Genomic DNA, 57,671 nt, shown 5'->3' with positions numbered 1-57,671 from the left:
AATTTTTTGTTCGCTACTCAAATTAAACGTTAGGAGGGAGTTCATGCTTAAATCGAACTATTTCATCCGTTGGTTTCCTGCCATGCTCGTCATATCTTTTGCTCTAATGATCCTTGCTACATGGACTCCTTCCATCTCTAATCGGATCGTTGAACAAGTACTACAGTATGCCTCTCTTGGATTGATTGCTTACTTTATTCTTACTGCTTATCGTAAGGAACAAACATTGGTCGTACCCAGACGAAAGTTTTGGCTGATCGCTTTAGGATCACTGGCTTTATCCTGCATCGGTTCCGTTCTTGAGACATTACATTTCTTCGATCAAGACTTTCCAGTTCCATCTATTTATAGCCTGATTTTATTTTCAATATCTCATTACGTATTCTTATACGCGATTTTTTACCGAATCATCACAAAACGGACACTCGGACAACACGTGCTCGCTTTCGTCGATGCCGCGATCATCGTCGTTTTCATAGCACTTGTTGCGTTTCATGTCCTCAATGAATTGACGAATCCGGGACTGCAAACTGTTCCTTATGCCATTATCGTCATTACGAATACATCACTCGGTTTATTTGTCTTCTTCTATTTCACGTTCATTCAAGAAACTCATTGGGTATCAAGGATGGCATTATTCTTATTGTTCTTATCCATTTTCATTCGCGGTATCTACGAAGTCTCAAGTGTTTATTTCCCGGACTTCTCAGCAAATTATCTATTGTTTTTCCCGATCTTGATCCGTTTGGCGCAAAGTGCAGCTATTTTATGGCATATTGATCATATTGAAGAAGGAACCACTCGAACGAAGGTCATTCCCCGTTCCTGGCTCCCTCTACTGGCCGTTCCTTTATTCATTCACTATATGGTGGAACAAGAAGGCGGGAAGCTCGATATCTTCATCATTTTAGTTTTACTAATCATTCGACAAATCTTGATTGCTCGTCAGCATAGGTTGATCGTTGCACAATTACACGAACGGAATGAACAACTCGCTTCACGCATCGAACATCGCAAACAACAAATCAAAGATAGTGAACAGCAAGTCATTCCACTCTTTCTCGGTCATCCTGACCCGATGATTCGACTCGATCAATCTGGAACGGCACTATACGCAAATTTAGCTGCCCAACGTCTGTTTCATTTACCCGACATGACGATTGAACATATACCTCGTACGATGCGTCACTTATTAGAAACACTTGAGACAGATATCGATGAGTATGAAGATGAACAACACAGAAAGTATGAGATCATTGATATTCCGATTCAGATTGCTGCCACCTCGATGGGACGTTTCACGATTTTACATGACGTCACTGAACGAAAGCTCCGGCAAAAAAGGATCGAATACCACGCCTACCATGACGCCTTGACAAGTATCGGAAACCGTCGTTCGTTGGAGCGAGATTTTTCAAACCATCTCCTCGAGATGAATTATCTTGCGGTAGTCGATTTAGACGGTTTTAAGCAAGTCAATGATACGTATGGTCATGAAGCAGGTGATTACGTATTGATCGAAGTCGCGAAACGATTGAGCGAGCATACGAATTCTTTAGAACAGGTGTATCGACTTGGTGGAGATGAGTTCGCGATCCTCTTACACGCCGATGATGAACTGTCCTTACGTCGAAAATGTAAATCCTTCTTACACTTTTTAAGACGTCCTTACGTTTATAAAGGACAATCCTTATTCGTTTCTGCAAGCATCGGTGTGACCGCGTGTCATAAGGCTGATCTTGAAACATGCTTAAAGCAAGCCGACCTTGCCATGTATCGCGTGAAACATCGGGATAAAAACGATGTCGCCCTATATCGAGCAGATTCATGAAAAAAACCTAGAATACGTTGACCATAATCAGGTCATGTATTCTAGGTTTTTTCAATTATTCTTCTGGTCTCGGTGAAATATTGCCTTCTTCGATATCGAGGAGTAAGTCAATCAATTCCGCACAAAATTCTGGATACTGACGAAGCAACGCGTCTTCTCCTACTTCATCCACGAAGTCCGTCAACAAAGCGAGGACTTCTGGTACCAGTGCGCGCGCTACTTTCATATAGGCAATCGCAAAGCGCCATTTCCCAGAAATGTAGAGCAGTTTTCCAATCAACAAATCACCTGGTTCGACTTCAATCTCAGACAAATCCGTTTGATACGTCTGTTTTGACATTAAATCAACGACACCATCCGCCTCGACTTGAAACAACGAAGGCATCGGGTCCGCTAATCCACGCAAGGCGCGGTAGAGGCTAGGCGATAACTCTTCTTTGACCTGCTCAAGAAAACGACCGTGCGGCGTTTTTCCTTGATCATCCGTCTCATAGAAGATTGCCCAATCTACGAATAAGTCCCGGAACAATTCAGCATCTTTTAAATACCAACGTCCCTCCGTCGCAATCTCTTCAATGAAAGCGACCCAATCCGTACTACGCGCTGTCGCTGCTTCTTGATACATCTTCTTCAAGGCTGCATTCATTTCCGCTTCAGAAACCGTCGTCGGAAACGGAATTACTTTTCGATCGTTCTTCATTTCGATCGCCCTTTCCGGTGAGGAGTAGCCGGTCGTTTAATCGTCTGAGGTGCTGTGAATTCACGTTTTGGAATGACTTCCCCACGGTAAATTTCCATCGCTTCCATCTCGACGCCCATTTGCTTCGCAAGTGTTTTTAAGTGTTTTAAGTCTTGATCCGTAACAAGAGCAAGTACCATTCCGTTCGCGTTTCCACGTCCCGTCCGACCTGAACGGTGTACGAAATCGTCAAGCGACTCCGGCAAATCATAATGGACGACATGCGTGACTGCTTCGATATCTAACCCACGTGCCGCAAGACCTGTCGTGACGAGTAAAGGAAACTCTCCCTTTTTATAAGAACGCAATGTCTCCATCCGCTCTCGTTTGCCTTTTTCAGCGTCTAAAATCCGGTATTTCAATGAGAATTTACTCAACTCGCCATTCAATGGTCCGAGGAAGGAACGGTTATTAATGAATGTCAGTACTTTTGATCCTTGCATGTTCGCCAGACGACGTAACAATTCCGGCTTCTGACGACGTGAAGTCTCCAAATAACCGAATGTCACTTGTGTACTGACGGCACGCTCAACTCGAATCGTCTCAGGGTTGTTTGCAAGCGTCCGTCCCCATTCTGCTGTCCGTTCCGGTAATGTCGCGGAGACGAATGCTAACTGACGATCGCGTAGTGCACTGTTTGCGATTCGCGTCGCCGAGTCACTCATACCACTCTCATAGATTTGATCCGCTTCGTCCAAGACGATCAATTTCACCTTATGCATCTTCAGCTTCTTCGAATCGATCAACTCAACGAGACGCCCTGGCGTTCCAACAATGATTTGTGGTTTTTTCTTCAATCGTTCATATTGTCGTTTTAATTCAACACCACCAATGAATGCACCGGATTTGATACCACTTCCTTGAGCAAACAATTGAATGACTTGATGAATTTGCATGACGAGTTCCCGTGTTGGTGCCGTGATCACGACTTGCACGTGTGGTTCTTCTACTTCAATCTTTTCTAAAGCTGGAATGACATAGGCAAGCGTCTTCCCTGTTCCTGTCGGCGCTTCCGCCAGGACATCTTTTCCTTCGCGCAACAACGGAATCGCTTGTTCTTGAACAGGCATCAACTCCGTAAAGCGTGCGCGTTCCCATGCTTCCTGTAAAAATGGTTTTGTAAAGTTCATAACGATTTCTCCTACTCTCTTAATTCCATCATGCCGTTACGTATTCGACATGATCTCCTGATGCATCACGGTATCCCCGTAATGTCTGTGTATATTCATTTCCTGCGTCGAGCAATCGAATATGGAATCGAATCTCGCTTTCACCGGCTTCTTCTTCTAAAATTTCGAATCCTTGGATGACACGATCCTGTAATTCTGCAGCGAGTGCCGGGTACTCCGCAAGACTCGCATACGTCGCTTTTACGTCAACCGGACGACGAACAAGCGCAATCCAATACGATTCATCATAGCCGATAAAGTCTTCATAATCAAAATCATCTTCAAACCGAATCCAGAATCCATCATTTTCGAATTCCGTGATCATTCCCGTTCGCGTTGAACCGTCCGATCCGATTTTCAGCGAGACCCAGTCTCCTGACTGATACTCTCCTTGTTGTGTTAATGATACATACTCCATTTGGCACACCTCCACGTTCTATATTCCCTTTTTCATTGTCAACGATACGTCTTAAAAATACAAGGCACCGTAGCGTGACATTCCTCACAGTTTCAACTGTTCTAGTGAATCTTTTTCAAATCAACTCATACAGTTTCCAAAAAACCTTGAATTAGCAATCTAAAACTGTTTTTTTTAAACTATTTTCATATGAATACAGAAATAAAGAAAGCCCGTCATATCAACGTTTGTCCACTTGTTAAAACATTCACATGAACGTAAAGGGAATCACCCCTTCCTTTTGTTACACTATTCACATAAGGAACTGATGATTAGCTCAATATTAAAGGAGTGGTATCCATGTTATTAGAAAAAACGAGTGCTTGGACGAACTTTACGTCTGGTGAATGGGTAAAGACGATTGATGTCGCAGACTTCATCCGACTCAATCGCACGGAATATACAGGAGATGATCACTTTTTAGTCGGTCCGACGCAAGCAACGGAACGTCTCTGGCAACAAATTCTACAGCTGACGAATGAAGAGCGACAACGTGGTGGTGTGTATGCCGTCGATGCTAAAACACCATCAACGATCCTCTCGCATGATGCAGGGTATCTGAATCGTTCACTCGAAAAAATCGTCGGTTTACAGACAGACGAACCGTTTAAACGTTCGATTCATCCGAACGGTGGGATTCGGATGGTGAATGATGCCCTAGCTGCGTATGGCTTTGAAGCAGACGAGACCGTCACGAAAACTTTCAGCGAGTACCGGAAGACACATAACCAAGGGGTTTTCGATGCCTATACCCCTGAGATGCGCGCTGCACGTAAAGCCGGTATTATCACCGGATTACCTGATGCTTATGGTCGCGGACGGATCATCGGTGACTATCGTCGTGTTGCTTTGTACGGAACGGCACGCTTGATCGAAGAACGTAAGAAGGATTTAAAGGCACGTGGCGGGTTCTTATCTGAATCGATGATTCGCGACCGTGAAGAGATGAATGAACAGTTGCGCGCATTAACGGAATTGACCGAGCTTGGAGCTCGCTATGGTTTCGATCTCTCCCGCCCTGCAGAAACAGCACAAGAAGCATTCCAGTGGGTCTATCTTGCCTATCTTGCTGCCATCAAAGAGCAAAACGGGGCAGCCATGTCACTCGGTCGAGTCTCGACGTTCCTTGATATTTATGTCGAACGTGATCTTGCGGCTGGTCGCTTGACGGAAGAGACTGCACAAGAACTCGTCGATCATTTCGTCATGAAGCTTCGGATCGTTAAGTTCTTACGGACACCAGACTACAACGATCTGTTCTCAGGTGATCCGACGTGGGTAACGGAATCAATCGGTGGAATGAGTGAAGATGGACGATCAAACGTCACGAAAAGTTCATTCCGCTTCTTACACACTCTCTCGACACTTGGTCCGGCACCGGAACCGAATCTAACCGTTCTCTGGTCTACTCAGCTTCCACGCGGATTCAAGGAATTCTGTGCGAAGATGTCGATCGTTTCAAGCTCGATTCAATATGAAAACGATGATTTGATGTTACCGGTTTATGGAGATGATTACGGCATCGCTTGTTGTGTCTCCGCGATGAAGATCGGGAAACAGATGCAGTTCTTCGGTGCGCGAGCAAACCTGGCAAAAGCATTACTCTATACGATCAATGGCGGAATGGACGAGAAGCTCAAAATCCAAGTTGCCCCAGCTACACCACTGATGCTCGATGAAGTACTCGATTACGAAACCGTCATGGCGGCTTATGATCGTCAACTCGATTGGCTCGCAGAACTGTACGTCAACACACTGAATGTCATCCACTACATGCATGATAAGTATAGCTACGAACGGATTGAAATGGCTTTACATGATCCAGAAATCTTACGGACGATGGCATGCGGTATCGCTGGTTTATCGGTCGTCGCTGACAGTCTATCCGCCATCCGTTACGCAACAGTTCGTCCAATCCGAGATGCGGATGGGATTGCAGTTGATTTCAAGATCGAAGGCGAGTTTCCGAAGTTCGGGAATAACGATGAACGGGTGGATCAGATGGCGGTCGATCTCGTCACACTGTTCATGGAGAAAATCCGTAAACATCCAACGTATCGCAATGCCCTTCCGACGCAGTCTGTCCTGACGATTACTTCAAACGTCGTCTACGGTAAAAAAACAGGAAATACGCCAGATGGACGCCGTGCGGGTGAACCATTCGCACCGGGTGCTAACCCGATGCATGGACGTGACACTAGAGGAGCTGTCGCCGCACTGACATCTGTCGGAAAATTACCATATGAACATGCGCTCGACGGGATTTCCTACACGTTCTCGATCGTGCCAAAAGCACTTGGTAAGGATGAAGACACACGCATTCGCAATACAGTCGGATTACTTGACGGATATATGGGTGGTACGACTTCAAAAGGACACCATTTGAATGTCAACGTCTTTGACCGTGAGACGTTACTCGATGCCATGGAGCATCCAGAAAAATATCCACAGTTAACGATTCGGGTATCCGGTTATGCCGTCAACTTCATTAAACTGACGCGTGAACAACAGATCGATGTCATCAATCGAACGTTCCACGGTTCTCTCTAAAATGATGTGTAGTATGTGAAAGGAAGTGAGCAGGATGACCTATGGTATGATCCATTCCGTTGAATCATGTGGAACAGTCGATGGTCCTGGCATTCGATTCATCGTCTTTACGCAAGGATGTCCACTACGATGTCAATACTGTCATAACGTGGATACATGGGAGTTCGGTTGCGGACGGCGTGTCTCAGCAGACGAAGTCGTAAAAGAAGCGATCAGCTATCGCTCCTTTTTCGAGGCCACGGGTGGCGGAATCACCTTCTCTGGAGGTGAACCGCTCGCTCAGCCTGAATTCTTGGAGGCTGCTTTAACAGAAGCAAAACGCCATGGACTGCATACGGTCATCGATACCGCGGGATCCGTCGTCCCGAAAAACATCGATGCGATTCTCGATGCGACAGATCTAGTACTACTCGATATCAAACATATCGACGATGCCGCTTGTCGCGTCTTGACTGGACGGAGTAACGCCAATACACTCGCCTTCGCAAAACGCCTAGCCGAGCGAAACATTCCCGTCTGGATTCGCCATGTCCTCGTTCCAGGTATTACGATGTCAGAACATTTCCTCCGTCAGACCGGCGAGTTCATCCGGACGCTCGGAAACGTCGAGCGCGTCGAAGTACTCCCGTATCATCAACTCGGTGTCTATAAGTGGGAAAACCTCGGTCATGCATATCCGTTAACTGATGTGCTTCCCCCTTCATCAGAAGAAACGGATACTGCGCAAACCTTACTTGAATCGTACTTGTGTTAACGTTTCCATTTTGTTACAATGACGGCATAGACTATGAACAGGAGGTACAACACCGAAATGAAGCAATCACTCGTACACGTCGCTTGATGAATGAAATCATCTCTTTCGCAATGCAGTTGCGGATGTCTGACGCTACGAGTCTGCTCTTTTTCGGTGTGACCAACCTCTGGCCAGCACCTTCTTTGAGTTACACTCCGGCACACCATCCGCTCGCTTCGGATGGTGTGTTTTTCATTTCATCTTATCGGAAATGAACACTAAAGGAGCTGCTTTTATGCCTACTGAAACACTTACGATCCAACACCTATCGATGGACTACGACGAACGACGCCTTTTCTCGGACGTTTCTTTTCATATTCATACCGGTGAACATGTCGCCTTAATCGGTCCGAACGGCATCGGAAAAACGACACTGTTACACTTGATCGCTGATCAACTTCAACCGACTGACGGTTCGATCAAGCGTCATTACAAAAAACTCGGTCTACTATCACAACACTTTGTGGCGGGCGATCACACCGTTCTTGATGTCGTCGAACGAGCGGATGCGGTTCGTTATCAACTTCGCGCTAATGCCATGAATGGTGACTTGACGATTTATCAACAAGCAATCGATCAGGACGCCTTCTCGCTGGAAGCAGATGCAGCACGCGTCTTAAAAGAAGTCAAATTAGAGGAAGCACTCTGGACACACAAAGCATCCAGTTTAAGCGGTGGTGAACAGACGCGCCTCCAACTTGCCTGTCTGCTTCTATCACGACCTGATTTCATCATTCTCGATGAACCGACGAATCATCTGGATCAAGAGACACTCGAGTGGCTCACGGAATGGGTCAACATGTCACGGACCTCGATTCTCTATGTCTCACACGAACGATTCTTCATCGACGCAACGGCTGATGCCGTCATTGAATTATCCGAATCAGGGGCAACGCGATACAGCGGAAACTATCATTCCTATAAAGAACAAAAGGAACATCAAGCTCTGTCGCAACAACGAGCGTACGAAAAACAAGAACGCACCCGTAAAGAGCTGACACGCATGATTCAAGGATACCGGCAATGGCATCAAAAAGCCTCGAATCAAGCGAGTGAACGGGATCCGTATGCGAAAAAGAAGGCTGCTAAACATGCGACGAAGGTCAAGGCAAAAGAGCAGCAACTCGAGCGTCTACTCGAGGATCGTGTACAAAAACCACAGGTTGCACCGACTGTTCACGTCGCATTCGAACATGAAGCGATTCGTGCGAAACGACTGATTTCGTTCGAACGTGTCTCATTCGTGCATGAGACGAAACCGATCCTAAACGACGTTTCGTTTACGGTAGAACGTGGTGACCGAATTGCTGTCATCGGACCGAATGGAAGCGGGAAAACGACCTTACTGCGTCTCATCGAGGGCGAATATGCTCCTCATCAAGGGAACGTAATCCGTCATCCTCGATTGAGGACCGGCTATTTTTCACAAGCCCTTTCCCACTTACCGACATCCGATACGTTGTTAGAGGCGTTACTTGAGTACGGCACGATGAGTGAAACGGACGCCCGGACGTTGCTCGCCTGCTTTTTATTCCGTCGCGATGATGTTTACCGGTCGATTTCCGACGCCAGTATGGGTGAGAAATGTCGGATCGCTTTCTTACGTCTGTATTTTTCTGGTGCTCACTTGCTTATTCTCGATGAACCAACGAACTATTTGGACCTTGCGACTCGTGAACAAATCGAAGCCGCCCTCGATGTTTTCCCTGGTGAGCTCATCTTCGTCTCTCACGATCGTTATTTTACCGATCGGCTGTCGAATCGGACGTTTGATTTAACGACTGGATTCAACGATCATCCGGTCGGAACGGCCACGGTACGAAACGCGCGCCGAAGTGACCCTGAAGCGATTCAATCCGACTTACATCGTCTTGATGCGTTGACGGGTAACGTGCCGTTCCATACAGAAACAAATGAATCACTTTCAAAAGAATAACGAGAAAAAAGCATCTGCATAGAAAAAGAGACTCCTTTTTCCGTTGCAGATGCTTTTCATATATCAATCGTATTATCGCTTTTGATACTTCACTTTCGTATGCGCTTGGGCCTGCTTGTGGATTTTTTTCCACTTTTCTTTCTCCGCCGCCTGCAACGCCACGTTTTGCTTGCGTTCCGCATAGGCGATTTCTCGTTTTAGCTTGACGAAGCTGTTCCAGCGCTCAGCAGTTAGTGTGCCATCTTCTAAAGCTATCCGAACGGCACATCCCGGTTCCTTATCATGTTCACAGTCTCGGAAACGACAGTTTTCAGCAAGCTCCTCAATATCGGAAAACGTCGACGATAAACCGTCACTGCCATCCCATAAGGCCAATTCTCGCATCCCCGGTGTATCAACAAGCAATAGACCGTTCGATAGTCGTTTCAGTTCGCGATGTGTCGTCGTGTGACGTCCGCGTTCATCGTCTTCTCGTACGCCACCCGTCTCCATTAACTGTTCTCCAGCTAAAGCATTGACGAGCGTCGACTTCCCGACGCCGGACGACCCAACTAACACGATTGTCTGCTTGATTTGTAACTGTTCACGCAACTCCTCTAATCCGTCACCAGTTAAAGAATCAACGGCAAGGATTGGTGTTCCGAACGCGATCGCTTCGACAGCCTGCAGTTCCGTTTCAATCGACGGCATCAGACTTTTTTTCGTCAGGACGATGATTGGTGTCACCCCTGCATCCCAAGCAACCGTTAAATAACGTTCCAGTCGACGGACGTTGAAGTCATGTCCAAAAGCCATGACGAGCAAGGCAACGTCGACATTCGCGCAGATGATTTGTTCCTCAGTCTCCGTTCCTGCCGCTTTTCGGGAAAATTGAGAAGATCGTGGTAAGACACGTTCGATTCGTCCTTTGCCTGGCTCTCGCTCTGTTTGGATGATCCAGTCACCAACCGCTGGCAATTCAGCTTTCGTTCCCGATTGAAAACGCAATTTACCAGACAGTTCGCTCAGCGATTCTCCTGTTTCCGTCATGACGCGATAATGTGTTTGATAGACGGCTGTAATCCGTCCTAATCGTTCTGTTCCTGTCATTTCGTAGACAGGTGGTGTACCCCATTCGTTCAAATGGTTTCCTCCTCTGATTTAAGGGAGGGAAACCCCTCCCTGGTTTCCGACACATGTTACTTGGTTTACGTTGATTGTTGCACTCATCAACATCACTCCTCTCGATTCGATTCCCTTATAGAGTATCACATGAATCATTGGTGCTGATAGCGCTTCCCTTAAAGTCAGACCTTCTCTCCGCCTTAAGCCCGAGAGCAAATACGGTCCAAAGAGTGTCGTAGGAATAGAAGGACTCCCGTATCATAAAGGTATCAACACAAGGGAGGCTTCCTCATGAAGCAATCGAAAGGAAAACAACTGGTGATGATTCTCGCCGGACTGGCGTTACTTGCCGTCGTCATCGGAACATTACCGCATATGATCGGACTTGGTTTAGGGGCGTTACTCGCGTTCTATTCGATCAGTAAGTTCATGCAGTCGAACAAATGGCCAGCGAAACTCGGCTTCGGATTCCTAGCAGCCATCGGAATCGGACTTGCCCTCTCGAACATCTGGGCAGTCATCGGAATCGCAGCAGCCATCGCATTGTACGTCGGTTACATGCGTATGAAACTACAACGTGTCAATGTTCAAGATCTCTTCAACCGTCGCCGTACATCAACGACACATTTCGAAGCAGACTGGAAAGACCTAGACGAAAAACGTTTCTAATCAAAATGTGTGACCCGATATCATTCGCCACTTCCAAGGAGGAATTTTTTCATGAAAAACGTATTTGATCAACTCAACGATTTTGCGACACAAATGATGACAGAAGTCAAAAAAGCAGCCGAACAGGGTGAAGTACCTGCTAAAAAGCTCGTTCGTCATATTCGATCTACAGAAGCTGATCTAAAAGAGATTGATCGACTTCTCGAGCGTCAACGGACATTACTGCAAGAATTAACGCATAAACAAGAAGAAGCGAAGGATTTAGCAGATAAACGCTTCAAGCAAGTCGAAATCGCAAACGAAGCCGGTGAACAACAACTGGCTGAGCGCGCAGCCATCGAATCGAAGCATTATGGGGAGCAATACCGCTTCTTCGAAGAACTCGTCGCTGAGACGAAACGCGAGCTGAATGAATTGGAACGTGAAGCCCTCGAGTTGAAGTTGAAGCTCGAAGATCTACAAAACAAACGGTACGAATGGATGATGCGCGAAAACGTCTCGAACTTAAAAAACAAGATGAACCAGGTGCTAGATCGCGAACCAAATGCTACTATAAAAGAAGAAGCACATCCGTTCACGGCGGAAGAGCCTGAAGCAAAACAACCAGCCGTTGATGAAGATGATATCGATGCGCGTATCGCTGAACTCGAACGCCGCATTCACCAATAAGCAATTAATGATGAAGGAGGCGTATGCCTCCCTTTGTCATGTTAGAAAGGAGATTGATCGTGCGACGATTAAGTACGAAACAACTGGTCGGTTACGTATCGATCCTGTTCGCCCTCGGTCTGTTCTATGACCTATTGTCTGGTGCAGGAAATGTATTGTTTGGTGTCTTATTTCCGTTCCTGCTGTATTATGTCGGGATTCATTTCCGACGACGTAATCATGAAAAATTAGCAATTCTCTTTTACATCGTCGGTACGATCATTCTTGCTGGCGTCGTCCTTAGTTCGGCTGCCATCGGTTTTGTCATTGCTGGTATCTTGCTCTATCTTGGGATCATTCTCGTGACACGACATTCTGTCCGCGAATTTTTATTTTCACGGATTGCTCCGCATCAATATGAAGAGGAAGGGATCAAGATTCAACCCGCTTACTCCTTCTCGACTCAAGCCGATGCACCGTACGTCTTACAGGATTTGAGCGAACAGTTCATCGTCAAGGATTTAGAAATCGATTTGACGCACGCCTATGTTCCAGAAGGCGAGACCTTGATCGTCGTCAGTGGTGTCGTCGGGGACGTCCGAATTCTTTTACCGTCCGGCTACGACTATACACTCGACACGTCAATCGGCTTCGGAAGCGTCAAGACGGACATCCGCCGGATTCCGACCTTCTTCAATCGACGCATTCAATTCCGGGCACCGGAATACGGTGAAGCGACGCGGAAGGTTCGCATTCATGTCATGCTCGGTATTGGCAACGTGGAGGTGTCTTCGATATGAAGCGTGATCAATTCCCGCTTGGTGTCATTGCACTCCAAGTCATGACGGGCTTTTTGACTGCCGTCATGACGACGTTGTTATTCTTAAGTACACGACAAGTCGATTGGCATGTCCTATTCGTCCGTCAACAAGATTTCCCTGTCCTTCTACTCGTCATCGGACTCTCGTTATTACTACCGCTTGCCATTGGTAGCATGCATTACTTTTTCTTGCGACGTGACTTCAAACGTGTCACGACTGCCATCATTGAACTCGAGCAAGGAAAAGATGTGACGATCGTTCCGGGTCCCTACTTTCATACGTTGACGCGCTTGTCGCGGATTGGAAAACGTATCGACGAACAAGTCGAGACCGTCCAAAAAATCAGTACACGTCCGCAACATGTTGAACAAGTAAGAGTTCAAGCCGTCACGGAGGAACGAAAGCGACTCGCACGTGATTTACACGACTCCGTTTCGCAACAGCTCTATGCCATCTCCATGATGACGACAGCAGCTAAACAGACGATTCTGTCTCAACCTGAAGCTGCAGCCAAACAGATCGAGATGGTCGAGACGATGGCGCAAACGGCGCAGTCTGAAATGCGCTCCCTCTTACTTCAGCTTCGCCCTGTCGAACTCGAAGGGATGACGTTACAACAAGGACTTTCGCAACTGCTCGAAGAATTATCTAGAAAGCAGTCCACACAATTGAGTTGGAAGTTAGAAGAGATGTCACTTCCACGACAAATCGAAAACGAGTTGTTCCGAATCGTCCAAGAAGGATTGACGAATGCATTACGTCACGCGAAAGCGTCTCATATGGATATTGAACTCCGACAATTCAACGAAACAATCATTCTGAGCATGAATGATGATGGTGTTGGATTCGTCGTTGATGAAAAAAAACTTGCCTCTTATGGCATTAATTCGATGCGGGAACGAACGGCTGAGATGGGCGGAACGATTCGTCTCGTCAGTGTTCCAGGACAAGGAACCCAAATCGAAGTCAAACTTAGAAAAGATCGGATGGTGCAAGTATGATACGCGTATTATTAGTAGATGATCACGAGATGGTCCGGGCCGGTGTGTCTGCTTTCCTTTCCACACAACCAGACATCGAGGTCGTCGCCGAAGCGTCGGATGGTCAAGCAGGAGCCTTGCTTGCGCTTGAACACCGACCGGATGTCATCTTGATGGATTTAGTAATGGAACCAGTCGATGGTGTCGAAGGAACGCGACTGATCCGCAAAGACTGGCCGGAAGCAAAGATTCTCGTCGTGACGAGTTTTCTTGATGATGAGAAAGTTTATCCTGTCATTGAAGCTGGTGCGATGAGTTATGTCTTAAAAACGGCTAGCGCCTTTGACATCGCAGAAGCGATTCGCAAGACGGCAAACGGTCAATCCGTCATGGCAGCACAAGTGACTGGTAAAATGATGGAACGTCTTCGTCGTCCTACGACACACTTACATGATGATTTGACGGAACGTGAGCAGGAAGTTCTTCAATTGATGGCTCGTGGTATGGCGAACCAAGAAATCGCAGACGAATTATTCATTTCCTTAAAAACCGTTAAGACACACGTCTCGAACATCTTATCGAAACTCGATGTCGTAGACCGTACACAAGCTGTCGTCTATGCCTTCAAGCATAATCTCGTCAAATAAGATTTAGCCCTTCATTACTTATTCCTTAAGCTCACGCAAATAAGGGGCTGACTCAAAAGTCAGTCTCTACAAAGATAAGGGAGGTAGATTGATGATCTGCCTCCCTTACCTCGTAATAAAAAGAATGACGCGTCACACGCAACTCCTACAGGAAAAAACGCTTTTATGCGTTGTCAGAGACGAACAAGACCCGCTTTCCCGCTTAAATGAAGCAGGAAAACTGGCTTGTGTCTCGCCTGAGGAAAGGGCGTGTACAGACGCGTCATTCTTTTTTTGAAGCCCCTTATTGCCTTACCAGAGTCTCCATCCGGGAGCTCCTGGAGGGGCATTTTCAATCATATGCCAAATCGGCACCGTGTATGCAAACGCAATCAAAGCGAACGTCACGAAAATCCATAGCTTCCAATTTTCAAAGAAGAGTGGCGTTGCCATCGCCTCTTCTTCCGTTTCAGCAATCGGAAATTCTTCCGTTCCTTTTGGCGCTCGGAATGCAAGTTGGAACATCGCATAGAGGAATAGCAGAATCGAGATGAATAAAATCGTTCCGCCGATCGCCATTGCGACATGATATGGAATCCAGTCAGCGACGATGGAATCCTTGAAGTAGGTGGCTGGTCCCGTCCGTCGTGGATTACCGAGTAATCCTGAGATGTGCATCGCAGTCGACATGAAGAGCATTCCGATCGTCCAGGCAGCCGTTTGAATAAGTCCAAGACGATTCATTGCTGCTGTTAACGTTCGACCACGTAAGAGCGGGACAAGCCAGTAGGCTGTTCCGAAGAACGTTAGTGCGACGGCGGCACCGACCGTGATATGAAAGTGTCCCGTGACCCACAATGTGTTGTGAACGATGATGTTCAGCTGATGCGATGCATTAATGACACCACCTGCACCTGCTGGAATGAAGAATAACATCCCGATGAACGGTGCAAGGAAACGGACGTCGCGATATGGCATTTTCTTCACCCAACCAAATATGCCAGTTGCTCCCTTCCGGCGACCTGCTAGCTCAAAAGTCGCAAACATCGAGAAGGCAGTCATCAATGATGGAATGATGACGAGGAATGTCAAGACGACTTGGACATACTTCCAAAATGCAGAAATCCCCGGCTCTAACAATTGATGGTGAAAACCAACAGGGAATGAAAAGAGTAGGAATAACAAGAACGACATGCGTGCTAACGCGTCAGAAAAAATCTTCCCACCAACGATTTTCGGAATGACCGTATACCAAACGATATAAGCAGGTAATAACCAAAAATAGACGAGTGGATGACCAAAGTACCAAAATAGCGTCCGAGATAGTTCGATCCCGACCTTATCCGTCCAACCAAGAGATAAAGGAAGGAGTTGAAAGAGAATCGTTGCCGCTACGCCGAGTGTCGCAACTACCCATAACAAGGCAGTCATAATGCTCATGTAGGCTTGAAGCGGTGGATGAACACCAGGGTGTTCCCGCTTATAATCAGCATACATTCGGAACATGGCACCAGACGCGATCCACGTTCCGACGACGAAGATGACGAGTCCGATATAAAATACAGGATGTGCCTTGAGTGGTGCATAGAACGTATAGAGGACGGAAGCTTCACCTGCAAGCACCATCCACGTGACGAGGACGACACCAAGAATCATGAACCAGAACCCGACCCATCCGAGACGTCGCGGAAACTCTTCGAAGCGTCCGAACGATTGACCTAAAAATGAGAACAATAATCCGAAAATGAATAACGTCGTAAAGACGATTGCAAGCATCAATCCGTGAGCAGTCAGAAGCTCATAGTATCCGATTCCAGCGATTTCTGGAATGGCACCTGTCCGTACCATCGTTTGTAGTAATCCACATAGACCACCGATCAATAAGGCGACAAGTGAAAAACTAACATGTGCAAAGGCCAGTTTCGCTTCCTTGACTCCGATGACGGTAGCGGGTAGACCACGCTCCATCTCGAACTGTCTTAGTTTATTTGATATAGCATTCATCTTATTCCACCACCTTGATTTTCGTTGCCATCATATGATGGGCATTACCACAATATTCATTACAGACGACGAGATATTCGCCTGCTTCCTTGAACGTATACTCAATCGAATTAATATGTCCGGGAACGACCATCATGTTGACGTTCGTCTTAACGATTTCAAATCCATGAACGACGTCCTTCGATGTCACGAGAAAATCGACTGTCGCCCCTTTAGGTATGACCATATCTTTTGGTGTAAACTGAAAAGCTTGTGAAACGATGACCGCTTCGTATCGGTCATCATCAATCTTTTTTAGTCCTGGTTTATCAAACGGTTTCGTCTGATCGACTTTCGTCGGATCAATCAATGTCGCATCGGATGGTGGTTGATTGCCCGATGCAAAAGCGGATACACCGATGATGGTCAAGAAGACCGCTAGCATCGCTACTCCGAAGATCAGCCAAATTTTTTCTAAACGATGAATGTGCATCGTGATTCCCCCTTAACGTGATATGAACAATAGAAAGATTGAACTCCACATCCCGATGATGACACCTGCTACGATCAGGACGGCAACGAATGTTCCTTTTAGGTTCGATTCTGTCTTTTGACTCATCGTGATTACTCCTTTCCTACTCTGAACTTGTCTTTATTGTAAGAATTCAGCAAGTCTGGAAACTGTGATAAATATCACTTTAAATATGAAAATTCCGCACTTTTCATTTCGAAAACACACAGAAAATTCACATCTAAGCGAGCTTAGAAAAAACTTCTATACACAAAAATAACGCGAGACAGGAAAGTCCTGTTTCGCGTCGGGATGATTCGTACATCTTATTAAATTCGACAAACACCTGCTGGACATCCTTCACAATGACACAGATCCCGTAGATATTGCGGATCGTGAATGATGATTTCTTTTGCAGTCATCGAAATGACCCCTTCTTTTTTCCACTGAGAAAACATACGATTAACGGTCTCACGTGGTGCACCAATCAATTGACCAAACTCACCGTCGGATGGTCGCTTCGCAAGACGATACGTTTCTCCCACTTGTTCCCCTTCCATCGCAATCAAGCGAAGTAACGTCGAAGCTAATGCCCCTGGTTTTCCAAACAGTAGTAAGTCACGTAATTTCGTTTCCGTTTGCTTCCGCATTAATGCTTGCCATCGCATGATCTCAAGCGCAAAGGCACCGTCTTTTTTCATAAGCTCTTCTAATTGGTTTTTCGATAAGAATCCGATGATGCTATCTTCCATCGTTTCAATACTGTAGGAACTCGGAAAAGCTTCTCCTACATCAAATTCGCCAAACAAATCTCCTTTGAAATATAAAAACATGAGTAATGGACTGCCTTTTTTCGTCAACTTCGATAGTTTGACGCCTCCTTGTTTCACATAAAACAACTTATCGTTCATTTCCCCTTCCCAACAGACAATGGAATCCTTTTTGAACGTCGTTTCTGTCATGAAGCTCTCAAGCAACGTTCGCGTTTCGGGTGATAAGACGAACGTATTGGCTTCAGTCGTTCCACAAGTTAGCATATCCATTTCTCCTCTCCTCTTCTTCTGCTTTTAGTATAGAACATCACAGTCGAAAAGAATGGATTTTCAAAAGATTGTCAAACTTTGTTCAACATTTCACATTATTATTTTTAAAATGACCTGACGACTCTTTTAAGAATACAAAAGGAATCGTCAGGAGTGATGTCATGGATTTATATCATAGTAATGATGAACAATTCGATTGACTGCTTGACCCGGCGTCTGATCATACCAGTTCTGTTGGAACTTCTGCATGTGTTGACGACATTCTTCAAGTATCACATCAGACGTGATCCACTCCATCAACTGCTCCATCCGTTCTGTCTGGCGGACAGGTAGCGGTTTCGGATACTGATCCACGAGCCCTGGTAGTTGTCGGTATGTGTCGATATCCGGTGTATACAAGAACGCCGGAATGTTGAGGAGACAGCTTTCAAATGGAATGGAAGAATAATCAGTTACGAGCACATCTGTGATTAGCAAGTAATCATTGATCTGATACGTATCGTCCAAAAGATGGATATGGCTAGAACGATAGGTAGAAAGAGACCGAATCGTTGGATGTAATTTAACGAGAATCGTCCATCCCGCTTGAGCAAGTTGTTCGAACTGTTGAATCGTATGATCTTCTGTTCCTTTGTATTCCCGGTATGTCGGTGCATACAATAAGATCCGACGATCAGTCTTTACATATTGTTTTCTTAATTCCAGTGTTTTCTGCTTTCGTTGCTTCTCATCAAACCAATAGTCCGTTCGTGGCATGCCGAATGGTTTAAAGTGAGACCGTTTTAAGTCGTGTGGTGCCATGAACTGTGTCGCACAGCGCATCCCTGGTACGATGAAATCACCATATTCTTGATAAACTCGTCGAAAACGATTTCTTACTCGTTCTGATACGAACAGACTTTTGGAAGAGGTCAGTCCAAACTGCTTTAATGTTCCTGCCGCATGCCATAGCTGGATACGTCGTGTTCCTCGTCGCGTTGTTGCGACACTGAATTCTGCGACATAATTATCGACGAAGACCGTCCGGGAGGTCGCAAGCAAATACGCCAATCGGACGAATCGTAAACGACGAAAGCGAAGAGTCCGATCTGACTTCCACAGATCCGGCTGCTTCATGAAATGATGATCATATACCAGATACCGTTTCTCACTTGGCAATTCCTGCGCTAAGCGATCATTAACAGGTTTTGCGTTATCACCATACGTCATCCAAAACAAAGTGACTGGTCGAAGCGGTAGCCATCGAAAGACACCATAACAAATACGAAACAACAATAAATAGACCCATACGATACCTTCTCTAACCACTTTCATCCTGCCCTTCTACGAAGAAAGACCGCACGTCGATCGTGTGGTCTCCTCTTCAATCACTTCGAAGCTAATTCCGTTTTAATCTGGCTTGTAGAGATGCCTTCAGTCCGACTGAGGTAAACGACTTCACAGTGCTCCTTCAAGAAGTCGAACTCGCCTTTCCAGTCGTCACCCATGACGAAGAGATCAACATCATGTTTTTTCACATCTTCTACTTTTTGATCCCAGCTGTTTTCTGGAATAACTTCATCCACATAACGGATGGCTTCAAGGATCATCTTCCGATTCTCAAAGTTATGGTAAGACTGTTTATGTTTTAAACGATTGAATTCGTCTGTCGAAATCGCGACGATGAGGTAATCGCCCATCTCTTTGGCACGTTTTAAGATGTTGATATGACCCCAGTGCAATAAATCAAATGTTCCGTACGTAATAACCTTCTTCATGATTTTGCTCTCCCTTTTATCCGTAAATTCTCTTTATGATCGTCTTCATCGCCCGTTCTGAAGCCTGCCCATCATCCCATTGACAATACGTCTCTTGGAACGCTCGGAATGCTGACGCATACCGTGTGTGCCAATCATCCAACTGATTCAATTCTTCAAATAGTGCTGTCTCAGTGGATAATAATGGTCCCGGTGCCCCCTGTTCAAAATCGAAGTAAAATCCGCGCAACTGATCGCGATAATGTTCTAAGTCATACGTATAGAATAAAATCGGACGCGATAAATGCGCAAAATCAAACATGACAGAAGAATAATCCGTGATCAAAGCGTCTGACGCCATATAGAGCTCCGCGATATCCGGGTAGTCCGATGCATTTCGAACGGATGGATAAGCAGTGACGTCGAGACGACTTCCGACTAAATAGTGCATTCGAATAAGCAGGACATATTCATCCCCGAATCGCTTTTCAAATTCCTCTAACGAAAAGGGCAGCTCAAATGAATATTTCCCTTGACCTTCGAACGCATTATCTCGCCAAGTAGGTGCATACAGCAAGACTTTTTTCGAAGAATCAATCTCATAGTGGCGATAAACCGTTTCTTTGATTTTAGCATGCCGTGCCTCTTGATAAAATATATCATTTCGAGGGTATCCAATTTCTAGCATCTCACCTTCAAAAGCAAATGCCCGCCGAAAGATTGAACTAGAGTAGGCATTCGGGGAAATTAAACCGGACCATTTTGCAGTCTCTTGCTTAAATCCTTGCTTGTACCGCTCCGTCGTCGTATTCGCCATTTGGACATCATCCATATCAAGCGCAAGCTTTTTGAGCGGTGTGCCGTGCCATGTCTGGAGATAATACGTTTTTTTCGGTTTGATCAACCAACCCGGTAACCGACTGTTTGATACCCAGACCCGTGACGTCGCGAGCAAATAAATCCAGCGAAACGTCAACCGATCTACCGTCTTGACGTCTCGTGGAAACGTAACACCTCGTTGTTTACTAAAAATCAACTCACATTCCGGATGCATCGTACGCATCAATTCGTAGATGGCACGCGGACTGTCACTATATTGCTTTCCGAGAAAACTCTCGAAAAGGACTCGATTTGATTTTTGTGGCAACCACGTAAAGACTTTCATGATGGTTCGCAGACTGCGTTCAATCAAGCCTGTTCGTTTCATCCACTGTTTTACTTGATCTTTCAAGTGAAGAGCTCCTTCTTAAGTCAATTAATCACAGCTCATCATAACAAAAAGCGCATCCATTTGGAATTGCTATTTGTTCGCATGTAGCGGAAAGGTAAATCGAACGCCGTCGTGTTTTTGACGATTCCTTTACGATGGCTGAACGTCTCGAAACTATACTTGCCATGATATCCACCCATACCACTCGCCCCGACTCCACCAAATGGTAGATGATGCTGTGCGACGTGCATCAATGTGTCATTGACACATCCACCACCGAATGAAATCCGTTCAAGGATACGATGTTCGACGGCTTTGTTCTCTGTGAACAGATAAAGTGCAAGCGGTTTGTCACGATCATTGACGAACGCGATGACCTCTTCGATTTCACGGTAGGTCAACACCGGCAGGATCGGTCCGAAGATTTCGTCTTGCATCAATGGAGCATCCACCGCTACATTCGTCATGACGGTCGGCGCCATCTTACGCGTTTCCGGATCGACTTGTCCACCGAATTCGATCGTCCCTTGCGACAAGTAACTGCTGAGGCGATTCAGATGATCGTCCGATACGATTTTGACGTAGGATGAGACGCCGACGCCATTCCCGTACTGTTTGAAGGCTTCTTCTTCAATCAACTGCAAGAAACGTTCTTTAACGTCCTCATGAATCAATACGTAATCCGGGGCGATACATGTCTGTCCGGCATTCAGCCATTTTCCCCATGCGATCCGCTTCGCTGCTAGACGAAGATCCGCATCCTTGTGAACGATTGTCGGTGATTTCCCACCCAGTTCAAGTGTGACCGGTGTCAAATGCTTCGCTGCAGCTTGATGCACGATTTTTCCGACGCGTGTGGAACCCGTAAAGAAGATATAATCAAAACGTTCGTTTAATAAAGCGCTACTGACTTCAGCATCTCCTTCTATGACGATTCCGAATCGTTCATGGAATGCCGTTTCAAAAACTTCTCGTAATACACGAGAGACGTTCGGTGTCAGCTCGGATGGTTTAAGGACGACCGTATTCCCCGCTGCAATCGCACCAATGACCGGAGCAAGTGCCAGCTGGAAAGGATAGTTCCATGGCGCGATGACAAGAACGTTGCCATAGGGTTCGTACTGGATTTCACTTTTTGAGCCGATATGCAGAAGCGGTGTTGCGACACGCTTTGGACGTGCTAGTCGACGGAGTTGTCGCTCCATCCGTTGAATCTCTCCATAAACGAAACCGATTTCCGTCGTAAAAGCATCATGCTGTCCTTTATTGAGATCTTGTTTTAATGCCTCATAGATCGCTGCTTCATGCGTTTCAATCGCTTGGCGTAAGAACGTCAGCATGCTTAAGCGAAAAGCTAGACTACGTGTTGCACCTGTTTGGAAAAAGTGACGCTGTGTCTCAAGGCGCTCTGAAAGCACTGTCTCTGTCATCGTTGTCTCCATCCGAGAATCTCCCCTTTAACTGATCTATAACACTGCCTTTATCTTACCATATCTCTTTTCGACTATGAAAAAAGACGGAGAGGCTTCTCCGTCTTGCTTCTTATAATTGAATCGCTGTTTCAAGCGCGACTTTCATCATATCGTTGAATGTCGTCTGGCGCTCTTCCGATGTTGTTTCTTCACCTGTCAACAGATGATCTGAAATCGTCAGGATCGTCAGTGCGTTTACTTTATGTTTTGCTGCAAGTGTGTAAAGACCTGCCGCTTCCATCTCGATTGCGAGACATCCGAAATCCGCCCATTTTTTGAAGTGATGGAAATCATCTTGATAGAACTGATCCGTCGTGAAGATTTGACCGACTTTTGCATCGATACCTTGTTCTTTAGCTGCTGTATATGCTTTATGCAGCAGATCAAAAGAGGCTGTCGGTGCGTAGTCTAGTCCATTAAAACGGACACGGTTCTGTGCCATGTCATGCGAAGCACTCATCGCGATGACGACGTCACGAACTTTAACGTCTGGCGTGATCCCACCGGCAGTTCCGACACGGATCAAGTTCTTCGCACCGTATGACTGAACGAGTTCGTTCGCATAGATCGACATCGATGGTACACCCATACCTGTTCCTTGAACCGAAACTTTTTTCCCTTTATAAGTACCTGTGAAGCCATACATGCCTCGAACTTCGTTATAAAGGACGACGTCCTCTAAAAACGTCTCAGCGATGTATTTAGCACGTAACGGATCTCCTGGGAGTAAGACCGTTTCGGCGATTTGTCCTTCAGCTGCATTAATGTGTACACTCATGTACGATTCCTCCTCGATAGTCGTTTAAATCGACAACAATTCACGAAACTCATTCGGTGTCATACCGAATTGTTTTTTGAACACTTTCCGAAAATACTTATCGTCCTGATATCCGACTTCAAGTGCGATTTCGTAAATGCGCGCGTCCGTCTCACTCAATAATTCCTTCGCCCGATTCAAGCGAATCGTTTGGATGTAATCAGATAAGTTAACGGAAAAACGCTGTTTGAAGCGTCGTGATATATACTCTCGGCTCAAGTAAAACCGTTCGCTCATGAATTGCAGTGTCAATTCTTCCGCATAATGCGTTTCGATGTATTTGGCGATTTGATCAATCGCTTCTCCTGATTCCACTACCGGATGGATACATTCCATCGCGCGGGACAAGGCATCATTGAGTACATCTGGATCAACCGGCTTCAATAAATAATCAAAGGATTGATGCAAAATGGCACGTCGCATATACGTATAATCATCATACCCTGTCAGCACGATCGTGACGACCTTTGGATGATGATTTTTTGTCCATTCTAGTAATGTTAATCCGTCGAGTCCAGGCATTTCGACATCTGTCAGCATTAAATCGATCGTTCCGGTATCCAGTAATCGTTTCGCTTCTTCCCCATGTTCCGCCTCGTAAATATGTGAGACCTGCCAACTGTCCCATTCTCCGAGCAATTTGACCGCTTCCCGTACATGTCGTTCATCGTCTACGATCAACACGTTCATGCCAAGTCCCCCTTCTCATATGGAATTCGAATCACGATTTTGAATCCTCCCTCTACCGCTGAAGAAGAGAGCGTCATATTTGCTTGCTCCCCGTAAAAAATCAAGAGTCGTTCATAAATATTATGGAGACCAATGCCGCTCGTCTCGAGATCTTCTGGGCTACGATGCATGCGCATTTTTCGATCAATCGCTTCAAGTCGTCCTGTTTCAAGAATGGCACCGCTATTCTCGATTTGAATAATGAGGCGTCCGCCATCCGTCCGGACTTTGTAAGCAAGATAGTTCTCCGTCGCTGCTAATTGCTGTCGAAAGCCGTGTTTGAAGTAATTTTCAGCGAACGGTTGCAAGATCATCTTCGGAACTTCAATGTCATTGAGATGCCACGGGACGTCAACAATATAACGGAACCGTTCCGGAAAACGTTGCTGTTGCAAACGAATATACGCTTGAAGATGATCGACTTCTTGTTTTAGGGTTACGATCGTCTGCTCATTATTCATCGAGTAGCGCATCATTTGTGATAATCCGGTGATCGAGCGGTACGCGATCTTCCGGTCTCCTTGTAACGTCGTCGTTCCGATCGATTGTAAGGCATTGAATAAGAAGTGCGGATTGAGCTGAGATTGTAATGCACGTAGCTCATTCGTCCGGTTTTCAAGTGCCAGTCGATACTCCCGTTTGATTAAACGATCAATCCGTTGAATCATGCGTTGGAACTGACGGTTGAGTAATCCAATCTCGTCATTCGTCGTCGCAACGAATGGTGCTGATAAATCCCCTTGTTCGACTCGCCAGACGTTTGCTGTCAACTGTTTGATTGGTTTCGTGATCTGCATGGCAACGAGACTTGCGGCAATGATCATGACGAACAGTGAGACGAGACCGATCAAAACAAGAATCAATGCCGTTTCATTCGCCCCTTGGATGACTGACGCATACGGAATCCGTTTGACGAGTATGAGTGGAACACCATTCGTCATCGTCTTTGAGTAGACGATGAACGATTTTCCGACACGTAAACTCCCACTCTGCCCAGTGAATCGATCGACCGGTAGTTCCATCTCTGCTCCAGTCTGTGCCAATACACGCTGTTCTGTCATCAACCATAACGACTCTTCCGGATCATTCTCGAACAGTTTCAATTGTTGTTCGAATACACGGACTGGAATATCCACTGAAAGGAAGCCGAGTGGCTCATCTGTTTCGACACGATCGATACGATAACGAAAACTAACGACTTGTTTCTCATCAAGAATCATCGTGTGCACATTGTATGGTTCAATCGTGTGCGCTCCGTCAATCAACCAGCCACTTTTTTGTTTCATCAATCGAAAATAATCCGTTTCTTGCATCCAATCAAACGTTCCCCGACTCGTCGTTTTCATGTTGTAGACCGAATACTCCGAATAACCATTTAAGATGACGAAATGTAACTGCTCGATATCCTGACGTGATAAAAACAGACCTAACATCGCCCGCGAAACGACTCCATCAGATTCGTCTAATTCCTGATCTGCTCCGACGCGCATGATGTTCATCAACGAACGATTCGCATACAGACTTGTCGAGAGACGGCGGATATCCTCTATGTAATGGGTCACCTGTGTATTTCCTCGCGTCAACACGTTCAGGCTAGAACGTTCTGCCTGTTCAATGTTTTGGTGCCGTACATACAAGTAGGAGATCGATGTCGCGAGGGCTGTCGGAATCAAGATCGCTAGGACGACGAGACGAATCAAACGTGTCCGGATACTTTTCATGAAAGGCGCCCCCATCCTTTTTCTTGTAATCAATCGTATCATAACCTTGAATCCGCTTACATCATTTCCTGATATTCTCTTTCATGATTCCTATAAAAAATTCTTTTTTGTTTCGACTTGATTCCGAATGAATTTTACTATAATATCATCAATGTTCGTTTTTTAATCAATTTGTTATGAAGGTGGTCCTTTTACCCATGTTTAAACTTGCCGCACATCAAACAACCGTAAAACGTGAAATCCAAGCTGGATTCGTGACGTTCATTACGATGGCATATATTCTGCTCGTCAATCCGACGATTTTAGCAGATGCCGGTATCCCCCAAGCCCAAGCATTTTCTGCGACGATCATCGCGACATTGATCGGTACGCTCCTGATGGGGCTTTATGCGAATCTACCAATCGCAGTCGCACCCGGAATGGGACTCAATGCGTATTTTACTTATACACTTGTCGTTGGTGAGAAGATTCCATATCAGACAGCACTCTCAGTTGTTTTCGTTGCTGGTGTCATTTTCTTATTGTTATCACTCTCACCAATCCGTACGAAGCTGATTGAAATCATTCCGATGACATTAAAGCTTGCGATCACAGGTGGAATCGGTCTTTTCATTGCTTCACTCGGTCTCAAGATGTCAGGAATTCTCATCGCTAGTGAAGATACACTCGTCACGATTGGCGCATTGACGTCACCAGAAGCATTGATCACACTCATCGGACTATTAGTTGCAGCCATCTTGACGATCAAACGTGTACCAGGTGCTATTTTATATGCCATGATTCTCTCTGGATTGATTGCATTCCTGACAGGTGAATTGAAGTTTTCCGATTCCTTCGTTGCGTTACCGACTTTACCAGAAGGATTGATCATCACGAATCCGTTCAACGCCATTCAAGACGTGTTCCAATACGGTCTGTTCAGCGGTGTCCTCTCCTTCGTTCTCGTGACGATGTTTGATACGACAGGTACGATGGTCGCTGTCGGAGAACAGGCTGGATTGATTGAAGAAGATGGATCATTGAAAAACAGCGAACGTGCCCTATTATCTGATTCGACTGCGATGGTCGCTGGTTCATTGTTCGGAACAAGTCCCACAACCGCTTACGTAGAATCTGCAGCGGGTGTCGCTGCTGGTGGACGGACTGGACTCACATCCGTGACGGTCGGGATTCTATTCGCATTATCTGCCGTCTTTGGACCGTTCGTTCAATCGATTTCGAGCGTCCCTGCGATTACTGCGCCAGCATTGATTTTAGTCGGTGCCTTCATGATTCAAAATATCAAACAGATTCCATGGGATGATTTCAGCGAAGCTTTCACGGCTTTCCTCGTCATCTTGATCATGCCATTATCCGGTAGCATCGCAACCGGTATCGCATTCGGTTTCATCGTCTATCCAATCATGAAAGCTATCCAAAAAGAGCGTGTCCATCCACTCATCTATGTGTTCGCGCTTCTCTTCTTCATCCAATTATTCTTCTTATCATAAAAAAACATGCCTGTTCCGTCAGTTAATCGGAACAGGCATGTTTTTTTGAATCACTTCTTATTTTTTCATTTTATCCCATGTTTTCGTGAAGTCCTGCAGCATCTCGTCAGCTGTTTTTTGCTTACCAACATATGCTTGCATGATCGCTCCGAACTCGTTTACAGCACCATCCGGATACTTGAACCAGTTCCATGAGATCGTTTTTCCGTCTTTCGAGTACGCTTGAATATCATCTGCAAGCGGTCCTAGATCCTTCGCTTCGATTGATTTGAAGGCAGGGATGAATTTAAATTTATTGACCATGTAGTCTTTTCCTGTCTCAGACGTCGCCATCCACTCGAGGAATTTTTTCGCTTCTGCTTTGTTCTTCGAGTTCTTATTGACGACCCAGTTGTTTGGTACGCCAACAGGAAGACGGTCCATTTTTTCTTTATCATCATTGATCGGCATCGGGATGAAGCCCATGTTGATGTCCGGATTGACGTCCGTAATCAATTGTTGTGCCCAGTTCCCTTGTTGAAGCATCGCTGTCTTACCTTCAGCAAATTGGGAAACTTGTGTGTTGTAATCCGTCGTTAACGGATTTTTATTACCGTACTCAATCGTTAAATCAAATAGATTCATGAAATCCTTGAACTGTTTGTTATCTTCGAACTTTCCTTTTCCAGAATTCAAGTCTGCGATGAACTGATCTGGATCATCCTGCTGTGCGACCGGAATGTTCAACAGGTGATTACCGAGAATCCACCACTCCCCGTACCCAATCGAGAATGGCGTCACCCCGTCTGCCTTTAGCTTCTTTGAAGCTTCCGTCAATTCAGTTAATGTTTTCGGAAGTTCCGTGATACCAGCTTTTTTGAAGATATCTTTATTGTAGATAAAGCCATACCCCTCAAGGTTCATTGGCATACCATACAATTTACCATCAATCGTCATTGGCTCTTTTGATAGATCCGTTAGATCGCCGACCCACTTTTCATCTGACAAATCTTCTAACTTATCCTGCCATGTCTTTGCTTCCGTAAAGCCACCGTTGTTAAAGACATCTGGTTCATTACCTGAAGCGAACTGTGATTTCAGAGCCGCGCCATAGTCCGATCCACCACCGACTGTTTGCACGACGACTTTCGTTCCGGTTTCTTTTTCATACGCTTTTGCCATCTTTTCCATGTCTTTTGCGATTTCAGCCTTGAATTGGAATACGTTGAGCGTCTTACCGTCTTTTGAACCACTATCTTTCGAGTCATCGCTATTCAATGTACCGCCACCACATGCTGCCAAAGCGACGACCATCGCCGTCGTGACGACAGGTAATGCTGCCCATCTTCTTTTACGCATTCGGATTCCCTCCCTGATTTCGTTTCATTTCGTGCTACATCTTCACAATAAATGAAAACGCTTGCAATGAAGAGAGAGAAAGTTGTCCGGTGTGGTGGAAAATATTGAACAATCGTTATCCGAGTCTTTTCATCGGAATTGTTGTATCATGAAACTAGAGATTCTTTTATGAATAGGAGTTTGATGCCATGTCCTTGCAACTCACGATTTTATTGATTGGTATATTGCTGTTTGCTGCCGTCTGGACGACGAAGTTATCCAGTCGTCTGAATATTCCTGCTCTACTGATTTTTATCGCCCTTGGTATGATTGCTGGAAGCGACATTACGGGGTTCATTCGTTTTGACGATGCAGAACTGGCTCAGCTTCTTGGAACCGTCGCCCTCATCATCATCTTATTCGAGGGTGGTCTGCAAACGGTTTGGAAGGAAGTGCGTCATGAATTAGCCCCTTCCCTCTCGCTTGCGACGTTCGGGGTCTTCATCGCTACATCCATCGTTGCCGTTGCTTCCCATTATATTCTGGGCTTCAGTTGGGCGAATGCTTTTTTACTCGGGGCAATCGTTGGTTCGACGGATGCCGCTGCTATCTTTTCTGTCTTGAGTGGTCAGCCGATTCGACGGAAAGTCGGATCAACACTCGAAGTTGAGTCCGGTACGAATGACCCGATGGCCGTCTTTTTGACTGTCTTGTTCCTTGAGTTCGTGACAAACCCTGAAGAAGCATCGCTCTTATCGGGACTTGGATCACTCGTTTGGGAAATGGCGATGGGACTTCTGATTGGTTTGTTCATCGGATGGGCAGCTTCGACCTTGATCAATCGGATCGATTTGTCCTCTTCTAGCTTTTATCCGATCATGCTCATGTCGTTTGCTTTCCTGTCTTTCGGTTTAGCTGATACGTTCCATGCCAGTGGATTTTTAGCCGTTTATGTCACAGCGATCTACATCAGTAATCATGAACTCGTCTACCGACAGACACTCGTCCGTTTTACGATGAGTATGGCGCATCTTGCCCAAATCGGAATGTTCATCGTGCTCGGTCTACTCGTCTTTCCGAAACAATTGCTCGATGTCCAGGTCATCCTGTCTTCCATTGCGTTGGCGCTGATCTTAATTTTCATCGCTCGTCCTTTGTCAGTCTGGGTGAGTCTTCTTCCGTTTCGTTATTCGTGGCAAGAGAAGGTTTTCATTTCTTTTGCTGGTCTAAAAGGAGCGGTACCGATCATTCTCGCGACATATCCTCTCGTTGCGGATATCGAGAATGCATCGATGATCTTCAATATCGTGTTTTTCACAGTCTTATTATCAACGCTAATTCAAGGAAGTATGTTGACGTTCCTTTCCGAGCGGTTACGACTGAACGAAACACAGACTACTGCTATCCATACCGTCATTGAATTCATGTCAATCGGTAAACCGAATGCGGAAATCATTGAATTGACGTTACCGATGTCCCATCCATTCATTGGAACGACGATCTCAGAGATTGATTTGCCTCAGGAATTTTTGATCACGGCCATCATCCGTGATGATCAAATCATTACACCACGTGGAGACACTGCCCTAGAAGGCAATGATCAGCTACTACTCCTTACCCCAAAACATCGGATCAAGACACTGAAGCGATTCCTGTTTCCTCCCGCTTGATCTGTTCATGAAACAACGCAGTGGATCCTGAAGATCCACTGCGTTGTTTTTTTACATATTCATGAATCTTGTTGTTTCGTTTGTGTGTCTTGCTTCTGTTCTTTACGCTTCGCTTTAGCACGACGGTAGAGAACGTATCCACCAAGAATCACGACGATTCCACCTAAGATCCACCATAACTCCTGTTCTAATCCTTTTAGCATGGATTCAGCACGTTCTACTCCGAATCGTTCACCGACCCAGATGTAAAAGAAGGAAACCGGAAAAAGTCCAATACTTGAAGCGAGTAAATAGCGTTTGAACGAAAGACCAAACAAACCACACGGAATCGAGACGACCGAGCGCACGACGGGGAAAAAGCGGCCGAACAAAGCAGACCATGTTCCGTATTTCCCGACGATGCGCTCCCCTTGCTCAATTTCTTTTTCTTTAATCAGTAACCATTTGCCGTACCGGATAAGTATCGGACGACCTGCATAACGACCTAGAAGATAAAAGACCGTCGCGCCCATCAGACTTCCTAAAAAACCGACCAGAACAGCAGCTGTCCAGCTGACCGTTCCGTTCGACACATATAGACCGAGCAACGGTAAGCCCACTTCTGCCGGAATCAATTCTGTTCCAAGACCAACGATCATAATTCCTAAAAACAGCCAGAGATTGGATTCTCCGGCTGAAAACAACCATTCCAACATACGAGTAACCCTCCGTTCATCCTCTCGCTGGACGGAGGAGATAATAAATGATGACGACTAACGTCGTCCAGACGCCTGTGAAGATTCCGATAATCCCGACAATGAAGAAACCGAGTGCAACGATTGAGCCTGTCTGTTTATAATCCCGCCACATCGTCCGTAATCCTTTAATGTTGAACCAAAGGAATACGAGGAATAATACAGGGATGAGTAATCCTACGATCAATAAAGAAGACATGTCTTCACCTCTTTCTTATTTATTGTTATCCCCATTCTATCAGGAATCGACACGTCTTTCCTCCGCCTGAGGTCTTACGAACCTAAAAAAAAGAACACGCTTCTGAATCGAAGCATGCCCTTTGCTTTATAAAACATCCTGTTTTGACGCTTTCTTACTATATATATGTCAGAGCAAGTGGATGCCTTCCGCTTGGAGACTTTTACGCGTCTCTTCTGACCAGACAGAAGCTTGGACTTCACCGATGTGACGTTTTTTCAATAAGAACATCGCCATACGGGATTGACCGATTCCTCCACCCATCGTTAACGGTAGACGCTCTTCGAGCACACCTTGATGGAACGGGAACGCCAATTTATCCTCTTCTTGAGCAATCGCTGTCTGTTTTAAAAGTGCTTCACGATCAACGCGAATTCCCATTGAAGACAATTCGAATGCTCCGATTTCTGGGTGGTGTACTAAAATGTCACCGTTGAGTGTCCAGTCATCGTAGTCAGCCGCTCGACCATCGTGCTTCTCACCTGAAGCCAGTGCGCCACCGATTTGCATGAGGAAAACTGCGCCATATGCTTTCGTGACTTCTGTTTCACGTTCTTTCGTCGAAAGTGTCGGATACGCATCCTCTAGCTCTTGCGTCGTCATGAAATGAATCGTTTCCGGTAAGATCGCTGAAATGCCGTATTCCGCTTCCACTTCTTGCTCAACTTGACGAATCGTTGCATAGATCGCTTGTACCGTTTCTTGTAAATAAGCACTCGTCCGTTGTTCTTTCGTAATGATACGTTCCCAATCCCACTGATCGACGTGAATGGAGTGTGTCGCATCCAGCATCTCATCGCGACGAATCGCATGCATCAACGTGTATAAGCCTTCTCCTGCTTCAAATCCATACGTATGAAGCGCTTGACGCTTCCATTTTGCAAGAGATTGTACGATTTCAAGGTCTGCTGTGTGGTCCAAGGCATCGAAGCGAATGATGCGCTCTACGCCGTTTAGATGATCGTTGACACCGAGTGTGCTTTCTACGAACAATGGTGCTTCGACACGTGTCAATCCGAGTGTCGTCGAAAAGCGTTCTTCAAAGCGTTTCTTTACGAGTGTGATAGCTTCCTGTGTGTGTTTCATCGATACGAGTGTTGTCATGGTGGTGTTCCTCCTCAATTGTGTTTTGAAAAAGAAGCCATAAAAAAGAGCCCTTCTTTCCCAAGAATATGGGACGAAAGACTCGGTTCCGCGGTACCACCCATGTTAGCAACGATGTTGCTCACTCAAAAGACGAATCACTTCATCTTCGGCCATATGATAACGGACAGGCAACTCCGGCTACGCCTACTGACATTCGGGTTCGGGTAGCGACTCCGGGAGGTTCTTCGCATCTTGCTTCCGACTGGGCTCTCACCATCCCCAGCTCGCTATACGGTCGTACAAGGTGTTACTCTTCCCTTCAACGTCGTTGTTACAATTGAATTGAGAACATCGTACAACAGGTCGCAAGTGTTTGAAAAGACTTTTTTTCAAAAAAAATAAAAGTTGTCAGATTAATCTGACGTGTGAATCATGAAAAAAGCGTTCTCGCAGAAGCGAGAACGCGCTTACAAAAATTATTTGATCGACCCACTCGTAATTCCTTGAATGATCTGTTTTTGCAAGGCAAAGAAGAACAACAATAACGGAATGATCCCGAGGACGAGTCCGGCAAGTGCTAAGTCCCACTGCTTCGTATACTGACCGAAGAAATAGAACGTCGCGAGTGGAATCGTTCGTAAATCGACGTCTCGTAACATCAGCGATGGCAGTAGGAAATCATTCCAAATCCAAAGCGTGTTCAAGATGATAATCGTGACCGTGATCGGTTTGAGTAATGGGAACACGATACGCCAGAATACACCCCATTGTGAACAACCATCAATGATGGCCGCCTCCTCGATTTCTTCAGGAATCGACTTCATGAATCCATGGTATAAGAAGATTGATAATCCAGATCCAAAACCAAGATACATCAGAATCAATCCCCAATAACTGTTCTGCAATCCGAGATCACCAGACAGTTTCGATAAGGGAATCATGATCGATTGGAATGGAATGATCATCGCGGCAACGAATAAGAAAAAGATGATCGTCGACAAGCGTGTTTTCGTCCGGACGAGTTTCCAAGCCGCCATCGAACAAAAAATGATGATGACCGCGTTAGCGCCGACTGTAATGATGACGGAGTTTAAAAAGACTTTTCCGAAGTTCATGGCTTCCCATGCTTCCGAATAGTTGGACGTCATCCATTCTTTTGGTAGACCCGATGTATTCGTAAAGATATCTCCCTGCGTCTTGAATGAATTCGAGACGACGTAATAAAACGGAATCATATACAGAAGCCCCATCAATAAGGCTGCCAGTTCGACTGTTCCAAGACGGAATGAATAACGACCTCTCGTCTTTTTAGAGCGCTTCGGTTTCTCCTCTTGCGGAGTGGGTAACGGTTGTGCCGTACTCATGCTTCCACCTCCCGTTTTTTCGTCAGATAGACTTGAGTGACTGTAATCGCGGCGACAACAACGAAGAAGATGATCGCTTTCGCTGACCCGAGTCCAAGATTATTGTTCGTAAACGATTCTTTATAAATGTTTAAAGCAAGCATTTCGGTCGATTTGAATGGTCCACCATTCGTTAGGGATAAGTTCGTATCGAATAACTTGAAGGACCATGAAATCGTCAAGAACAAACAGATCGTGACCGACGGCATGATCAGTGGCAACGTAATGTTCCGTAACGTCGAGAGACGATTAGCACCATCGATTTTTGCTGCTTCAATCAGCTCTTGTGGCACATTTTGTAGAGCTGCGATATAGATGACCATGATGTAACCGCCACCTTGCCAAATCGAAACGATAACGATACCCCAGAATCCTGTCCGGGCATCTCCTAACCATGGAAGTTCAAATATACTCCACCCTGTCAATTCACCAATCGATGCGAAGCCTTTGACATAGATGAACTGCCAAACGAACCCGAGGATCAACCCACCGATCAAGTTCGGCATGAAGAAAATCGTTCGTAAGAAATTACGCGTGCGAATATTTTGTGTCAATAAGAACGCCAAGATGAAACCAACGACATTCGTTAAGATGACGGCAACGACCGTATATTTCGTCGTCAACCAAAATGACTGCTGGAACTGCTCGTCACTCGTAAAGAGACGGACATAGTTATCAAAGCCGATCCAATTTAATTCTCCGGTTACACCGTTCCAATCCGTGAACGAATACATGACGCCATTGAAAAACGGTACAAGCACGATCACTGCGAATACAAGAAAGACCGGTCCGACGAAGAGCCAAAAATCAAGACCGCGTTTCCACTTCTTTTGTCCAGATGTCATTGTTTCATCCCTCCTCCACTCTACAGTACGTCTTTCTCTAACACTTGAACACGTCACCATTTGACCCATTGGGTGGAAAATATTGAACGTTTTCTTTTGGCGCGTTCGCACTAGATACGCTACTATTAGAAAAAAGAGAGATCCAATCAAAGAGGGAGTCGATACCATGGAAAAGACCATTCGTTCAGACTTAGAAATCGCACAACAAACCGTCTTACGCCCGATTCGAGAAATTGCGAACCGAATTGGTTTGCAAGAAGAGGATTTTGATACGTACGGAAAGTATAAAGCGAAGTTGACAGACGGACTGTTGAACCGATTGGCAACGAAATCTGACGGTAAATTGATCCTTGTCACTGCCATCAATCCGACAGCCGCCGGTGAAGGAAAATCAACCGTCACTGTCGGACTCGGACAGGCGTTGCATCGGGCAAACCATAAAACGATGATTTGTTTACGGGAACCCTCACTCGGTCCGACGATGGGCTTAAAAGGTGGCGCGTGTGGTGGTGGCTATAGCCAAGTCCTACCGATGGAAGAGATCAATCTTCATTTCACAGGCGATATGCATGCGATCACATCTGCTCATAATACAATCAGTGCCTTGCTCGACAATCACCTGCATCAAGGTAACATCCTTGGCATCGATCCGCGTCGTATCGTCTGGAAACGCGTTCTTGATTTGAATGACCGTGCCTTGCGCCAAGTCACGATTGGTCTTGGTGGTCCTGCTCATGGCGTGCCGCGTCAAGATGGGTTCGATATCACGGTCGCTTCCGAGATCATGGCGGTCCTCTGTCTAGCAGACTCGATCACGGATCTCGAACGACGCTTGAGTCGCATCGTCGTCGCCTATACGTACGATCAACAGCCGGTTACGGTCAAAGATATTCAGGCGTCAGGAGCTGCGACGTTACTTCTAAAAGATGCGTTTCGTCCGAACCTCGTTCAAACCGTCGAAGGAACACCAGCACTGATTCACGGTGGACCGTTCGCGAACATCGCACATGGCTGTAACTCTTTGATTGCAACGCAAACTGCACTGAAGCTAAGCGATTACGTTGTCACAGAAGCAGGATTCGGAGCTGATTTAGGTGCCGAAAAGTTTTTCAACATCAAATCACGGATTGGCGGACTCCACCCGGATGCCGTCGTCATCGTCGCTACGGTTCGTGCCTTGAAAATGCATGGTGGTGTCGACAAAACGCAACTCAGCGAAGAAAATCTCGCTGCCTTAACAGATGGTCTTGCGTTACTTGAAAAACACGTCGAGACGATGAGTCTGTTCGGCGTCCCTGCCGTCGTTGCCTTGAATCGTTTCTTCACTGACACGGAAGCAGAACGTAACATGATCCTAGAATGGTGTCAGGATCGTAATATTCGTGTCGCGGAAAGTGAGGTCTTCAGTAAAGGGGGGGCTGGCGGCGAAGCACTCGTCACGGAAGTAATGCAAGCTCTTGAGGAACCGAGCCAGTTCCGCCCACTGTATCCTGACGTCTTACCGCTTCGTCAAAAGATCGAGCGTATCGCAAAGCGTGTCTACGGTGCAGCCGACGTTCATTTTGAAGCCAAAGCGCTTCGCGAACTCGAACGGTGTACGGAGATGGGATTGAATGAGTTACCGATTTGTATGGCAAAGACACCATTTTCTTTAACCGATGACCCTGCTCGTTATGGTCGTGTCGAAGACTTCACAATCACGGTCCGCGAAATCCGACCATCGGTTGGTGCAGGGTTCATCGTTGCATTGACTGGGAATGTATTAACGATGCCAGGATTACCCGCAGTTCCTGCCGCCTTCCATATGGGCGTTTCGGAAGACGGACAGGTATTCGGACTTTCTTGATGAGAGGATGAGTTACATGACGATTGATCATTCACATTGGATAGCCTCTGACGGCTATACTACGACATTGCATAGCCTCGAAGCCCATGATCCTAAAGGAGTCGTGATCGTCTTTCACGGGATGATGGAGCATGGCGCACGGTATGAGGAATTCGCAGAATTCCTCTATGCGCATCATTACCATACGATCATCGCAGACTTACGCTGTTTCGGAACCCGAGCAGCACAGCTTGGAACACTTGGACACCTCGAGCCGAATCAAGGGTTTAAACAATTGATGCAGGACGCAGAAGAACTCGTCTCTGACATCAAAGAGCGTTATCCGACGTTACCGGTGTTCATTTTTGGTCATAGTTTTGGTTCGTTGATCGCTCGCCGGATCGGTCAAACACTCGGTCATACGGTAGCCGGAATCATCGCGAGTGGCCCCCCGACGAGTACAGGTTTACTCGGTGATGTCAGTCAAAAACTCGTCGAACGTCAAATCCATCAGCTGTCAGCAACACACCCTGCTGAACGGTTTGGACAACTCGTGTTCGGACGGTATAACTTACGCTTCTTCCCAGCACTTTCTAAAAATGCTTGGCTCTCTTCGGATCCTCAATCCGTCATGCGCTATGATGCAGATCCATTGTCCGGTCAAACGGTCACGCTTGGGTTCTTCCACGAACTCTTGCATGCAACGAAGCTCGTCAACGCACTTGCTTCCGTCTATCAGCATCCACGTCACTTACCCCTCTTATTGCTTGCTGGTGGGGATGACGCGGTCGCGTTCGACGGAAAAGGTATCCATCATTTGTTTGATATGTATAATCGTGTCCGTGTCGATGCTGTACAGCTGACGATTTATCGAGGGTTACGTCATGAGCTCTTCCATGAGTTCGAACGCATCCGCGTTTTTGCCGATATCGCGAGCTGGTTGAATAAACAAGTCAATCCTGCAGCTAAACAGTCATCTTCCCGTTCTTCTTAAGCCACATCGATCGATATAAAAAAAGGCAGCGGATCCTTGTGATCCGTTGCCTTTTGCACTTCTATCGTATCCTTCATTGAATCCAAGTCAGTGAAGAAATCATCGCTTCGATTTCTTCGATTTCAAGCGTCTCGCGTTCTGCAGAGTACGTCAATAAGACTAACCGTTCCCCGTCCGAATACGCGTAGATGCGTAAAAAGATATCTTCTTCTTTCCCATCTACTGCAAGCAACGCTTCTTTTGTTGAATTACGACGGACTTCAAGTGCTCCTGTTAGTTCGATGCCGAACTCTTCCACCAACAGATTGATTTCTTGTTCCGCCGCCTCATACGGTGTCAATTCTTCTGAATCGGACTCATAAATGGATAATTGGAGCGTACCCATTGCATTTTCATCCGTCGAATAAAAACTGACATATGTCTCTTCTTCTTGATATTCGAATACCTTTGGATATTCTAGCGTGATCCAATGATCGACTGTGTACTGTTTCATTTGAATTCCTCCATTCGTTGTATCTCTTCAAAGCGGATACCCGTCACAGCCATACGCTCGAATTGTCGAGCGAGTTGAGCAGAGACGAACATGCGATGCGTGCGCTCATCTCGCATAAGATGATGCGGACAAATCGAATCGCTGATTCGTCGCTCTGTCAAAAAATAGACGCGTCGTCTCGGGACCGGACGGAATACATCCGTCGTATGTAGATGTTCGATCCGACTGACAGATAAGAGATTGAGAAGATAGTACGGAACCACTCCGTCCTTCGTCTCAAGATGTACCTTGAGACATTGTACAGAAAAAGGCGCGTATGCTGCAATGACGCGTTGCACACGTTCCGAGACGAGCGGCAGATCGAATGTGTTTGGAAGGACATCCGGTAGCAAATCCGCATCTTGATTGATGGAAAAAGCAAGTACACCTACGTTATGGAACCACTCTCCTATCAATAAGCGATGACGATCGAATTGATGGTGACAGATCGCCTTCCATCCTTTTCCCATCGACTGTTCGCTCCAAACTCGCACTTCATTCACCAGACACTCTCTCCTCTACCCAACTTTACCCATATTGCAAATCAAGATTACCATTGGAAACGATTAACTAGTATTATTGTACACCGAATCTTAAAAGAAATTGCTTTTTTTCATAAAAGTTATGGAAATGCACTCTTTGCTATGCTACTATATTTCATGTAGCCAATACGCGGGTGTAGTTTAATGGTAAAACCTCAGCCTTCCAAGCTGATGACGAGAGTTCGATTCTCTTCACCCGCTCCAATTATGACATAACATAGGTCTAGGACCATTTCCCTCTAGAGGGCAGGCGACTCGCGACGTGCGAGTCGTCTTTTTTATTGATTCTGCTGATGATTCCAACGAATTTATGGGTATACAACGATATAGATAGAGATTCGTAAAGGAGGATTCGATATGATTCAGATGAAAATGCCCGGCGTGACGATCTATCAAAGTACACTCATGAAAACGACTTCGACATTAATCGAGACGCCTGATTGTCTGATCGTCGTCGACCCTGGCTGGCTTCCCGATGAGATTGCAACGATTCGTCGAGACGTCGAAATCGTGCGTCGCGAACGACCATTATACGTCGTCTATACGCATGCCCATTTCGATCATATTTTAGGTGCCTATGCCTTTACGGATGCCATCGTCATTGCTTCGAAACCGTTCATCGATGTCGATCGACAAGAAGCGCTAAAAGCCGTCCAAGATTTTAATGATGAATTCTATATTGATTCTCCCGTCCTTTTCCCAGACGTGACACATGTCATCCATGAGTCTGAGACGATTTTAACGATCGGACAAACGAAGTTAATCTTCTTTTTGACGCCCGGTCATGAAGCGACTCATCTTTCCTTCATCGTCATGCCACTTCACTTGTTAGTCTGCGGCGATTACGCTTCAGACGTTGAAATCCCCTTGATCGAACACGATTCCTCTGAGTATTTGACGACGCTCGAGTTACTCGAGTCGTTCATTTATGAATATGAAGTCAAACTCTTGATTCCCGGACACGGTCACATTTGTGATGTCCGAACAGAGATGATCGAACGACTTCATCAGAGCTATGATTATATTCTTGCCCTCCGTGCCGGAAAAGAATCCGACTGGGCTCCGTCTTGGCAAACGACCCCTTTTATGAAACGTCTGCATGAAAAAAATAAGCGACAAGTCAAAAAAGAACAAGAAGAACGATTAGCCCGACGCCATTATGATTAACTTCGCTCAACCAAAAGACTCGGTCGCCAAATTGGCGACCGAGTCTTTTATGGTTATCCAAGTAATGTGACGAGCAACGCTTTTTGTGCGTGGAGGCGATTCTCAGCTTGATCGAAGATGACCGATTGCTTGCCATCGATGACGTCCTCCGTGACTTCCTCCCCGCGATGCGCCGGAAGGCAATGCAAGAAAATAGCTTCATCATTTGCTTGATTCATAATATTGGCATTAACCTGATATCCTTCAAATGCTTGCAGACGCATCGTCGCTTCTTCTTCTTGTCCCATACTCGCGAAGACATCCGTATACACGACGTCTGCACCACTCGCTGCTTCCTCAGGATCCGTCATGACGATGATGTTTCCACCCGTTTCCTTCGCAATGACTTGTGCCTCATGAACGATTTGTGGATCAGGAGCATACGCCTCCGGCGCACAGATGCGAACTTCCATTCCACTGAGCGCTCCACCAATCATCAGCGAATGTGCCATGTTATTTCCGTCCCCGATATATGTCAAAATCTTTCCGGATCGTGTTCCAAATGTCTCTTCGATTGTCAGCAAGTCAGCAAGGACTTGGCACGGATGGTGTAGATCCGTCAATCCATTGATGATTGGAATCGTACCATGTGCCGCAAGTGTGTCGACGATCTCATGACCGAACGTCCGAATCATCAGGGCATCGACGTAACGGCTCATGACTTGAATCGTATCTGAGAGCGGCTCCCCCCGCCCGATTTGCATGTCTGCTCCACTTAGCACGATCGGATGTCCACCGAGTTCGACGACACCCACCTCAAACGATAGACGTGTTCGCGTCGATGCCTTTTCAAACAATAAGGCCACTTTTTTATGGCTTAATGCGTTTTGGTAGACACTCGGCTGATGCTTGATGTCTTTCGCGAGTGCCAACAGCTCCGTCAGTGCTTCCGGCGTCAGTTCCGCCATCGTCAAGAAATGCTTTAGTTGTTGCATCGTCTTCATTTTACTTCCTCCTTGATCGGCTCTGTCCATGTATGAAGTGGCTTCACAGCATAAGGGGACTTTTCTGTCGCTTGTAGATGATAATGTGCTAGTTCAGGTTCTGTCAGAACTTGTACCCCGGCAGCAAGCGCTGCTTCGCGACTCGCTTTTTCTTCTGTCACGTGCGAATAGAAAATCGCACATTGTGCCCAGTCAATCGTTTCATCTAATGCTACACCCGTTCCGAAAGCCTCTGTATCTGCTCCAGCAACGATGATGTCTCTCGTCGTCAAATGTCGTTTTGTCGTCTCGTCGAAAATGAAACGTTCCAGCGCCAGTCCGTCTGTCGTCCATTGCAGCGTTTCACCTGTCGAACGCATGACGGGACCTGTTTTCGGATCAACACCCTGTAGTTTCAACGTTGAAAAAACAGGGGTCTTGACGGCATGGAAATCAAGTTTCGTCTGTTCCGTTGGTAGTGCGACCGCTTGACCGACCGCTGCTTGGACTGCCCACTGCAAGATTGGTTGACCTGTTACTTTGGCGACGATTGGTAACGTGCGGGAGGCACGTGGATTGATTTCTAGCACGTAGACTTGATCGTCATGCAAGACGAATTGGATATTGTACGCTCCTTTATAATCCATTCGTTGCCCGATCATCTGTGCAATTCGCTCGATTTCGCTCTGAACGGTAGCGCTGAGCGATACAGGTGGCAGAATCATCGTCGAATCTCCAGAGTGAACTCCTGCGCGTTCCAATTGCTCCATCAAAATCGGAACGTACGTCGTTGTTCCGTCCGTAATACAGTCGACTTCGATTTCCTTTCCTTGGAGGTAGGCATCCACGAGGACAGGGAATGATAATTCGGAAACAATCATCTCTAATTGCTCTTGATCGTGGATGATATGCATTCCCTTACCTCCGATGACATAGGAAGGGCGAATCATAACCGGATAACCAATCGTTGTTGCAACTTCTGTCATTTGTTCATGCGTCGCCACTTCTTGTCCTGGGATACGATCGATACCGATATCATCTAAAAATTGATAGAACCGCTCACGGTCTTCCATTTGATCGATGACATCTGCCGTCGTTCCGAGAAGATAATAACCGGCGTTCTCCAAACCAGACGCCAGCGCAATCCCCGTTTGTCCTCCGAACTGGACTAGGACGTCTTGGCAATCCTCTGCTTCTAGCACATGTATGACGTCTTCAAGTGTCAATGGCTCGACATACAGGCGATCTGCGACTTCGAAGTCGGTCGAGACGGTCTCCGGGTTATTGTTGATCATGATCGTTTCATAACCGGATGCTTGCAATGCACGTACCGCGTGAACGGAACAATAATCAAATTCGATTCCTTGACCGATTCGAATGGGTCCCGCACCGATGACAGCGACTTTCTTTTTCGTCGATGCTGTGACTTCCGTTTGACCACTCCAGTTTCCGTAGAAATAAGGCGTCGCACTCTTGAACTCTCCCGCACATGTATCAATCATGTGATAGACAGGAAGGATGCCTTTTTCTTTACGTGAGTGCTCGATGTCTACAGCACTAACGCCCGTCAGAAGGGCAATTTGTTCGTCCGTAAAGCCCATCATTTTTGTCTGTTTCAGAGAACTTTTATTCGATACATCGATGTTTTGTTGCTGCTCGACGAGGCGTTGAAGCACTTTGACGAATAAAGCTTGTACTTTCGTCTGTTCAACGAGTTCTTCGACGGTCGTCTCCTTGCGATCGAGTAGCGCGAGCATCGCAAGCAAGCGACGGTCCGTCGGCGCCTTTATTTCTTTCCACAGTACATCAGCCTCCGCTGTTTTCATCCATGTCGGATAAAGAGGCGATTGCTCGACTCCTGCACCGCGCCACGCCTTTTGTAACGCTTCTTCTAACGTCTTCCCCATCGCCATGCTCTCACCCGTCGCCTTCATTTGTGTTCCAAGCGTCCGGTTACTGCCGTTAAATAGATCGAATGGGAAACACGGCACTTTTGCCGTAATATAATCCATCGTTGGTTCGAAGCTCGCCATCGTTTCCTTCGTGACAGGATTGATGCAATCGTCGAGTCGCTCACCGAGCGCAAGACGTGTCGCTAATTTTGCGATCGGATATCCCGTCGCCTTGGAAGCAAGTGCCGAAGAACGACTGACACGCGGATTGACTTCAATGACGAAATAGCGTTCTTCCGTCGGATGGATTGCGAATTGAATGTTGCATCCACCGATGACACCGAGATGCGATACGATTTTACGCGCTTCCGTCCGCAATTGTTGATTCATTCGATCCGAAATCGACTGAATCGGTGCAAAGACGACCGAGTCTCCGGTATGGACACCGACAGGATCGATGTTTTCCATGTTACAAACGATGATCGTCGTATCTGCGCTGTCACGCATGACTTCGTATTCGACTTCTTTATAGCCAGCGATACTCACTTCAACCAAACACTGTGAAATCGGACTCGCTTGTAAGCCGTTCTGCGCTAACAGACGTGCCTCGTCTTTCGTCACTGCGATTCCGCCGCCCGTTCCACCGAGCGTAAAGGCTGGTCGGATGACGAGTGGTACCCCGTGTACTGCCATGAATTCCTCAAGCTCTGCTAACGATTCGATCGTTTGACTTTCCGGGAGCGGTTGCGCGAGTTCGATCATCTTTTGCTTGAATCGTTCACGATCTTCTCCGTCTCGGATCGTCTCAAGCGAAGTCCCTAGAAGTTCGACACCGTATTGTTCAAGTACGCCTGCTTCTTCGAGTGACATCGCAAGATTGAGTGCCGTTTGACCGCCGACCGTCGCTAGGAGATGGGATGGTCGATCTTGTTCGATGATGGCCGTTGCTTTTTCAAGAGTCATCGCCTCAATGTAGACATGATCTGCCGTGCTCGGATCCGTCATGATAGTAGCCGGATTCGAATTCATTAAGATGACCTCGCATCCCGCTTCTCGAAGCGCCTGACAGGCTTGTGTGCCGGAATAATCAAATTCTGCTGCTTGCCCGATGACGATCGGACCCGAACCGATGACGAGTACTTTCTGTTTATCCCACATATGCTACCTCCTGATGTAATACGCTATTTACGAATTGATCGAAGACGACCATCGCCTCTGTCGGTCCTGGACTCGCTTCTGGGTGAAATTGGACTGTCATGATCGGTAGTACCGGATGAATCAATCCTTCAACGGATCCATCATTGATGTGTTCGTACGCAAGTTCCATCTCAGACGCTTCGATACTTTTTACATCAACGGCATAACCATGATTTTGAGACGTCATGAACACTTGTCCGGATGCTAGATGACGTACAGGATGATTCGCTCCTCGGTGTCCGTGATGTTGTTTTAATAAGGTACAGCCGAAGGCATGAGCGAGAACCTGATGTCCCATACAAATACCAAGTGTCGGATAGCTCGTCGCCAGTTCACGGATTCCTGAAAGGAACGGGTCTAATTGTGTTGGATCACCAGGTCCATTGGAAAACAGCAGACCATCTGGAGCCAGCGCTTGAATCCGTTCCGGTGTCGTATTATATGGCACGACCGTTACACGCATATGGCGTTCAAGCAAAGCATCAATCATCGATTGTTTCATACCGTAATCGATACAGACGATGTGCCCCTGTTCGACTTCCGGTACGTATTCGATGTTTGAAGTCGTTGATACGGAGGCGATGTATGCTGTGTCGATTGACGCAGTGACAGTCATATCTACTTGCATCATGTCACCGAATTGATCGCCTTCCGTCCGTAATAGATGCACAAGAGAACGCGTATCGACTCCCGACAAAATCGGCACATTTGCTTCACCCAACCAACTCGCGAGCGATGTTCCTTCCCCGTCCTCAGCCAAAGTTTGAACGATGACACCAGCGACTTGAATCTGGTTGCTTTCTGACGCTTCCGCTTGAATACCGTATTGACCGATCAACGGGTATGTGAAGACAAGAATTTGTCCTTGATAAGATGGATCCGTCAAGACTTCCTGATATCCTGTCATTCCTGTAAAAAAGACGACCTCTCCTTTGACTGGAGCTGTTCCTTGCCACGAACCGGTAAACGTCGTTCCGTTCGCAAGCGTTAGTTTTCCGGATTGTTTCATACGATGACCTCCTGTTGACAAACGAGTTGTATTTTTTCGATGGCGTGCATGAGTTCCTGTTCCGTTACGAACAATGATGGCAATAAGCGAATGACATGAGGACCAGCCGAGACGACGAGAAGACCATTCTCACGCAAAGCGTCAATCAGCGGTGCAACAGGCATCACACACTCGATACCAATCATCAAGCCACGTCCGCGAACAGATCGAACGATGGATTTAGGTAGCTTTTGCTCTAATTGCTGTCTCAAAAATTCGCCTTTTCCTTGAACGTCTACCATGACAGTGTCACTTAACAAGAGGTCAAGTGTGGCTTCCGCAGCTGTCATCGCGAGTGGATTTCCACCAAAGGTCGAACCATGCGATCCAGGTGTGAATACTTCCGCCGCCTCCTCCGTCGCGAGTAACGCACCAACCGCGAGGCCACTCCCAAGTCCTTTCGCAAGAGTGATGATATCCGGTACGAGGGGTGTCTGCTCAAATGCAAAACGAGATCCCGTCCGACCGATGCCAGTCTGTACTTCGTCGACGATGATTTTGACATCGTATTGTTGCGCCTTCTTCATCAACGCTTCTAGCCACGCATCGTCGGCGACGACGACTCCGCCCTCTCCTTGAATGATTTCGAGCCATACGGCAGCAGTTTGTTCCGTAATCGCTGATAGGCTCTCCATCTCGTTAAACGGCAGATGTTTGAAGCCATTCACCATCTCACCGTATCCCGCTTTGATTTTCTCCTGTCCTGTTGCGCCCATCATCGCAAATGTCCGCCCGTGGAAAGATTGTTTAAATGTGACGACTTCCGTTTTCCCTGTCCATTTTCGAACGAGTTTGTACGCCGCCTCGTTTGCTTCCGCACCACTGTTACAAAAGAAGGCATGACTGAGATGACTGTCTTCCGTCAGTCGCTCGGCGACCCGCTCTTGTGCCGCGATTTGAAACAGATTCGACGTATGCCAAATTTGATTCAATTGTTCCTCTAGCCGTTGCTGAATATAAGGATGACGGTGTCCTGTATTGCATACAGCGATTCCCATGATGAAATCCAGATACGTCTTTCCTGTCGCATCTTCTACAATCGACCCTTGTCCTTTGACCAATTCCACATCAGTACGTTGATAAGTGGGTAGTAGTGCACTCATGTAATTCCTCCTTGATTCGTGTCCCTGCAGCTAACGCATTTTTCCCAGACCGAATGACGACCTCTGGAATACCATGCTGAGTGGCCTGCATCATCGCTTCGACCTTCGGAATCATTCCCCCGTAGATTTCTCCCGACGCTATCGCAGCTTCGATGGCTGCAGACGTGATTTCTGATTGATAGTCACCGTTTACTTTTACACCCTCAACATCCGTCAACAATTCAAATCGGTCGACAGACCAAGCCTTCGCGACAGCAATCGCACACGCATCCCCGTTACTGTTCAATACACCTTGTTCCCCTGTGACAAGGGATGTGACGACAGGCACATAGCCATTCGTACTCAACACCGTGAATAATCGTGGATGAATGTGCGTGATCTGACCGACTGCCCCGAGTCCTTTAATTGTTTTACCATGAACGCTTGCTCCGTCTAACCCGCTCATCCCGACGGCAGGAATCCCTGCTTGATTCAACTGCTGGACAATACCGGATTGGACTTCCCCTGCTAAGATCCGTCGTGCCCCGAGTAAGACACCATCCGTCGTTACACGGACACCGTTCCGAAACACGGGTTTGATTCCCTCTTGTTCACAGTAACTCGATAGAAGAGGACCACCTCCATGGACGATCAATAATTCGTTACCGGTTTCGACCCACGCTTTCCATTCCTCGAAATACCGCGTATCCAATTGCTCCCACACACTACCACCTAGTTTGATGACTTTTCGTTTCGTCATGTCCGGTAACTCGCATTGATTTTGACGTAATCGTACGTCAGGTCACAGCCGTAAGCGTGTCCTTGTCCTACTCCATCATGCAAATCAATGTGAATCTGTACATCCTGCTTTGCCAGTTCCTGCGATGCAACTGCTTCATCGAATAAGACAGGCATGTTCTGTTGTAACACCCACTGCGAACCAATTTTGATGTCAACGTTTGATACATCGAGTGGCTCCTTGATACTTCCGACAGCAGCGATGATTCGTCCCCAGTTCGCATCTTCCCCAAAGATGGCTGTTTTGACGAGAGACGATCCGACGACTTGTTTGGCGATCATTCGTGCTACTTCATCGGTTTGTGTTCCCGCTACCGTCACCTCGATCAACTTCGTCGCGCCTTCGCCGTCCCGCGCAATCTGTTTCGCTAAATCTTGACAGACCGTTTCGATCGCCTGTTCGAATGCTAACGCTTCGTCCGTGCCTTCAACGATTGTTGCGCCCCCTGCAGCTCCGCTCGCTAAAATCATGACCATGTCATTTGTCGAACTGTCTCCATCTACGGTAATGCAGTTGAACGTACGATGAATCGTCCGACGCAACAGTGTCTGTAAGACATCCGGTTCAATCGTTGCATCGGTCGTCAAGAAACCAAGCATCGTCGCCATGTTCGGATGAATCATCCCTGACCCTTTTGCCACACCACAGACTGAAATTTGGACATCCCCTTGCATGTATTGTTGACCAGCTGTTTTCGTACCAGTATCGGTCGTCAGGATCGCATGAGCAAAATCATCCGCGGCATCCTTGTCATTTGTAGGCATCAGCTGTGGAATACCTGCCAGTAACGTATCAATGGCTAACGGTTGACCGATGATCCCTGTTGAAGCAATCGCGACTTGTTCTGGAGCAACATTTAAACTTTTCGCCATCGCTTGTTGCGACATATACGCATGGGATAACCCTAGTTCCCCTGTACACGCATTCGCGTTCCCGCTGTTGACGAGGACGGCATGAATACGTCCTTGTGACGCCTGAATCGCTTGTTTCGTCACAGTGATTGGTGCTGCTTGCACCTGATTCGTCGTATAGACAGCTGCAGCGCTTGCTCCTGCTTCACACCAGATCAGACCTAAATCCTTCCGCTTTCGTTTCAGACCCACATGTATTCCCGATGCTTGAAATCCCTTCGGTGTCGTGATCGTCAATGGGGTCTCTACTTGTACTTGCCACACAGGCGTTCCTCCTCTTTTTTCTCTTGATTAAATGTAGATCGGCTGTTGCGTTAAACCGGATGTCTCATCAAAACCAGCTAGAATGTTGGCATTTTGAACGGCTTGTCCGGCAGCTCCTTTTTGCATGTTATCGATGACTGAAACGATGGTCATTCGCCCTGTCCGATCATCCTTATAAACGGTCAAATCACAGTGATTACTCCCGACGACGGATTTGATTTCCGGATCAGCCTGTTGGATTCGGACGAATGGTTCCGTTGCATACTGGTCCGTCAACCAGGATCGCCACTCCGTTTCCGATAAATCGATCAACGGCTGAACCGTCATAATCGCCATGATGCCTCGATTGATCGGTAGTAGTTGAGTCGAGAACGTAATCGGATGCGATGATCCGGTCCATTCGAAAAGCGCCTGCTCAATTTCCGGGATGTGCTGATGCTGATTCACTTTATACAAGCGAACGTTTTCGCTTGAATGGACATGATGTGTTTGTGCCGTCAACGTTTTCCCTGCTCCCGTCAGACCAGAAGAAGCTTGAATGATGATTTGAGATGGATCGATTTTTTTCTCTTTTAAGAATGGTGTTAGTCCAAGCAAAACTGCTGTCGCGTAACAGCCTGGATTCGCAATCCATTTGCTCGCTGTAACAGCTTGACGATTCCATTCTGGTAATCCATAAGTTGCTCTTTGTTGTAACTCGGCATCAATGGGTTCCTTGTCATACCACGTTGCATATGCTTCAGATGGAAGTCTCAAATCGCCACTTAAATCAATGACGTAACCGGACCAGTTTTGAAGTTGTTCTAAGTAATGCTTCGAAATCCCACTCGGTGTCGCTAAGAACACCATATCCGTCTCGGTTTCCATCAAATGCTCCACCGAAAAGGAAGATAACGAGGAATATGTTTTTTTATTCATAAATGGGAATACGTCATGCATGGATTCCCCCGCCATCGAGTCACTCATCAAACAGATGATCTCAAATGAAGGATGTGATTCTAGTAGGCGAATCAGTTCAATTCCGGTGTATCCTGTTGCTCCGATGATGGTACATTTCATATCTGTACGCTCCCCTTCAAAGAATGTTATACCGATTTAAACATATGTATATTTATACTGTCAATTGAATTTTTATTAGTTTTTATACAAAAAAAGAAGCGTTGAAGCGATTGTCTTCTATAAGACAGTCCCTTCAACGCTTCTTTTACACGCATCTACTTAACGCTTTTCCGCACGTTGCGCTACGAGATGATCAATCCCAAATACGCCTGCACCCATGATCGCGACGACTACTACAAAAATCAATGTAAACATATGTATCCTCCTCATCGTTCACAAAAATGTCATTTGATACTTCTTATTGTGCAAGATTTGAGCTAAAAAAGAAAGCGTTTACGACAAAAAATCGTCACAATTTCGATTTTTTATATTTTTCATCGACACTCTTATGGTTGACGTCCTCCATAATATTCGTTAGTATTACGTTTGTTCAATACTTTTGTGCATAAAAGCGTGTTAGTAACAGAGCGTTATCATACTTTCATATTCATATAAGGAGGTGGAAGCATGCGCATGTCATTCCGTGAATCCGCAGCTATCCTAGGAATCAGTATCATCATCTTATTGTCCGCGTTATTCGGTGCTAAAGCCGAACCGCATCTTGCCATCTTGTCTAGTCTTATTTTCGTCTCAGGATATGCCGTTTACCGCGGTTTTAAGTTCGAGGACGTCGAACACCATATGATTCAAGGTATTCGTGAAGCGATCAAACCGATCCTGATCATGTTGCTCGTCGGTATGACGATCGCGGTCTGGATGATGAGTGGCGCAGTGCCGACCCTTCTTCATTTTGGGTTATCTACCCTTTCAGCGACTTGGTTCGCACCGAGCGCTCTTCTGATCGCGATGGTCGTCTCGACCTTTACAGGCAGTTCGTTTACAACGATTGGTACGGTCGGTGTTGCCTTGATGGGAATCGCGATCGCACTGGGCGTCAATCCTGCGCTTGCAGCAGGTGCCATCATCAGTGGAGCTTGTTTCGGAGATAAGATGTCACCTTTATCAGATACGACGAATTTCGCGCCCGGAATCGTCAATGTGTCTGTGTTCGATCATATTCGTTTCATGATGGGAACGACGATTCCCGCTATCACGATCACATTCATCTTATTCTTCATTTTCGGACGTAGTAGTGGAAATGTCGATTCGTCTGCTGTTCAAACGACACAACAAGAGTTAGCTCGTTTGTTCGACTTGTCACCTTGGACGTTGCTTTCACCGTTGCTCGTCATGGTATTAGCATTACGTAAGATGCCGGTCGTTCCAACACTTGTTGCTGGCGTTTTAAGTGGATTGTTGTTAACAGGTCTTGTACAAGGAAACTGGAATATCTCGAACTGGATGGCCGTCATTCAGAACGGGTTAAAACTAGAATCTTCTAGTGAGACGGTCACATCCATCATTAGTAAAGGTGGATTGCAATCGATGATGTGGTCGGTGTCGCTCGTCATGCTCGCCCTTGCGTTCGGTGGTGTCTTACGTGGCATCGGTGTCATTGACGTGGTCATTGAACGGACTGTTTCTAAACTAAAACGTGATGGTAGCATCATTTCATCCGTCGCCTTATCGTCTATCGGTGTAAACTTGATGGCTGGGGAACAATACTTGTCCATCTTGCTTCCGGGTCAAGCATTCAAGAAAATCTTTGAAGAGCGTCAGATTGATCCGCGCTTCCTCTCTCGTTCACTCGAGGATGGAGGAACACTCGTCAATCCGCTTATTCCGTGGGGTGTTTCTGGGGCGTTCTTCGCTTCGACACTCGGTGTCCCAGTAACAGCATACGTTCCGTTCGCATTCTTTTTACTCCTTTCACCATTGTTTACGTTTTTACTCGCATTTCTTCGTCCAACGAAAATCGAAACAAAACAATCTCTCGCTTCTTGAGCCTATTTCATTTTAAAGATCCGATATGTCCTATCGGGTCTTTTTTTCTTTCCAATATCTCCTTTATTTCCTGTTAAATACGTCAGATTTAAGACGAAAACGGCTTGGAATCACGTTTTTTTAAAGAATCATGTGTAAAGATGAAATGAACTGGGAATATACCAAACATAAGATTAAAAATTACAGAGAATGATAGAGAGAGAGTACGTTCCTGATCGACCGAGGGATGACTTCGATGTAGTTGTGGGAGGAGTTAATATGATCAAACGTGGTACGCTGGAGCGACTTGACGGCAAGTATGCTGTCCTACTATGGGAAAATGGTTCAAGTTTCATTCCACGACGTTATTTACCACCTGAAGCAAGGTTAGGCGATACGATTATTTTTGACGGTACAACCTATACGTTAGATGTCAGTAATTCATCACCCTCTTCCTTTCAAACATTTTCGTTTCGGCAAATGGGTTGATGATCGATAAAAAGCCATTCCGTATCATGCATTGACTATGGAGAAGGAATTTCTCTCATCAGTCTTTCATGAAATGAATGGCTTTTTCGCTTTATCTACGCACATATAGGGAGTGACCATCACACGATGGACAAGGAAAGTGATCAATATCGGATATTTCGATTCGTTCCAGTTCCGTCTGATCATGTGGGCATTCGTAAAGTGGTTGAACGACATCTAGTTGCAAAAATAGGGCACACCAAAATCGATTCGAAAATCGGTGACAAGTCGGACAGTGGTATAAATCCAATTGATACGGTACCCAACCATCCGCTAATTCCTCCTGATGGAGTTGATAGTGCTGAATTAATCGAAATCGATTCCAGTCGTCTACATACGTCCGCTGTAAAATCGGTTCATGCATCGACGGAACGAACCAAAGCGGGAGACCCGTCATGAACGCTTCGACCCCTTGCGTCAAGACAGCAGGAAATGTCGGCCAACCCTCTAGTTGACCGAGTTGGAATGTTTGTTGAAAGGAGCAGTTGCGGCATAGGAGTTCCATTGTCATCCTCCTGTTCGTTTCACCATCTCTTTTAACATCTGTTCCGTTACAGGACCGATGTGTTTCGAAAGAATCGTTCCTTTCCGGTCTAATACATAAGTTGCTGGCATTGCTACGAGACGATACGCATCTTCTGACGTTCCCTTTCGATCATATAACACAGGATATTCAACAGGTGTCTGCTTCAGAAAATCAGCAACATCCGAAACACGTCGTTCTGATGTCGTGACATTGATTCCGTAGACGGGTATATCTGTATGTCGTGCAAAGGCATTTAGTTCTGGAATCTCTTGTTTACACGGTGGACACCACGTTGCCCAAAAATTAATGACAAAGACATCATGATTGATTTCGTCTAGATCGACAGTTTTTCCTTCTTGACGCAATGATAGATTCGGGGCTTTCATCCCGACTTCGAGACCACCTTGTGATGCTTGTTTTTGTTGTTGCTCCACTTTTTTTTGTTTTGCATCATATGTTTGATAACTTTGATAGGCAATGCCGATAATAGCAATCGCTAGGATCAGATAGATCAACGGTTTTTTCACATCTAACCCCCTCCTTCTTTGTTCAGTGTAGCAGACTTCCTCTTTTCGACTATCTACTTTTATCAACAAAAAAGCGAACTCTTCCGTCTTATACGCGGAAATGAGTTCGCTTTATTTTAGAGAATTCGCGTTTTAACGAGACACACGGTTAGTTAAAACGTGGTAATTGTTTTTTGACTTGACGGTTATCTTTAACGCTACCGACAGCTTCCGCTCCTCCTAAGGCCTCATTCAAGGATGTCTTTCCTTCCTTGACTTCTAGACGTCGATTGAATACCGATCGATTATCGACAGAAGCAACGAGGATCGATGCGACGTCCGTTTCCGAAATCGTCGCGTCCTTCGTGTCCTTCAAATCTTCATCGGCTTCAATCAAGCCACGCCCTTCACCTGTTGTGATGGCAACCGGACAAATGATCGTATACGTCAAACCACTATGTTCAATCTGTTCCTCTGCTGCATTCTTAGCAGCGTAGAACGGATAGACATCTTTCTTGAATTGCTCAGGTCGATCTGCACCATAAGCGCTCAGTAGCACGAAATGACGTACTCGCGCTTTTTTAGCTGCATCAATTGTTTTCAAAGCGACTGTTCGATCCAGCAGTTCTATTTCAGTTGCTTCGCCGTCTACTCCTGCGGTCGCCGCACAAATGACTGCATCCTGCCCTGCGACTCCGTGCTCAATGACTTTTTCGAGTTCTGTTTCGATATCGACGTAATGCGCCTTGACACCGAGTTTTTCGAATCGTTCCACCAGATGTTCATGACGAACGATGACCGTGACCTGATGACCCTTGGCAAGCGATTTGACGACGCGCGCTCCAATCGTACCGGATGCACCTACGACTAGTACTTTCATATGGGGGGTCCCTCCTCGATAAGTTAGTCACCTTCGTGGAATGTCATGATGTCATGTCCAAAAATCGTCGATTTCAGAGATAACCTAAAACAATCCACCAAAGGAGCAACGTACATCAATTTATACCCGCAATGAACGGAAGGAAACCCCTCCCCATTAGTTCTTCAATGTGCCATAAAACGTCGTATCGAGCTGATCACGTAGTTCTTGCAGTGCCTTCTCATTCGGTAAGTCATAGAAAATCCCGTTCAGTCGTTGGCTGACGGCTTCGATTTCATAATGTTTTCGTTCTGACATCAAGGCAATCGATAACCCTGCCGTTGCCATCTCGCGGACACTTAAATCAAGGTTCATCTCTTCTTTCATATACGTGTGCGCTGCTGGAATTTTCGACCATCCAGTCGGCTTCATCAAGTGTGTCGCGACGGCTTGGATGACTTCCGACTGACGATTCGCGCGCGCTCCGTCATTATCCGTTTTTCGATGTCTCGAATAGGCAAGTGCCATCGCGCCATCCATATGATATTCCTTCCCTTTTTGGAATGAATACTGATTTGCTTTCCCACTCGCATCCTGCTCGGAGAATGTTCCTGTCGAGACAAGGTCGATTCCGCCGATTTGATCCACTAATCCGATGAAACTATCGAAGGAGATGACGATCTTTCCATCGATCTCTTCATCGAGTAGACCCGAAACAGCATCTTGCGTACATTCTTCTCCACCGAAGGCAAAGGCATGTGTGATTTTATCCTTCTTTCCATTCTCACAGGAAATCGGTGTATACGTATCTCGAGGAATCGACGTCAGTTGAATCGTTCGAGAAAGTGGAATGAATTGCATGACCGACAGGGAGTCTGAACGTGATCCACGCAACGACTCTCCAGGTCGTGCATCACTACCAATCAATAAGAACGTGAATGGTTGTGAAGCAAAAAGAACGAATGCGATGAGCAACAATAAAAATAGTCCAAGAAGCTTTCGTTTAAAACGACGTTTTTTCTTGATTTTTTTAGGATGAGCTTCGCGTGAAGAGACGTCAGGATTCTTCTGTACCGATTGCTCTGATCGACCCGCCTTCCTCGAGCGTCTCGAGCGTTCCCGATTAGCAAACAACCGTGACCCGGCATCCCCGATCATCTGTGCGACCTGTTTAAGCATGCCGCTCCCGGAACGACGCGATGTACTTTTTCGATCTCGCGGTTGCTCTTCGACATATCGATGATACGTAGCCGGTTCTTGCTGCTTCTCAAAGGATTCTTGAGAAAATGATTCGTCCGGCGCGTACGTTTTCGAAAAAGCTTCTTCTTGCCTAGCCTGCTCTTCTTCTTGTCTAGCTTGCTCTTCTAACTGCATACGTCGTCGCTCTAAGCGAGAGCGGTGTGGTTGATGTTCTGCCATTCAGATACCTCCGTATCAATCTTTTGCGATCTGTTTCTCTTTCAAGAACTCGCGGAGATACGTCCGTTTCGGTTCGTGCATCGAGGCAGCCATCTGTTTGACCCACCCTTCTGTCCGTTGACCACCGGTCCGTTCTCCGTAATACGATGACGTTGACTCTTCGTATCCTGTCAGTAACTCACGCATCGTATCGTCATCAGTATACGTATTCCGGTGGAAGACCGCATCCATCGGAAGGCGGGGTTTTTTACCCGGTTGTTGATCCGGAAGACCGACCGCGACTCCGAATAATGGTACGACGTGATCTGGAAGTTGTAAGAGTTCGCTGACACGACGAGCATCATTTCGTAGGGAACCGATGTAGACCGTTCCGTAGCCAAGCGACTCGGCAGCTACGACTAAATTTTGAGCGGCAAGTCCCGCATCGACAGCCCCTACGACAAGCGCTTCCGTCGTCTCGATCGTCCGGCTCACGTCGCCTCCTGCTAGTTCTGCCGCTAACGTATGTTTGTGGTAATCCATACAAAAGACGAAGAAGTAACTGTTTTCTGCCACATATTGTTGACCACTTGCAACGTCGACTAATTGTCGTTTCAATCCTTCGTCTTCGACACCGATGATCGCATAGGCTTGCTGATAAGAGGATGTCGAGGCAGCTTGTGCGGCTTTTATAAGTATTTCAATCGTCTCTTCGTCTAATTGATGTTGTTTGAATTTCCGGATGGACCGGTGGTTGAGTAAATGTTGAATGGTTTCATTCATGTGTAATCGTCCCCTTCTGTAATGAGTCTTCTTATTTAAGATAGTCGTCTCTGTCTAAAAAGCGCAAATGAAGAGGTTCGGTTTATGAAAAAAGCGGGAATTGAATAGTGTTGTACTGTGCTTTTCTTGCGAAGGAGGGCGATCATGAGAATACGGAAACTGCGACTCTTACTAGAACAATATGGCGATACGACCCTTCGCGATATCATCGTCGAAATCTATCGTCAACTCCCGAGACAAGTCATCGAAGAGAAAGAGTTTGACGCCATGTTGACACAGTTCATGAAGTATAAGGATTTGCAAAAAGAACAGGAACAACCGACCGTCGAACAGACGATTGCTCAGACGGAACGGTTTATTCAATTAGCATACGATCTCCAGTACCTTGAGCCGAATCCGATCGTACCGCTTCGCGAACAAAAGAATTGGTATATCACCGCAAAACGTCTGTTGAAGCATTTACGCCATTATGCTCATCGTAAAAACGGAACCCGGATTGCCTTTGAGGAATTTTTCTTTCTTCTTTCGTCGGCAGCCGGGGAAGAACCTTTATTTTTAAGTAATGATCCGTTTCGATTATTGAAAGTCTCGCAAGTCGATTTTTTTCAAGAATTAGTCGGCTATTATAAAAATGATAGTCATGGTGTCGAGTGGATGGAACGCGCGATCTATACAGCGTTGAAAGTTCCGATGGATGTCGATACCGAGCGCAGTGATCTTTTGCTTGCCGTACTTGCCCATTGCGAGAAACCAGAACATCAAGAAGCATACATCCATTGCTTGAATGCGCATGCAAAAAAACTACAGTCGCATGTTCGGATTGATACAGACGCTTTATCCACCTATCAAGAAATTCGTTTCGCAGAGCTACATGCTCTCATTTCCCTACGCGCGTTAGATCGAGCGGAGACGATGCTGTTCACAGAATATATACCATATTTTTCGCATCGCTCTACTCCGTTTCGCTATTACCTCGATCTCCTCGAACGCGCTGGACTCGAACAAGAACACGAACGAATGGCACGCGTTGGTCGAAAAAAGCGAATTCATTTCTAAGAGTAGATTCTTTTTAATCACACGTAGTAGACAATAAAAGGCAAGTGACGATGGAATCGTCACTTGCCTTTTATTAGTCAGATTCATCTTAATCGGAGGCATTGACGATGCCAAGTCCGACTGTTGCGAGTAGTGCAATACAAGCGAATAGGAATGCCATGTCGTTCGGTGAATCGAAGCCTTCATAGATCGGTTCCTTCCGATCAACGATGATATGATCCTCCGCGCCATGATTGCCATATGTCGTCGAACTGCTTACACCCGGTTCATCGTAATCACGTGCTTCGGCTACCAATGTATCCGCACTGAGTAAAAAGCCCGATAACCCGATGACGATCCAAAGATACTTCATGATAATTTTGCCTCGATTCTTTCTTATCTTCAGGAATCCATCTACTTTTTGTTTGAAACAGAAGATATAAATACCTTTTATTTCCTGTAATATAAAAGCAAGATATTTTCAACTTCACTTTGCTAAAGGAGGAACTTAATTTGCCTATTGTGTATTACGATCAATTGTCTCATGTTCAAAGGCGACACGTCCATCAACTTCTACAGTACCATCAAAAGGCATATGATTTTTCATTTTTTCAGCCGCTTGAAGATTACCAATGGGTCTACCTCGAATCCGGTCAGGTGAAAGCGACGCTCGGATATCATGTCGTGCATGACGTCGTTCACTTTATGAACAGCGCCTTTCATGACATCAAAGCCTTTCGTCGTCTGGCTATTTTGCTACACTTACATGCCGTTCGACAAGGATGCCGGCAGATACATGTACAAGTCTCTCCGCCGCATGATCTTTCTTTAACTTCGATTTGGAAAGAGCTTGGTTATAGTTTATATGCCGAACAGTTTCGTTTAATTGGACTCTCAGAAGGACAGCCTGCTACGCTACGTTTGAAAGCTGTTCATGCACAGAATCAAGATACTTATCTCGCACTTCGTAACGATGCCCTTCAAGGAACACATCACTTTTTTCCTTATCAGATATCTGATTTAGACAAGTTGATTCAACGAAAAGCGATTCCTTACTTAGTCTATGATAAGCAACTGATCGTCGGTACACTATTATTTCAAAAGCAGGGACAGAATATCCGTCTTCTTGAAATCACGTGCCTACCAGAGCTGAGACGTCAAGGATACGGTAGCCGCATCCTCCATGCATTTCAAGAAAAGTTACGACGTGCAAACATCCAAACGTTTGAAGTCTTTTTTCTCTCAACACAACAAGATGTATTACGCCTGTATCATCCCTCGATGTTTTGCGATATCCAGTTAACCTCTCATTGGCATACGTTCAGTACGGATCAACCTCCGTTAATCATTTAGGCGATTGACGATTCCCTTGTATTCAGGCAACACATACTCCTCATCCATTTCCCGAAAATCAACATGACCCGTTTTACGAAGCACTAGCCCCATCTCGTATAACTGTTCGATATAGGCATCTCCCCATGTCAAGGCAAGTCCGGGTTGGTGATTATGAAAAGCAAGCAAGGCATCTTCAATCATTTCAGAAGCAATGGATGCTTGCATCACACGGTTCA

Annotated in this window: 57 protein-coding genes, 1 tRNA gene and 1 other annotated feature (2 of these 59 cut by a window edge); of the genes, 21 read left to right on the top strand and 37 right to left on the bottom strand. The window is 46.2% G+C overall.

Annotated features, from left to right (window positions below; all coding sequences use genetic code 11):
* Positions 1-33 carry the end of a diguanylate cyclase domain-containing protein gene (locus KNQ11_RS17000; RefSeq protein WP_214772541.1) on the top strand. 1,809 nt of this gene lie to the left of the window's left edge, so 33 of the gene's 1,842 nt are visible here — the last part of the coding sequence; its start codon lies beyond the left edge, outside the window; the stop codon is at positions 31-33.
* Between the two features lie 10 nt (positions 34-43).
* The gene (locus KNQ11_RS15340; protein ID WP_149426869.1) at positions 44-1,831 is read left to right on the top strand and encodes a GGDEF domain-containing protein; all 1,788 of its coding nucleotides are present in this window, start codon (positions 44-46) and stop codon (positions 1,829-1,831) included.
* Positions 1,832-1,886: 55 nt separating this feature from the next.
* Here KNQ11_RS15340 and KNQ11_RS15335 read toward each other — a convergent pair whose 3' ends face one another.
* From KNQ11_RS15335 to KNQ11_RS15325, 3 genes are read right to left on the bottom strand one after another with little or no spacing between them, the layout of a single operon-like run.
* On the bottom strand, positions 1,887-2,531 hold the full coding sequence (locus KNQ11_RS15335) for a hypothetical protein (RefSeq protein WP_149426868.1): 645 nt from the start codon (positions 2,529-2,531) through the stop codon (positions 1,887-1,889).
* Positions 2,528-3,700: a DEAD/DEAH box helicase gene (locus KNQ11_RS15330; protein WP_023467266.1), complete on the bottom strand. Its 1,173-nt coding sequence runs from the start codon at positions 3,698-3,700 to the stop codon at positions 2,528-2,530. The genes KNQ11_RS15335 and KNQ11_RS15330 overlap by 4 nt, the downstream gene beginning before the upstream one ends.
* Before the next feature lie 28 nt (positions 3,701-3,728).
* Complete coding sequence (locus KNQ11_RS15325; protein ID WP_023467265.1) at positions 3,729-4,157, bottom strand: hypothetical protein; 429 nt, start codon at positions 4,155-4,157, stop codon at positions 3,729-3,731.
* Positions 4,158-4,496: 339 nt separating this feature from the next.
* Between KNQ11_RS15325 and pflB the strand changes: the two genes are divergently transcribed.
* The 4 genes from pflB to abc-f all read left to right on the top strand — a co-directional run bounded on the left by pflB (position 4,497) and on the right by abc-f (position 9,475).
* Positions 4,497-6,746: a formate C-acetyltransferase gene (gene pflB / locus KNQ11_RS15320; RefSeq protein WP_149426866.1), complete on the top strand. Its 2,250-nt coding sequence runs from the start codon at positions 4,497-4,499 to the stop codon at positions 6,744-6,746.
* A 34-nt stretch (positions 6,747-6,780) separates the two neighbouring features.
* A complete protein-coding gene (pflA, locus tag KNQ11_RS15315) occupies positions 6,781-7,500 on the top strand; it encodes a pyruvate formate-lyase-activating protein (protein WP_149426865.1) in 720 nt (239 codons plus the stop codon).
* A gap of 86 nt (positions 7,501-7,586) precedes the next feature.
* Positions 7,587-7,754 carry a hypothetical protein gene (locus tag KNQ11_RS15310; protein WP_158408684.1) on the top strand — a complete coding sequence of 56 codons (168 nt, stop codon included), beginning with the start codon at positions 7,587-7,589 and terminating at the stop codon, positions 7,752-7,754.
* 20 nt (positions 7,755-7,774) lie between these two features.
* The gene (abc-f, locus tag KNQ11_RS15305) at positions 7,775-9,475 is read left to right on the top strand and encodes a ribosomal protection-like ABC-F family protein (protein ID WP_214772539.1); all 1,701 of its coding nucleotides are present in this window, start codon (positions 7,775-7,777) and stop codon (positions 9,473-9,475) included.
* A gap of 72 nt (positions 9,476-9,547) precedes the next feature.
* Here the strand turns inward: abc-f and rsgA are convergent, their stop codons facing one another.
* Positions 9,548-10,564 (bottom strand): ribosome small subunit-dependent GTPase A, encoded by a 1,017-nt coding sequence (gene rsgA, locus KNQ11_RS15300; RefSeq protein ID WP_167507601.1) that lies wholly within the window; start codon positions 10,562-10,564, stop codon positions 9,548-9,550.
* A 306-nt stretch (positions 10,565-10,870) separates the two neighbouring features.
* Between rsgA and KNQ11_RS15295 the strand changes: the two genes are divergently transcribed.
* Genes KNQ11_RS15295 through KNQ11_RS15275 form a run of 5 tightly spaced genes read left to right on the top strand, consistent with a single transcriptional unit; the run spans position 10,871 to position 14,344 of the window.
* Complete coding sequence (locus KNQ11_RS15295) at positions 10,871-11,248, top strand: lmo0954 family membrane protein (RefSeq protein ID WP_023467260.1); 378 nt, start codon at positions 10,871-10,873, stop codon at positions 11,246-11,248.
* Between the two features lie 51 nt (positions 11,249-11,299).
* Complete coding sequence (locus KNQ11_RS15290) at positions 11,300-11,917, top strand: PspA/IM30 family protein (RefSeq protein ID WP_029340865.1); 618 nt, start codon at positions 11,300-11,302, stop codon at positions 11,915-11,917.
* Positions 11,918-11,976: 59 nt separating this feature from the next.
* Entirely contained in the window at positions 11,977-12,696 is a 720-nt protein-coding gene (gene liaF / locus KNQ11_RS15285; protein ID WP_029340864.1) for a cell wall-active antibiotics response protein LiaF, read from the top strand.
* Positions 12,693-13,718: a sensor histidine kinase gene (locus tag KNQ11_RS15280; RefSeq protein ID WP_034785901.1), complete on the top strand. Its 1,026-nt coding sequence runs from the start codon at positions 12,693-12,695 to the stop codon at positions 13,716-13,718. The genes liaF and KNQ11_RS15280 overlap by 4 nt, the downstream gene beginning before the upstream one ends.
* The gene (locus tag KNQ11_RS15275) at positions 13,715-14,344 is read left to right on the top strand and encodes a response regulator (protein ID WP_023467256.1); all 630 of its coding nucleotides are present in this window, start codon (positions 13,715-13,717) and stop codon (positions 14,342-14,344) included. The genes KNQ11_RS15280 and KNQ11_RS15275 overlap by 4 nt, the downstream gene beginning before the upstream one ends.
* 291 nt (positions 14,345-14,635) lie before the next feature.
* On the opposite strand, the gene KNQ11_RS15270 is transcribed toward KNQ11_RS15275, so the two are convergent.
* The 11 genes from KNQ11_RS15270 to KNQ11_RS15220 all read right to left on the bottom strand — a co-directional run bounded on the left by KNQ11_RS15270 (position 14,636) and on the right by KNQ11_RS15220 (position 25,545).
* Positions 14,636-16,327 carry a b(o/a)3-type cytochrome-c oxidase subunit 1 gene (locus KNQ11_RS15270; RefSeq protein ID WP_023467255.1) on the bottom strand — a complete coding sequence of 564 codons (1,692 nt, stop codon included), beginning with the start codon at positions 16,325-16,327 and terminating at the stop codon, positions 14,636-14,638.
* A gap of 1 nt (position 16,328) precedes the next feature.
* On the bottom strand, positions 16,329-16,799 hold the full coding sequence (locus tag KNQ11_RS15265; protein ID WP_050678241.1) for a cytochrome c oxidase subunit II: 471 nt from the start codon (positions 16,797-16,799) through the stop codon (positions 16,329-16,331).
* A gap of 12 nt (positions 16,800-16,811) precedes the next feature.
* Positions 16,812-16,925, bottom strand: coding sequence for a hypothetical protein (locus KNQ11_RS15260; RefSeq protein ID WP_023467253.1), 114 nt, complete (start codon positions 16,923-16,925; stop codon positions 16,812-16,814).
* A 221-nt stretch (positions 16,926-17,146) separates the two neighbouring features.
* Entirely contained in the window at positions 17,147-17,860 is a 714-nt protein-coding gene (locus KNQ11_RS15255) for a Crp/Fnr family transcriptional regulator (protein WP_231884726.1), read from the bottom strand.
* Between the two features lie 159 nt (positions 17,861-18,019).
* Positions 18,020-19,132, bottom strand: coding sequence for a CDP-glycerol glycerophosphotransferase family protein (locus tag KNQ11_RS15250; protein ID WP_251133735.1), 1,113 nt, complete (start codon positions 19,130-19,132; stop codon positions 18,020-18,022).
* A 95-nt stretch (positions 19,133-19,227) separates the two neighbouring features.
* A complete protein-coding gene (tagD, locus tag KNQ11_RS15245; protein WP_050678243.1) occupies positions 19,228-19,617 on the bottom strand; it encodes a glycerol-3-phosphate cytidylyltransferase in 390 nt (129 codons plus the stop codon).
* Positions 19,618-19,633: 16 nt separating this feature from the next.
* Complete coding sequence (locus KNQ11_RS15240; protein ID WP_214725383.1) at positions 19,634-20,803, bottom strand: CDP-glycerol glycerophosphotransferase family protein; 1,170 nt, start codon at positions 20,801-20,803, stop codon at positions 19,634-19,636.
* A 62-nt stretch (positions 20,804-20,865) separates the two neighbouring features.
* Positions 20,866-22,248, bottom strand: a complete 1,383-nt coding sequence (locus tag KNQ11_RS15235) for an aldehyde dehydrogenase (RefSeq protein WP_149426861.1) — start codon at positions 22,246-22,248, stop codon at positions 20,866-20,868.
* Positions 22,249-22,348: 100 nt separating this feature from the next.
* Positions 22,349-23,056 carry a purine-nucleoside phosphorylase gene (gene deoD / locus KNQ11_RS15230; protein ID WP_023467244.1) on the bottom strand — a complete coding sequence of 236 codons (708 nt, stop codon included), beginning with the start codon at positions 23,054-23,056 and terminating at the stop codon, positions 22,349-22,351.
* A gap of 24 nt (positions 23,057-23,080) precedes the next feature.
* Positions 23,081-23,785 (bottom strand): response regulator transcription factor, encoded by a 705-nt coding sequence (locus tag KNQ11_RS15225; protein WP_149426860.1) that lies wholly within the window; start codon positions 23,783-23,785, stop codon positions 23,081-23,083.
* Positions 23,782-25,545, bottom strand: coding sequence for a sensor histidine kinase (locus KNQ11_RS15220; protein ID WP_214772537.1), 1,764 nt, complete (start codon positions 25,543-25,545; stop codon positions 23,782-23,784). The genes KNQ11_RS15225 and KNQ11_RS15220 overlap by 4 nt, the downstream gene beginning before the upstream one ends.
* Positions 25,546-25,742: 197 nt before the next feature.
* On the opposite strand from KNQ11_RS15220, the gene KNQ11_RS15215 reads away from it, so the two are divergent.
* Positions 25,743-27,035, top strand: coding sequence for an NCS2 family permease (locus tag KNQ11_RS15215; RefSeq protein WP_149426858.1), 1,293 nt, complete (start codon positions 25,743-25,745; stop codon positions 27,033-27,035).
* Positions 27,036-27,092: 57 nt separating this feature from the next.
* Here the strand turns inward: KNQ11_RS15215 and KNQ11_RS15210 are convergent, their stop codons facing one another.
* Positions 27,093-28,373 (bottom strand): ABC transporter substrate-binding protein, encoded by a 1,281-nt coding sequence (locus KNQ11_RS15210; protein WP_149426857.1) that lies wholly within the window; start codon positions 28,371-28,373, stop codon positions 27,093-27,095.
* Between the two features lie 188 nt (positions 28,374-28,561).
* Between KNQ11_RS15210 and KNQ11_RS15205 the strand changes: the two genes are divergently transcribed.
* The gene (locus tag KNQ11_RS15205; RefSeq protein WP_058703667.1) at positions 28,562-30,022 is read left to right on the top strand and encodes a potassium/proton antiporter; all 1,461 of its coding nucleotides are present in this window, start codon (positions 28,562-28,564) and stop codon (positions 30,020-30,022) included.
* 59 nt (positions 30,023-30,081) lie between these two features.
* On the opposite strand, the gene KNQ11_RS15200 is transcribed toward KNQ11_RS15205, so the two are convergent.
* The 5 genes from KNQ11_RS15200 to KNQ11_RS15180 all read right to left on the bottom strand — a co-directional run bounded on the left by KNQ11_RS15200 (position 30,082) and on the right by KNQ11_RS15180 (position 34,328).
* On the bottom strand, positions 30,082-30,717 hold the full coding sequence (locus tag KNQ11_RS15200; protein ID WP_149426856.1) for a DedA family protein: 636 nt from the start codon (positions 30,715-30,717) through the stop codon (positions 30,082-30,084).
* Between the two features lie 16 nt (positions 30,718-30,733).
* On the bottom strand, positions 30,734-30,955 hold the full coding sequence (locus KNQ11_RS15195) for a hypothetical protein (RefSeq protein ID WP_058703665.1): 222 nt from the start codon (positions 30,953-30,955) through the stop codon (positions 30,734-30,736).
* Between the two features lie 168 nt (positions 30,956-31,123).
* The gene (gene asnA, locus KNQ11_RS15190; protein WP_035398809.1) at positions 31,124-32,098 is read right to left on the bottom strand and encodes an aspartate--ammonia ligase; all 975 of its coding nucleotides are present in this window, start codon (positions 32,096-32,098) and stop codon (positions 31,124-31,126) included.
* 66 nt (positions 32,099-32,164) lie between these two features.
* Positions 32,165-32,412: a binding site (T-box leader), on the bottom strand.
* A 144-nt stretch (positions 32,413-32,556) separates the two neighbouring features.
* Positions 32,557-33,444 (bottom strand): carbohydrate ABC transporter permease, encoded by an 888-nt coding sequence (locus tag KNQ11_RS15185; protein WP_058703664.1) that lies wholly within the window; start codon positions 33,442-33,444, stop codon positions 32,557-32,559.
* Positions 33,441-34,328: a carbohydrate ABC transporter permease gene (locus KNQ11_RS15180; RefSeq protein WP_023467232.1), complete on the bottom strand. Its 888-nt coding sequence runs from the start codon at positions 34,326-34,328 to the stop codon at positions 33,441-33,443. Before KNQ11_RS15180 ends, KNQ11_RS15185 begins: the two co-directional genes overlap by 4 nt.
* A gap of 166 nt (positions 34,329-34,494) precedes the next feature.
* Here KNQ11_RS15180 and KNQ11_RS15175 point away from each other — a divergent pair, with 166 nt between their 5' ends.
* Positions 34,495-36,174 carry a formate--tetrahydrofolate ligase gene (locus KNQ11_RS15175; protein WP_214772535.1) on the top strand — a complete coding sequence of 560 codons (1,680 nt, stop codon included), beginning with the start codon at positions 34,495-34,497 and terminating at the stop codon, positions 36,172-36,174.
* Positions 36,175-36,190: 16 nt separating this feature from the next.
* Entirely contained in the window at positions 36,191-37,147 is a 957-nt protein-coding gene (locus KNQ11_RS15170; RefSeq protein WP_082202576.1) for an alpha/beta fold hydrolase, read from the top strand.
* A 73-nt stretch (positions 37,148-37,220) separates the two neighbouring features.
* Here the strand turns inward: KNQ11_RS15170 and KNQ11_RS15165 are convergent, their stop codons facing one another.
* Positions 37,221-37,640 (bottom strand): hypothetical protein, encoded by a 420-nt coding sequence (locus KNQ11_RS15165; RefSeq protein WP_023467229.1) that lies wholly within the window; start codon positions 37,638-37,640, stop codon positions 37,221-37,223.
* Positions 37,637-38,182, bottom strand: a complete 546-nt coding sequence (locus KNQ11_RS15160; RefSeq protein WP_244290094.1) for an imm11 family protein — start codon at positions 38,180-38,182, stop codon at positions 37,637-37,639. The genes KNQ11_RS15165 and KNQ11_RS15160 overlap by 4 nt, the downstream gene beginning before the upstream one ends.
* A gap of 169 nt (positions 38,183-38,351) precedes the next feature.
* Here KNQ11_RS15160 and KNQ11_RS15155 point away from each other — a divergent pair.
* Together KNQ11_RS15155 and KNQ11_RS15150 are read left to right on the top strand one after the other, a co-directional pair.
* A tRNA-Gly gene (locus KNQ11_RS15155) sits at positions 38,352-38,425 on the top strand.
* 153 nt (positions 38,426-38,578) lie between these two features.
* Positions 38,579-39,388 (top strand): MBL fold metallo-hydrolase, encoded by an 810-nt coding sequence (locus KNQ11_RS15150; protein WP_058265756.1) that lies wholly within the window; start codon positions 38,579-38,581, stop codon positions 39,386-39,388.
* Between the two features lie 53 nt (positions 39,389-39,441).
* Here the strand turns inward: KNQ11_RS15150 and argF are convergent, their stop codons facing one another.
* From argF to argC, 7 genes are read right to left on the bottom strand one after another with little or no spacing between them, the layout of a single operon-like run.
* On the bottom strand, positions 39,442-40,371 hold the full coding sequence (gene argF / locus KNQ11_RS15145) for an ornithine carbamoyltransferase (RefSeq protein ID WP_214772533.1): 930 nt from the start codon (positions 40,369-40,371) through the stop codon (positions 39,442-39,444).
* Complete coding sequence (gene carB / locus KNQ11_RS15140) at positions 40,368-43,400, bottom strand: carbamoyl-phosphate synthase (glutamine-hydrolyzing) large subunit (protein WP_214772530.1); 3,033 nt, start codon at positions 43,398-43,400, stop codon at positions 40,368-40,370. The genes argF and carB overlap by 4 nt, the downstream gene beginning before the upstream one ends.
* On the bottom strand, positions 43,390-44,448 hold the full coding sequence (locus tag KNQ11_RS15135; RefSeq protein WP_214772527.1) for a carbamoyl phosphate synthase small subunit: 1,059 nt from the start codon (positions 44,446-44,448) through the stop codon (positions 43,390-43,392). The genes carB and KNQ11_RS15135 overlap by 11 nt, the downstream gene beginning before the upstream one ends.
* Positions 44,445-45,590, bottom strand: a complete 1,146-nt coding sequence (locus KNQ11_RS15130) for an acetylornithine transaminase (protein ID WP_214772526.1) — start codon at positions 45,588-45,590, stop codon at positions 44,445-44,447. The genes KNQ11_RS15135 and KNQ11_RS15130 overlap by 4 nt, the downstream gene beginning before the upstream one ends.
* A complete protein-coding gene (gene argB, locus KNQ11_RS15125; RefSeq protein WP_214772524.1) occupies positions 45,556-46,329 on the bottom strand; it encodes an acetylglutamate kinase in 774 nt (257 codons plus the stop codon). Before argB ends, KNQ11_RS15130 begins: the two co-directional genes overlap by 35 nt.
* The gene (argJ, locus tag KNQ11_RS15120; RefSeq protein ID WP_214772522.1) at positions 46,326-47,543 is read right to left on the bottom strand and encodes a bifunctional glutamate N-acetyltransferase/amino-acid acetyltransferase ArgJ; all 1,218 of its coding nucleotides are present in this window, start codon (positions 47,541-47,543) and stop codon (positions 46,326-46,328) included. Before argJ ends, argB begins: the two co-directional genes overlap by 4 nt.
* A 27-nt stretch (positions 47,544-47,570) precedes the next feature.
* On the bottom strand, positions 47,571-48,602 hold the full coding sequence (gene argC / locus KNQ11_RS15115) for an N-acetyl-gamma-glutamyl-phosphate reductase (RefSeq protein WP_214772520.1): 1,032 nt from the start codon (positions 48,600-48,602) through the stop codon (positions 47,571-47,573).
* Positions 48,603-49,109: 507 nt separating this feature from the next.
* Here argC and nhaC point away from each other — a divergent pair.
* Positions 49,110-50,486, top strand: coding sequence for a Na+/H+ antiporter NhaC (nhaC, locus tag KNQ11_RS15110; RefSeq protein ID WP_064300825.1), 1,377 nt, complete (start codon positions 49,110-49,112; stop codon positions 50,484-50,486).
* Positions 50,487-50,744: 258 nt separating this feature from the next.
* Complete coding sequence (locus KNQ11_RS15105; protein ID WP_023467214.1) at positions 50,745-50,954, top strand: DUF3006 domain-containing protein; 210 nt, start codon at positions 50,745-50,747, stop codon at positions 50,952-50,954.
* Positions 50,955-51,045: 91 nt separating this feature from the next.
* Here the strand turns inward: KNQ11_RS15105 and KNQ11_RS15100 are convergent, their stop codons facing one another.
* The 5 genes from KNQ11_RS15100 to nfsA all read right to left on the bottom strand — a co-directional run bounded on the left by KNQ11_RS15100 (position 51,046) and on the right by nfsA (position 55,065).
* Positions 51,046-51,498, bottom strand: a complete 453-nt coding sequence (locus KNQ11_RS15100) for a hypothetical protein (RefSeq protein WP_149426847.1) — start codon at positions 51,496-51,498, stop codon at positions 51,046-51,048.
* A gap of 2 nt (positions 51,499-51,500) precedes the next feature.
* A complete protein-coding gene (locus KNQ11_RS15095; RefSeq protein ID WP_064300827.1) occupies positions 51,501-52,046 on the bottom strand; it encodes a TlpA family protein disulfide reductase in 546 nt (181 codons plus the stop codon).
* Positions 52,047-52,194: 148 nt separating this feature from the next.
* Positions 52,195-52,905 carry an NAD(P)H-binding protein gene (locus KNQ11_RS15090; protein ID WP_023467211.1) on the bottom strand — a complete coding sequence of 237 codons (711 nt, stop codon included), beginning with the start codon at positions 52,903-52,905 and terminating at the stop codon, positions 52,195-52,197.
* Positions 52,906-53,061: 156 nt separating this feature from the next.
* Positions 53,062-54,303, bottom strand: a complete 1,242-nt coding sequence (locus KNQ11_RS15085) for an LCP family protein (protein WP_244290093.1) — start codon at positions 54,301-54,303, stop codon at positions 53,062-53,064.
* A gap of 15 nt (positions 54,304-54,318) precedes the next feature.
* Positions 54,319-55,065: an oxygen-insensitive NADPH nitroreductase gene (gene nfsA / locus KNQ11_RS15080; protein ID WP_214772518.1), complete on the bottom strand. Its 747-nt coding sequence runs from the start codon at positions 55,063-55,065 to the stop codon at positions 54,319-54,321.
* 144 nt (positions 55,066-55,209) lie between these two features.
* On the opposite strand from nfsA, the gene KNQ11_RS15075 reads away from it, so the two are divergent.
* Entirely contained in the window at positions 55,210-56,121 is a 912-nt protein-coding gene (locus KNQ11_RS15075) for a hypothetical protein (RefSeq protein WP_214772516.1), read from the top strand.
* An 88-nt stretch (positions 56,122-56,209) separates the two neighbouring features.
* Here the strand turns inward: KNQ11_RS15075 and KNQ11_RS15070 are convergent, their stop codons facing one another.
* The gene (locus KNQ11_RS15070; protein WP_214772514.1) at positions 56,210-56,473 is read right to left on the bottom strand and encodes a hypothetical protein; all 264 of its coding nucleotides are present in this window, start codon (positions 56,471-56,473) and stop codon (positions 56,210-56,212) included.
* 149 nt (positions 56,474-56,622) lie between these two features.
* Here KNQ11_RS15070 and KNQ11_RS15065 point away from each other — a divergent pair, with 149 nt between their 5' ends.
* The gene (locus KNQ11_RS15065; protein WP_353049231.1) at positions 56,623-57,453 is read left to right on the top strand and encodes a GNAT family N-acetyltransferase; all 831 of its coding nucleotides are present in this window, start codon (positions 56,623-56,625) and stop codon (positions 57,451-57,453) included.
* On the opposite strand, the gene KNQ11_RS15060 is transcribed toward KNQ11_RS15065, so the two are convergent.
* Positions 57,442-57,671: the 3' portion of a hypothetical protein gene (locus KNQ11_RS15060; protein ID WP_214772510.1), read on the bottom strand. Its footprint extends 706 nt past the window's final position; only the last 230 of its 936 coding nucleotides appear in the window; its start codon lies off the right edge, out of view; it ends in the stop codon at positions 57,442-57,444. The genes KNQ11_RS15065 and KNQ11_RS15060 overlap by 12 nt on opposite strands.

The sequence above is a fragment of the Exiguobacterium sp. s39 genome, from assembly GCF_018618925.1.
In the GTDB taxonomy this organism is placed as follows: domain Bacteria; phylum Bacillota; class Bacilli; order Exiguobacteriales; family Exiguobacteriaceae; genus Exiguobacterium_A; species Exiguobacterium_A abrahamii.
The sequence above is the reverse complement of the archived record's forward strand: the minus strand, read 5'-3'. Positions and strand labels throughout refer to the sequence as shown.

Coding starts and splice junctions, on each gene's coding strand:
- KNQ11_RS15340 (WP_149426869.1), top strand. CDS start 44: ATGCTTAAATCGAACTATTTCATCCGTTGGTTTCCTGCCATGCTCGTC.
- KNQ11_RS15335 (WP_149426868.1), bottom strand. CDS start 2,531: ATGAAGAACGATCGAAAAGTAATTCCGTTTCCGACGACGGTTTCTGAA.
- KNQ11_RS15330 (WP_023467266.1), bottom strand. CDS start 3,700: ATGAACTTTACAAAACCATTTTTACAGGAAGCATGGGAACGCGCACGC.
- KNQ11_RS15325 (WP_023467265.1), bottom strand. CDS start 4,157: ATGGAGTATGTATCATTAACACAACAAGGAGAGTATCAGTCAGGAGAC.
- pflB (WP_149426866.1), top strand. CDS start 4,497: ATGTTATTAGAAAAAACGAGTGCTTGGACGAACTTTACGTCTGGTGAA.
- pflA (WP_149426865.1), top strand. CDS start 6,781: ATGACCTATGGTATGATCCATTCCGTTGAATCATGTGGAACAGTCGAT.
- KNQ11_RS15310 (WP_158408684.1), top strand. CDS start 7,587: ATGAATGAAATCATCTCTTTCGCAATGCAGTTGCGGATGTCTGACGCT.
- abc-f (WP_214772539.1), top strand. CDS start 7,775: ATGCCTACTGAAACACTTACGATCCAACACCTATCGATGGACTACGAC.
- rsgA (WP_167507601.1), bottom strand. CDS start 10,564: ATGACAGGAACAGAACGATTAGGACGGATTACAGCCGTCTATCAAACA.
- KNQ11_RS15295 (WP_023467260.1), top strand. CDS start 10,871: ATGAAGCAATCGAAAGGAAAACAACTGGTGATGATTCTCGCCGGACTG.
- KNQ11_RS15290 (WP_029340865.1), top strand. CDS start 11,300: ATGAAAAACGTATTTGATCAACTCAACGATTTTGCGACACAAATGATG.
- KNQ11_RS15280 (WP_034785901.1), top strand. CDS start 12,693: ATGAAGCGTGATCAATTCCCGCTTGGTGTCATTGCACTCCAAGTCATG.
- KNQ11_RS15275 (WP_023467256.1), top strand. CDS start 13,715: ATGATACGCGTATTATTAGTAGATGATCACGAGATGGTCCGGGCCGGT.
- KNQ11_RS15270 (WP_023467255.1), bottom strand. CDS start 16,327: ATGAATGCTATATCAAATAAACTAAGACAGTTCGAGATGGAGCGTGGT.
- KNQ11_RS15265 (WP_050678241.1), bottom strand. CDS start 16,799: ATGCACATTCATCGTTTAGAAAAAATTTGGCTGATCTTCGGAGTAGCG.
- KNQ11_RS15260 (WP_023467253.1), bottom strand. CDS start 16,925: ATGAGTCAAAAGACAGAATCGAACCTAAAAGGAACATTCGTTGCCGTC.
- KNQ11_RS15255 (WP_231884726.1), bottom strand. CDS start 17,860: ATGGATATGCTAACTTGTGGAACGACTGAAGCCAATACGTTCGTCTTA.
- tagD (WP_050678243.1), bottom strand. CDS start 19,617: ATGAAGAAGGTTATTACGTACGGAACATTTGATTTATTGCACTGGGGT.
- KNQ11_RS15240 (WP_214725383.1), bottom strand. CDS start 20,803: ATGAAACGAACAGGCTTGATTGAACGCAGTCTGCGAACCATCATGAAA.
- KNQ11_RS15235 (WP_149426861.1), bottom strand. CDS start 22,248: ATGGAGACAACGATGACAGAGACAGTGCTTTCAGAGCGCCTTGAGACA.
- deoD (WP_023467244.1), bottom strand. CDS start 23,056: ATGAGTGTACACATTAATGCAGCTGAAGGACAAATCGCCGAAACGGTC.
- KNQ11_RS15225 (WP_149426860.1), bottom strand. CDS start 23,785: ATGAACGTGTTGATCGTAGACGATGAACGACATGTACGGGAAGCGGTC.
- KNQ11_RS15220 (WP_214772537.1), bottom strand. CDS start 25,545: ATGAAAAGTATCCGGACACGTTTGATTCGTCTCGTCGTCCTAGCGATC.
- KNQ11_RS15215 (WP_149426858.1), top strand. CDS start 25,743: ATGTTTAAACTTGCCGCACATCAAACAACCGTAAAACGTGAAATCCAA.
- KNQ11_RS15210 (WP_149426857.1), bottom strand. CDS start 28,373: ATGCGTAAAAGAAGATGGGCAGCATTACCTGTCGTCACGACGGCGATG.
- KNQ11_RS15205 (WP_058703667.1), top strand. CDS start 28,562: ATGTCCTTGCAACTCACGATTTTATTGATTGGTATATTGCTGTTTGCT.
- KNQ11_RS15200 (WP_149426856.1), bottom strand. CDS start 30,717: ATGTTGGAATGGTTGTTTTCAGCCGGAGAATCCAATCTCTGGCTGTTT.
- KNQ11_RS15195 (WP_058703665.1), bottom strand. CDS start 30,955: ATGTCTTCTTTATTGATCGTAGGATTACTCATCCCTGTATTATTCCTC.
- asnA (WP_035398809.1), bottom strand. CDS start 32,098: ATGACAACACTCGTATCGATGAAACACACACAGGAAGCTATCACACTC.
- KNQ11_RS15185 (WP_058703664.1), bottom strand. CDS start 33,444: ATGAGTACGGCACAACCGTTACCCACTCCGCAAGAGGAGAAACCGAAG.
- KNQ11_RS15180 (WP_023467232.1), bottom strand. CDS start 34,328: ATGACATCTGGACAAAAGAAGTGGAAACGCGGTCTTGATTTTTGGCTC.
- KNQ11_RS15175 (WP_214772535.1), top strand. CDS start 34,495: ATGGAAAAGACCATTCGTTCAGACTTAGAAATCGCACAACAAACCGTC.
- KNQ11_RS15170 (WP_082202576.1), top strand. CDS start 36,191: ATGACGATTGATCATTCACATTGGATAGCCTCTGACGGCTATACTACG.
- KNQ11_RS15165 (WP_023467229.1), bottom strand. CDS start 37,640: ATGAAACAGTACACAGTCGATCATTGGATCACGCTAGAATATCCAAAG.
- KNQ11_RS15150 (WP_058265756.1), top strand. CDS start 38,579: ATGATTCAGATGAAAATGCCCGGCGTGACGATCTATCAAAGTACACTC.
- argF (WP_214772533.1), bottom strand. CDS start 40,371: ATGAAGACGATGCAACAACTAAAGCATTTCTTGACGATGGCGGAACTG.
- carB (WP_214772530.1), bottom strand. CDS start 43,400: ATGTGGGATAAACAGAAAGTACTCGTCATCGGTTCGGGTCCGATCGTC.
- KNQ11_RS15135 (WP_214772527.1), bottom strand. CDS start 44,448: ATGAAACAATCCGGAAAACTAACGCTTGCGAACGGAACGACGTTTACC.
- KNQ11_RS15130 (WP_214772526.1), bottom strand. CDS start 45,590: ATGAGTGCACTACTACCCACTTATCAACGTACTGATGTGGAATTGGTC.
- argB (WP_214772524.1), bottom strand. CDS start 46,329: ATGACGAAACGAAAAGTCATCAAACTAGGTGGTAGTGTGTGGGAGCAA.
- argC (WP_214772520.1), bottom strand. CDS start 48,602: ATGAAATGTACCATCATCGGAGCAACAGGATACACCGGAATTGAACTG.
- nhaC (WP_064300825.1), top strand. CDS start 49,110: ATGCGCATGTCATTCCGTGAATCCGCAGCTATCCTAGGAATCAGTATC.
- KNQ11_RS15105 (WP_023467214.1), top strand. CDS start 50,745: ATGATCAAACGTGGTACGCTGGAGCGACTTGACGGCAAGTATGCTGTC.
- KNQ11_RS15100 (WP_149426847.1), bottom strand. CDS start 51,498: ATGGAACTCCTATGCCGCAACTGCTCCTTTCAACAAACATTCCAACTC.
- KNQ11_RS15090 (WP_023467211.1), bottom strand. CDS start 52,905: ATGAAAGTACTAGTCGTAGGTGCATCCGGTACGATTGGAGCGCGCGTC.
- KNQ11_RS15085 (WP_244290093.1), bottom strand. CDS start 54,303: ATGGCAGAACATCAACCACACCGCTCTCGCTTAGAGCGACGACGTATG.
- nfsA (WP_214772518.1), bottom strand. CDS start 55,065: ATGAATGAAACCATTCAACATTTACTCAACCACCGGTCCATCCGGAAA.
- KNQ11_RS15075 (WP_214772516.1), top strand. CDS start 55,210: ATGAGAATACGGAAACTGCGACTCTTACTAGAACAATATGGCGATACG.
- KNQ11_RS15070 (WP_214772514.1), bottom strand. CDS start 56,473: ATGAAGTATCTTTGGATCGTCATCGGGTTATCGGGCTTTTTACTCAGT.